Source organism: Paraburkholderia humisilvae (assembly GCF_902859855.1).
GTDB classification, from domain to species: domain Bacteria; phylum Pseudomonadota; class Gammaproteobacteria; order Burkholderiales; family Burkholderiaceae; genus Paraburkholderia; species Paraburkholderia humisilvae.
This window is the reverse complement of the sequence record NZ_CADIKH010000045.1, coordinates 1-56,053: the sequence shown is the minus strand read 5'-3', so window position 1 is coordinate 56,053 and position 56,053 is coordinate 1. Positions and strand designations below refer to the sequence as shown.

Sequence of the window (56,053 nt, the reverse complement as noted above, 5' to 3'; positions counted from 1 at the left end):
GGTGGGCTGGATTGCGCAGTGGAACGAGATGATTGCCGATCCGGAACAGAAGATTGGCCGTCCGCGTCAGCTCTTCGTCGGCGAGACGCCGCGCGAGGCGAAGCCGCTCGCGAAGCGTTAAGCCTGCGACGCTTCGGTGCAGTGCGGCTGCAAAAGCCGCGTTCGCACTGGAATGCATCACGCCTCAATGGTTCGTTTACCGTTGAGGCGTTTTGCATTTGGGGGATCGAACGAACGCGTCTAAGCTACCCGTTACATGTCCAACGAAATGGGAGACAGGGCAATGCCGCTCATCATCGACGACGTACCGGGTGCCATTCGCAGCACAAAACACGCGTTTCGTACCGCGTTGCCGAACCGTGCGCAGGTGTTCAGAGAATTGGAAGGCGACATCGCACGGCAGGTCGACGCGATTCGCCGCGAACGCGACCGTGGCGACGACGCAATCCCGGTGTTTGACTACGCGTCAATGGCAGCGGGCGACGTCGATGCGCAAACGGTCGAGCGAATCAAAGCGCGCGGCGCGTGCGTGGTTCGCCGCGTATTCGATCCGCGGCAGGCGAGCGACTGGAACGACGAAATCGGTGCGTATGTCGAGCGCAACGGGCTCGATGAAAAACTCGCGCATCGCGCGGAAGACAAATACTTCGGCACGCTGTCTTCGAGCAAGCCGCAAATTTACGGCGTCTACTGGTCGAAACCGCAAGTGGCTGCGCGGCAATCCGACGAGCTCACGCGCACGCGCGTGTTTCTGAACCGCTTATGGCGTACGGCGAGCGATGGCAAACAGCACTTCGATCCGGACCGCGTGCCCGTCTACGCGGATCGGATCCGGCGCAGGCCGCCCGGCTCCGCGTCGCTTGGCCTGTCGCCGCACGTCGACGGCGGCTCGGTCGAGCGTTGGCTCGACCCGAATTTCCGGCAGGTCTATCGGCATCTGCTGTCCGGCAACTGGCGCGCGTACGATCCGTTCGATGCCGCGTTCCGGCCCGATGTCGAAGAGATTCCATCGCCGGCGGTGTGCTCGATGTTCCGCACCTTTCAGGGTTGGACCGCGCTGACCGCGCAAGGCCCTGGCGACGGCACATTGCAACTGATCCCGATCGCGAATGCGATGGCGTACATCATCCTGCGTGCGCTGCAGGACGATGTGCCGGACGACGCACTGTGCGGCGCGCAGCCCGCCCGTGCACTATCGATCGCGCCGCAATGGCATGCATTGCTGCTCGAAGCGGTGACGCCGATCCCGCACATGCAGCCGGGCGATGCGGTGTTCTGGCATTGCGACGTTGTGCATTCGGTCGAAGACGCGCATCGCGGCAGCGGCTACAGCAACGTGATGTATATCGCGTCGGCGCCCTGGTGCGTGAAGAACGACGCCTACTTGAAGCGTCAGTTGCCGAGCTTTCTGCGCGGTGAAAGCCCGCCTGATTTTCCCGCCGATCACTTCGAGACGGATTTCGAGGGGCGCGCGAATGCCGGCGATCTGACGGCACTCGGCCGGGCGCAACTGGGCTTCGATTGAGCGTGCGCTGAACGCATCGCTCGTGCTGCCGGGTAACCGCGATACAGGTATCGACACTACCAGCCAAGCTACTGTTTTTTATCGGTTTTTTCAGGATTTCGTGCGCAGCCGATGCGCGCTGCGTGGCATAATGACCCGACCGCTTTGCAATGTAGCCACAACCACCCCGCATACCATGGCACAGACTCTCTACGACAAATTGTGGAACAGCCACGTGGTCCACACCGAAGACGACGGCACGACGCTTCTCTATATCGACCGTCACCTGCTGCATGAAGTGACGAGCCCGCAGGCGTTCGAAGGCCTGAGAATCGCGCAGCGTCCTGTGTGGCGCATCAGCGCGAATCTCGCGGTGTCCGATCACAACGTGCCCACCACCGATCGCAGTCACGGTATTGCGGACCCGGTATCGAAGCTGCAGGTCGATACGCTCGATGCGAACTGCGATGCGTTCGGTATCACGCAGTTCAAGATGAACGATATGCGCCAGGGCATCGTGCACATCATCGGGCCCGAGCAGGGCGCGACGCTGCCGGGCATGACGATCGTTTGCGGCGATTCGCACACGTCGACGCACGGCGCGTTCGGCGCGCTCGCGCACGGTATCGGCACGTCGGAAGTCGAACACGTGCTCGCCACGCAAACGCTGTTGCAGAAGAAGAGCAAGAACATGCTCGTGAAGGTCGAAGGCACGCTGCCGCGCGGCTGCACCGCGAAGGACGTCGTGCTGGCGATTATCGGCAAGATCGGTACCGCGGGCGGCACCGGCTACGCGATCGAATTCGGCGGCTCGACGATTCGCGCGCTGTCGATGGAAGGCCGCATGACGGTCTGCAACATGGCAATCGAAGCGGGCGCGCGCGCCGGCATGGTGGCGGTCGACGATACGACCGTCGAATACCTGAAAGGCCGGCCGTTCACGCCGACGGGCGCGGAATGGGAGCAGGCCGTCACGTACTGGAAGCAGTTCAAGTCCGATCCGGACGCGCACTTTGATCGCGTCGTCGAACTGAATGCCGCGGAGATCGTGCCGCAAGTCACGTGGGGCACGTCGCCGGAAATGGTCACGTCGGTCGATAGCCGCGTGCCGGACCCGGAACGCGAGAAGGACCCGGTCAAGCGCGATGCGATGGAGCGCGCGCTGAAGTACATGGCGCTCGAGCCGAATGCGCCGATCGAATCGATCAAGCCGGACAAGATCTTCATCGGCTCGTGCACGAACGCGCGCATCGAAGACCTGCGCGCGGCCGCTTGGGTCGTGAAGAAGCTCGGCCGCCGCGTCGCGCCGAGCATCCGTCTCGCGATGGTGGTGCCGGGCTCCGGGCTCGTGAAGGCACAAGCGGAACGCGAGGGCCTCGACAAGGTGTTCACCGATGCCGGGTTCGAATGGCGTGAGCCGGGCTGCTCGATGTGCCTCGCGATGAACGCGGACCGGCTCGAGCCGGGCGAGCGTTGTGCCTCGACCTCGAATCGCAATTTCGAAGGCCGCCAGGGGGCGGGCGGGCGTACGCACCTCGTGAGCCCCGCAATGGCCGCCGCGGCTGCGATCGAGGGACATTTCATCGATATTCGCAAGCTGGGTTGAACACTTGAACGCCGGCAACGCGGCGCGCAGGCTTCGCTTGCGTACCAGCGTCCGCGGCTTTGAACAGGTATAAGCGTCATGGACAAATTCACCGTACACACTGGCCTCGTCGCACCGCTCGACCGCGAGAACGTCGATACGGACGCGATCATCCCGAAGCAGTTCCTGAAGTCGATCAAGCGCACCGGCTTCGGCCCGAACGCATTCGACGAGTGGCGATATCTCGACCATGGCGAACCCGGCATGGACAACTCGAAGCGTCCGTTGAACCCGGACTTCGTGCTGAATCAGTCGCGCTACCAGGGCGCGTCGATTTTGCTCGCGCGCCAGAACTTCGGTTGCGGCAGCTCGCGCGAGCACGCGCCGTGGGCATTGCAGCAATACGGTTTTCGCGCGCTGATCGCGCCGAGCTTTGCCGATATCTTCTATAACAATTGCTTCAAGAACGGCCTGTTGCCGATCGTGCTGACCGAGCAGCAGGTCGATCATCTGTTCAACGAAACCCATGCGTTCACTGGTTTCCAGCTGACCGTCGACCTCGACGCGCAAGTCGTGCGCACGACCAACGGCAGCGCCGAGTACCCGTTCGACGTCGATGCATTCCGTAAGTACTGCCTGCTGAACGGTTTCGACGATATCGGACTGACGTTGCGCCAGGCGGACAAGATTCGCCAGTACGAAGCGGAGCGGCTCACGAAGCAGCCGTGGCTCGGTCACCGGATCGTCGGCTAACAGCGCAGCCCAGCCGCGCGGCCAGCCTGACAGGCAGCGCCGGCTGGCCGCTGTTTGCGTGCGCGACGGCGCGCGCGATACGTCTCGCCACACACGAATAAGGAAACACGCATGAAGATTGCTGTATTGCCCGGCGACGGCATTGGTCCGGAAATCGTCAAGGAAGCCGTGAAGGTGCTGAACATGCTCGGCGAAAAGTTCGAGCTCGAAGAGGCGCCGGTTGGCGGCGCTGGCTACGAAGCGGCCGGTCATCCGCTACCCGACGCGACGCTCAAGCTGGCGAAAGAAGCCGACGCGATCCTGTTCGGCGCGGTCGGCGACTGGAAGTACGACAAGCTCGAGCGCGCGCTGCGCCCCGAGCAGGCCATCCTGGGCTTGCGCAAGCATCTGCAACTGTTCGCGAACTTCCGTCCGGCCATCTGCTACGCGCAGTTGACGGGTGCGTCGTCGCTGAAACCGGAGATCGTATCCGGGCTCGACATCCTGATCGTGCGCGAACTGAACGGCGATATCTACTTCGGTTCGCCGCGTGGTGTGCGTGAGGCGCCGGACGGCCCGTTCGCCGGCGCGAAGGAAGGCTTCGATACGATGCGCTATTCGGAGCCCGAAGTGCGCCGCATTGCGCATGTCGCGTTTCAGGCGGCGCAAAAGCGCGGCAAGAAGCTGACCTCGGTCGACAAGGCGAACGTGCTCGAAACGTCGCAACTGTGGAAGGACACGGTGATCGACGTCGCGAAGGACTATGCGGACGTCGAACTGTCGCACATGTATGTCGATAACGCGGCAATGCAGCTTGTAAAGGCGCCGAAGTCGTTCGACGTGATCGTCACCGGCAATATGTTCGGCGATATCCTGTCCGACGAAGCGGCGATGCTGACCGGCTCGATCGGCATGCTGCCGTCCGCGTCGCTCGACAAGAGCAACAAGGGGCTGTACGAGCCGTCGCACGGTTCGGCGCCGGACATCGCCGGCAAGGGCGTGGCGAATCCGCTCGCGACCATTCTGTCTGCCGCGATGATGCTGCGTTATTCGCTGAATAAAGCGGAGCAGGCCGACCGTATCGAAAACGCGGTAAAGAAGGTGCTCGAGCAGGGCTACCGCACGGGCGACATTCTGACGCCGGGCTGCCAGCAGGTCGGTACCGCGGCGATGGGCGACGCGGTGGTTGCCGCGCTGTAATTGAAGGGTGGGATGAGGCCGGTTCGCCGGCCTTTTAGCATCGTTTGTGCCTGGAACGGGCCCGTAAGCCGCCGAATCAGTGGTTTTCGTGTAGACTCACGCAATGGCGCAGATTCCTCACATCACCTCGATCTCGAGCAAGCACGGCAAAACGGCCCGTGCGACTGAACTCGCCATTACCACCCAAGCGCTCATTAAAGTTATTACCCCGAAAACGATCACGAAACGCTGATCGTCCGTCGTGCCCGCCCGTCTTCCCCGCGCGGACACGCCGGGCCAAATTGCGGGGAAGCTCCACTCGAAGGGTATGAAGTCATGAACGTAGGTCTCGTAGGTTGGCGCGGCATGGTCGGCAGCGTCCTGATGCAACGTATGCAGCAGGAGCGCGACTTCGATCTGATCGAACCGGTGTTTTTCAGCACCAGCAATGCGGGCGGCAAGGCGCCGTCGTTCGCCAAAAACGAGACCCAGCTCAAAGACGCAAACAGCATCGACGATCTGAAGAAGTGCGATGCGATCATCTCCTGCCAGGGCGGCGATTATACGAGCGACGTATTCCCGAAGCTGCGCGCCGCCGGCTGGAACGGCTACTGGATCGACGCGGCATCCACACTGCGCATGAAGGACGACGCGGTGATCGTGCTCGACCCCGTCAACCTGGACGTCATCAAGAACGCGCTCGTCAAAGGGCAGAAGAACTTCATCGGTGGCAACTGCACGGTCAGCCTGATGTTGATGGCGCTTGGCGGCCTGTTCCGCGAGAACCTGATCGAATGGATGACCGCGATGACGTATCAGGCCGCATCGGGCGCCGGCGCGCAGAACATGCGTGAACTGCTCGCGCAGATGGGCACGCTGTACGGCGCGGCGAAGGAAGATCTGGCCAACCCGGCGTCGGCGATCCTCGATATCGACCGCCGTGTGTTGTCGGCCATGCACGGCGACAGCATGCCAACCGAGCATTTCGGCGTGCCGCTCGCCGGCTCGCTGATCCCGTGGATCGACAAGGATCTCGGCAACGGCATGTCGAAAGAAGAATGGAAGGGTGGCGCAGAGGCGAACAAGATTCTCGGCAAGCCGGCGATGGGTGAGCCGGGCTCGGTTCCGGTCGACGGTCTGTGCGTGCGGATCGGCGCGATGCGCTGCCATTCGCAGGCGCTCACGATCAAGCTGAAGAAGGACGTACCGCTCGACGACGTGAACAGCATTCTGGCGTCGGCCAACGACTGGGTGAAGGTTGTGCCGAACGAGCGTGAAGCGTCGATTCGCGACCTGTCGCCGGCGGTCGTCACCGGTACGATGACGGTGCCGGTCGGCCGTCTGCGCAAGCTGGCGATGGGCGGCGAGTATCTGTCCGCGTTTACGGTCGGCGACCAGCTGTTGTGGGGTGCCGCTGAACCGCTGCGTCGGATGCTTCGCATTCTGCTCGACAAGTAAAGTAAACTACGCGCGGCAGACGCGTACAACACTTACAGCAACAATAAAAGCGTCGCGATTCTCGCGGCGCTTTTTTCATTGGGCGATTTCTACATCTTGTCTTTGTTCATCGAAAACAGCGCAACCAGGCTTCGTCAATCCGAACCTCGCGACCTCGCGCACAAGGCCCCGATGATTGCTCCATTTCAATTTCGGCATGCGGCGGTGGCAACGCTGGACCGCATCGGGTGCCGTGCCGCGGTGACGGCGGCTGTTTTGCTGATGGCCGCGCAAACGTGTGCTGCGCAAGGGACGGCCGCTAGCGGCACGGGAGCCGCGAGTGCAGCTGTTGTTGCCAGTGCGCCCACGGCAGCGAGTCAGGTGACGGTGCAAGCCGGACAATCGCTCAACGACGTCGCGATCGCGATTACCCAGTCGCATGATCGCGCGGTGCTGGCGCGTGCCGCGCATGCGATCTTCGACGCGAATCCGGGCGCGTTCATGAAGAACGACCCCAGCAGGATGAAGATCGGCGCCTTGCTGAACGTGCCAGTGCTGGATGCCACGGGGGCGGCCGCATCGGCTGCCGCTGCTGTTTCGGCAGCGCCGACGGCCGCGGCCTCAGCGCCAACCGGTGCGGCAAGCGCGGCTGAGATGGTGGGCAGCGCGGCGAGTGCGCCCGCTGCGGCGGTTTCGGCGGCGCCGGCGGTTGGTGCGAGTGCGGTTGCACAGGAAGCGCATCAGCAGCCGGCTGCGAGTGCCGCAGGGGCAACGGCTGCAGCAGCGTCCGCAGCTGCGGTGAGCGCGCAGGCTGCAAGCGAGTCCACTGCAACTGCCGCGTCGGCTGCCGCAAATGCGGCGGCGCCGGTATCTGCACCTGCCGCGCAGGCATCCGCACCCGCATCCGCGCCAGTTGCGCAGGCGGCCGGCGCGAGCGCCCCGCAGTCCGCCGCGGCAAGCAGCGGAAACGTATGGTCGGGCTCGATCCAGTCTGCACCGAGTCAGCCGGCCGCAGGCGCAAGCGGCACGCAGGCGGCATCCGCCGGCGCGCCGCTCGCGGCTTCGCAGGCGCGCCCACAGGTTTCAAGTCTTCAGCAACTGCTGGCGCTGAAAAATCGCGTGCTGATGGAGCTTCAGAAGCACGGTATCGGCAAGCCGGCGGGAACGCCGCAGGGGGCAAGCGGCGTCGCGGCCGCGAATAATCAACCGTCTGCGCTGGCCGGTGCGGGCTCTGGCGCATCGGCGGCGGCGGGCGCGGCTACACCGGGCGCCCATCCGCCCGTTGCGCCGGTATCACCTCAGCCGACCACTGCGCCGACGGAGATCTCGAAACAGGGGTACGTTGGCGCCGCTGCGCTGATCGGCGCAGCGCTGGCTGCGCTGGTCGCCGGGCTGGCGATGCGGCGACGCAGGCGCGCCGATGCGTCCGCGTCCGGGCAGGCGACTGCCGAAGTTGCGCCAGCGGGTCCCGACGCTGCCGCACCCGAGGACACGGTGCGCAACGCGGCAGGTGCATACGTTGCGATGGCGAGAAGCAGTGATGCCGCCGCATCGCACGAGACGGTGCATGACGACGACGATACGGTGCCGTCGCTGACCGAGCGTGTGCCGCCGGCCGCCGATGCCGCTATCCCCCAACTGCACGACACGCCGGATCAACCGCTGAAAACCACGGCTGGCGAGCCAACCGTGACGGGTGACACCGCTGCTGTCGCAGCCGAACCCGCGGCGGCGGCACGCGAAGAGCAATCCGAACTGACGCGCGAGGCGCAAGCTCCCGATTCGCACGAACCCCCCAGCGCACACGCGTCCACGAGCGAAGCGCTGGCCGCACGCACCGAACCTGAGGCGCCACCCGCCAGTCCCGCGGAAGAAGCCCACGCGCTGGCAAGCGAGCCCGCCACTACGGCGCCGGAACTGCCGCCGGACGTCGCCACGCCTGCCGAGACGACCGAGACGACCGAGACGACCGAGACGACCGAGACGACCGAGACGACCGAGACGACCGAACCGGAGTTGACGGACCGCTCCGATAGCGAACCGGCTACCCAGCCAGCGTCCGACGAACCGGCCGTCGCTGCCACCGATGCGGCGCAAGCTCACGCAGAACCGCACGAGCCCGCCCAGCAGCAGGATCACGAGTTGTCGGGGCACGAACCCGATGAAAACCGCGCGACCTTGCCGCAATTTCCACGTGCGGCGCTCGACGCGCTCGGCAGCCTCGACATGTCGTTGCCACCGCGCGCCGCCGAACCTGACGCGCCGGCTGTGCCGCTGGCCACGCCGCCCACGCAACCGGTCGTCGAGCCCGAAATCACCGCGCGGCAGGCCGTACCGCCGCATGAGCCCGAAGCGCCGCGCGTCGGTGCGCAGATCGAAGCCGGCACGGCCGGCCATGGCGCGATTGCCGGCATGGGCGCCGCCAGGTACGGCCCGCTCGCGCTCGATTTCGATCTCGAGTTGCCGCCGGGTCCCGCGCAGCCGTTGCCGACGTTCACGCCGGAAGAACTCGCGCGCATTGCGCGCAACAAGCTCGAACTGGCCGCGGAATACATCGAGCTCGGCGACGTCGCCGGCGCAAGGACGCTGATCAACGAAGTCATCGAGTCCAACGACGCCGCGACGCGCAACGAAGCCCGCGCGATGCTGTCGACGCTCGCGCCGTTGTCGTGATGCGCATTGCACTAGGCGTTCAGTACGACGGCGCGGCATTTTGCGGCTGGCAGTCGCAGCCGCACGGCAAAACCGTGCAGGACGAACTGGAGCGCGCGCTGCGTGAATTCGCGCAGACGCCTTTGCAGACCGTGGTCGCCGGCCGCACCGACACCGGCGTGCACGGACTCGGGCAAGTGGTCCATCTCGATACGGACCTCGAACGCGCCGAATTCTCGTGGGTACGGGGTACGAACGCGTTCTTGCCGTCGACGGTCGCCGTGCAGTGGGCGAAGCCGATGCCGGACACGTTCCACGCGCGTTTTTCGGCATTCGAGCGAACCTACTACTACGCGCTTTACGTGCACCCGGTGCGCTCGCCGATGCTCTCGGGCCGTGTCGGCTGGATTCACACGCCGCTCGAGGTCGATGCGATGCGCGCGGCGGCCGCATACCTGATCGGCGAACACGATTTTTCGGCCTTCCGCTCGTCCGAATGCCAGGCGAAGACGCCGGTCAAGCATCTGTACCAGATCGACGTGCGCCGCGACGGCGATTTCATCCATTTCCGCTTTCGCGCAAACGCGTTTCTGCATCACATGGTGCGTAACCTGATGGGCTGCCTCATTGCGATCGGCCGAGGGCGTTATCCTGTCGACTGGCTCGCTGACGTGCTGCAAAGCCGCGACCGCAATTACGCGGCGCCGACTTTCATGCCCGACGGCCTTTATCTGGCGCAGGTCGGCTACCCGGACGAGTTTGCGATACCCGCCGCGCCGGTCGGCAGTGTGCCGTGGAGCCATGTCTGGAACAACCAAACGCAATCATGAACACCACCACCTCAAGCCAGCCGGCGCAAGCCGGCCTTGCCGCCGCGACCGCGGCGGATTCCACCTCCGCGGCCAGCGCCGCCAGTGCCGTGCCGCACCGCACGCGGATCAAGCTGTGCGGGCTGTCGAAGCCATCGGACGTCGCATGCGCAGTTGAACTGGGCGCGGATGCGATCGGCCTTGTGTTTTATCCGCCCAGCCCGCGCGCATTGAGCGTCGCGCAGGCGGTCGAACTGACGCGCGACGTGCCGCCATTTCTGTCGGTGGTGGGGCTCTTCGTCAATGCGACACAAGACTGGCTTCGCGAGGTCGTCTCCAATGTGCCGCTCTCGTTGCTGCAGTTTCATGGCGACGAAACGCCCGCCGAATGCGAAGCACTCGCGAACGTCGCGGGTTTGCCATGGTTGCGCGCATTACGTATTGGACCTGATACTCAACCGGTCGATTTGGTAAAATCGGCGCTTAACTATTCGGCAGCCAGCGGCCTTTTGTTCGATACCCATGTCGAAGGCTATGGCGGCGGCGGGAAGGTTTTCGATTGGTCACTTATTCCAGCAGAGCTCGCGCGTCGGGCCGTTTTGAGTGGTGGGTTGAACGCGCAAAACGTCGGTGAAGCGATTCGTCGCGTGCGCCCGTACGCGGTCGATGTCTCGAGCGGCATCGAAGTGGCGGGCGCCAAGGGCGTCAAGGACCACGCCCGGATGGCGGCGTTCGTACGCGCAGTGCGAGAAGCGGACGCTGGATGATTCAGGCTGGGCAAGCGTTCATTGAAACGCCGGCCCGGCATACTGAAACGAGTGACGAAATGTACAACTTACCTGATGAACGAGGCCACTTCGGCCAATATGGCGGCGTGTTCGTTGCCGAAACGCTGATGCACGCGCTGGATGAACTGCGCGTCGCTTACGAAAAATCCCAGAAAGACCCGGACTTCATCGCGGAATACCAGCGCGAACTGAAGCACTTCGTCGGCCGTCCTTCGCCTGTCTACCACGCGCAGCGCTGGAGCGAACTGCTCGGCGGTGCGCAGATTTATCTGAAGCGCGAGGACCTCAACCATACCGGCGCGCACAAGGTCAACAACGTGATCGGCCAGGCGCTGCTCGCGAAGCGCATGGGCAAGCCGCGCGTGATCGCGGAAACCGGCGCAGGCCAGCATGGCGTTGCTACCGCGACGATCGCGGCGCGCTTCGGGATGGAATGCGTGGTCTATATGGGCGTCGAGGACGTGCATCGCCAGGCCGCGAACGTGTACCGGATGAAGCTGCTCGGCGCGACCGTCGTGCCGGTCGAATCCGGCTCGCGGACGCTGAAGGACGCGCTCAACGAAGCGATGCGCGACTGGGTGACCAACGTCGAAAGCACGTTCTACATCATCGGCACGGTGGCCGGCCCGCATCCGTACCCGATGATGGTGCGCGACTTCCAGCGCGTGATCGGTGACGAGTGCAAGGTGCAGATGCCGGAGCTCACGGGGCGCCAGCCGGATGCGGTCATTGCATGCATCGGCGGCGGTTCGAACGCGATGGGCATCTTTTACCCGTATATCGACGACAAAGCAGTGCAACTGATCGGCGTTGAAGCAGCCGGCGACGGCCTTGACACGGGCCGGCACGCGGCGTCGCTGACAGGCGGCACGCCGGGCGTGCTGCACGGCAATCGCACGTACCTGCTGCAGGACGAAAACGGCCAGATCATCGAGACGCATTCGATCTCCGCCGGCCTCGACTATCCGGGTGTCGGTCCCGAGCACGCATGGCTCAAGGACAGTGGGCGCGCGCAATACGTCAGCATCACCGACGAAGAAGCGCTCAAGGCGTTCCATGAGTGCTGCCGCATCGAAGGGATCATCCCGGCGCTCGAATCGAGCCACGCGCTTGCGTATGCGACGAAGCTCGCGCCGACGCTGCCGAAGGACAAGGTCCTGCTGGTCAACCTGTCGGGCCGTGGCGACAAGGACATGCACACGGTCGCCGAGCGATCGGGTATCAAGTTCTGAGCGCCGCGGTGATGCGCGACGAGTTCGACGAACCGCAGCCAACGCTCGACACCGCCGCGGCGGACGCGAGTCAAGCGGCGACGGCCACGGAAGTGGCACAGCCGCAACCGCAACCCGTAGCGGAACAACCGGTTGCACAGGCCATCGCCTCTGCGCCGCTGCTGCTGCCGACGCCGGCTGGAATCGAACTTCGGAACCGCGACTTTCTGACCGATGCGGCGAATCTGCCGGACCAGTCGATCGACCTGATCCTTGCCGATCCGCCGTACGGGCTCGGCAAGGACTACGGCAACGATTCGGACATGCGTTCGGGCGACGCTTTTCTCGCATGGACGCGCGAGTGGCTGGAACTGGCCATTCCGAAGCTCAAGCCGTCCGGTTCGCTGTATGTCTTTTGCACGTGGCAGTACGCGCCGGAAATCTTCTGCTTTCTGAAGACGAAACTCACGATGGTCAACGAGATCATCTGGGACCGGCGCGTGCCGAGCATGGGCGGCACGACGCGGCGTTTCACGTCGGTGCACGACAACATCGGTCTGTTCGCCGTATCGAAGGATTACTACTTCGATCTCGATCCCGTCCGTATCCCGTACGATGCCGTCACGAAGAAGGCGCGTTCGCGCAAGTTGTTCGAAGGCAGCAAGTGGCTGGAGATGGGCTACAACCCCAAGGACGTCTGGTCCGTGTCGCGCCTGCATCGGCAACATGCGGAACGGGTCGCGCACCCGACGCAAAAGCCGCTGGAAATCGTCGAGCGCATGGTGCTCGCGAGTTGTCCGCCCGGCGGCCGCGTGCTGGATCCGTTCATGGGCAGCGGCACCACCGCAGTTGCTTGCGCGCGTCAGCAGCGCCAATTCGTCGGCTATGAGATCAATGAAAGTTACTGTGCGATAGCGCGAGAACGTGTCAGTTTGGCGGCAGCTTCGGTTGCACCCGTGGCGACAGCCTGAACGCCCGATATCCGCTAAAGCGGCACGCGCAACGCACAGTCAATCGACTTCGAGAAAATTCAAATGTCCCGAATCAATCAGAAATTTGCGGCACTGGCCGCACAGAAGCGCAAAGGGCTCATCCCGTTCATCACCGCGGGCGATCCCGACCCGGCACGGACCGTCGAATTCATGCACGCGCTCGTCGAGGGCGGTGCGGACGTGATCGAACTGGGCGTGCCGTTTTCCGACCCGATGGCGGATGGTCCGGTCATCCAGCGTTCGTCGGAGCGTGCGCTCGCGAAGGGCGTGACGCTGCGCGGCGTGCTGGCCGACGTGAAGCGTTTTCGCGAACGCGACGACAAGACACCGATCGTGCTGATGGGCTACGCGAATCCGATCGAGCGGATCGGTGCCGATGCGTTCGCGAAGGCGGCGAACGAAGCGGGCGTGGACGGTGTGCTGGTGGTCGACTATCCGCCGGAAGAGTGCGGGCCGTTCGCCGAAAAGATGAAGGCCGCGGGCATCGACCCGATCTTCCTGCTGGCGCCGACGTCGACCGATGAACGCATCGCAGCGGTCGGCCGGATCGCGAGCGGTTACGTGTACTACGTGTCGCTGAAGGGTGTCACCGGTGCGACGCATCTGGACGTTCTTGATATTGCAGGTAAAATCCCGGCCATCAAGTCGCGGGTTCCGCTGCCAATCGGGGTCGGATTCGGCATCCGCGATGCGCAGTCGGCGCGTGCAGTGGCGGAAATCTCCGATGCGGTGGTCATCGGCAGCCGGATCGTCAATCTGCTTGAGGAAGCGGCCCCGGAAGCCGCGGCCGACACGCTGACCCGCTTTATCAGGGAAATCCGTCACGCAATCGACGCGATTGGCGCAGGCGCCCGCACAGGCGGCTGATCACGCCAATCGACCACCATCAGAAATCGGTCACTGGTACGCGCGATGCGCGTGTCGCGCGACACGCGTACCGAAGACCTGGAGAAAAGCAAAATGAGCTGGCTCGACAAACTGCTGCCGCCGAAAATCAAGCAAACCGATCCGAAAAGCCGCAAAGGCATTCCGGAGGGGCTGTGGATCAAATGCCCATCGTGCGAAGCCGTGCTGTACCGCAGCGACGTGGAGGCGAATCTGCACGTCTGTCCGAAGTGCGACCACCATATGCGGATCGGCGCACGCGAGCGGCTCGACAGCCTGCTCGATGCGGAAGGCCGTTATGAGATCGGCCAGGAAATCCTGCCGGTCGACGCGCTGAAGTTCAAGGACAGCCGCAAGTACCCGGACCGTCTGAAAGAGGCAATCGACGAAACCGACGAGACCGACGCGATGGTCGTCATGGGTGGCGCGATTCACACGCTGCCCGTGGTGGTCGCGTGCTTCGAGTTTGCGTTTATGGGTGGCTCGATGGGCTCGGTGGTCGGCGAGCGCTTTGCGCGTGGCGCGCAGAACGCGCTCGAGCAGCAGGTGCCGTTTATCTGCTTCACCGCGTCGGGTGGCGCGCGGATGCAGGAAAGCCTGCTGTCGCTGATGCAGATGGCGAAGACCACCGCGATGCTGACGCGCCTTGCCGAAGCCAAACTGCCGTTTATCTCGGTGCTGACCGATCCGACCATGGGCGGCGTGTCGGCGAGCTTCGCCTTCCTCGGCGACGTGGTTATCGCGGAGCCGAAGGCGCTGATCGGCTTTGCCGGCCCGCGCGTGATCGAGCAGACGGTGCGCGAAAAGCTGCCGGAAGGGTTTCAGCGGGCCGAGTTTCTGCTGCAGAAGGGGGCGATCGACATGATCGTTGACCGTCGCAAGCTGCGTGAAGAGATCGCGCGACTGATGGCGCTGCTGACGCGCCAGCCGGCGGACGCTGTGGCCTGACGATGACAAAACCGCGGGCCGCCGCGCCCGGCAGTATAAGGCAGTAAAAGGCAGCGGCGGCCCGGGTTCACAGCCACGGAGCCGCGCCGCAAAAACAGGCAACGCGCCGCTGATGACGACCAAGCGGCGCGTTGTCGTTTCCGGGATAATTGCGACCCGCACTCCCGTTTCATCCGATGACCTCATTTCCCACCCTCGACGCTTGGCTCACGCACCTCGAAACCGCGCATCCTGTCGGTATCGATATGGGCCTTGCGCGAATCAGCCGGGTCCGCGATGCGTTGCAGCTGTCGTTCACGTGCCCGGTAATTATCGTCGGCGGCACCAACGGCAAGGGGTCGACCTGCGCAATTCTCGAGTCGATCCTGCTGCGTGCCGGCTACACGGTCGGTTGCCATACGTCGCCGCATTTGCTGTCGTTCAATGAACGCGCGCGCGTGAATGGCGAGAGCGCGACCGATGCCGATCTTCTGCCGCACTTCGAAGCCGTCGAAAAGGCCCGCACGAGTCTTGCGGAGCCGCCGTCGCTGACCTATTTCGAGTTCACGACGCTCGCCATCATGCATCTGTACGCGTCGCGCGGCCTCGACGCGGTGATCATGGAAGTGGGCCTCGGCGGCCGTCTCGACGCAGTCAATATTCTCGATGCCGATTGCGCGATCATCACCAGCATCGATATCGATCACACCGAGTATCTCGGCGATACCCGCGACAAAATCGCGTTCGAAAAGGCCGGCATTTTCCGCGCGGGGAAGCCGGCCATTTGCGCCGACCCGCTGCCGCCGCAGACGTTGATCGACCATGCGAACAAAATCGGCGCGGATCTATGGTTGTTCGGCCGGGATTTCCGCTACGAAGGGCAGGCGGGCAGCGAACGCCAGCAGTGGAGCTACGTCGGCCGCACGCTGCGTCGCTCGGCGCTCGCGTATCCGGCGCTGCGGGGCGCCAATCAGTTGATCAATACGTCGGCGGCACTGGCCGGGCTCGAAGCACTGCGCGATCGGTTGCCGGTATCCGCCCAGGACATTCGACTCGGTCTCGCGAACGTTGAACTGCCGGGGCGCTTCCAGGTCTTGCCGGGCAAGCCGTCGATTGTGCTCGATGTCGGCCACAACCCGCATGCGGCGGCGGTGCTCGCGCAAAATCTCGGCAATATGGGCTATTTTCCGTACACTTACGCGGTGTTCGGTTCGATGCGCGACAAGGACATCGCGGGCGTGCTGGCTCATCTGAAGGGCGAAATCGATCACTGGTGTGTGACCGATTTACCGACGCCGCGCGCGGCATCAGCGGCGGAACTGGAGGCGGCGTTGCGCGACGCGGATGTCGTCGACGGGCCGGACAGTAGCATCAGCCGCTTCGCGTCGCCTTCAGAAGCATTCCAGGATGCGCTTAATCGGGCGTCTGACAATGATAGAATTGTGGTCTTCGGTAGCTTCTTTACTGTTGCGGGTGTGATGGCCTATCGGAAATCGCAGCAACACTGAACGCGGGCAGCCTCGAACCAAGGCATCCATGGGAATTTTCTCGTTCGGCAAAAAAGACGACGCGTCCAATCGGCGCGGCGCAAATTCCAGTTCTAAACGGGGCTCAAACGGGGGCGATCGTAGCGAGCGTGTGGAACGGCGAAGCCGGCGGGCTGAACGGGCCGGCGACGCGGACGCGATGCTGCTCGACCCCACGTTACCGGAGAAGCAACGGGCGAGGCGGCGCCTCGTCGGCGCGATCGCACTGGTGGTCGCGGCCGTCGTGATTCTGCCGATGGTGCTCGATTCGCACCCGAAACCCGTTACCGACGATATTTCGATTGATATTCCAAGCCGCCCGGTGTCCCGGGCGCGAACTCAGGATCCGCAGGACACCCAGGCAGGCGTAGCCCCTGACAATCCGGCCGCGCCGGATGCTGCGCCCGGTGCTGCCGAAGGCACGCAAAGCGCGTCGGGTGTGTCTCCCGCACCGACGGCGACCGCCGCGACGGGGTCGCTGAGCCGCGATGCAGCGCCAAAGGGCGCCGCGTCGGCACAGCCGGCGCAATCCGCAGGCAAATCGCAGCAAGGCGCCGTCACGGCCACCAACACGGCGCCGGCCGCGGCCAAACCGGCTCAAACGGCCACAGCGAACACCACCGCGCCAGCGAAATCGTCACCCGCCGCCACCCAGTCCGCTGAGGCGGCAACCAACACCACGCAAGGCGCGACGGCGGCACAAGCCGATTCCGGCACGCCGGCGGCGCCGCCGGGCAGCCGCTTCGCGGTGCAACTGGGTTCGTTTTCCGACGATGCAAGCGCGCGCAACTGGGTCAACAAGTTGAAAGCGGCGGGTGTACCCGCATATATCGAAAAGCGGAAGCAGGCCGACGGCTCAGTGCGTACGCTGTTACGCGCGGGGCCGTTCGCGGACCGTGCGGCGGCGTCGGCGGCGATTGCGAAAGTTCGCGAAGCCGGCTTGACGTCGGGCGCGAACAACGGTTCGGCGCAATAAGCCGGCGATGTTCACCGCGTTCGACTACGCTGTTATGGCGGTGATCGCGCTGTCGGCGCTGCGCGGCACGTGGCGCGGCTTTCTGTCCGAGATATTCGGGCTGATCGGCTGGATCGCGGCGTTTCTGATCGCCTGCCGGTTTGTTGGGCACGTGGTGCCGTACATGCCGGAGCACTGGCCCGGCGGCGAGTTGACCCAATGGCTGCTCGCGTTTGCGGTCATCGTGATCGTCGTGGTGCTGGTCGCGAGCGTGGCCAATGCGTTGCTCAGCCGGCTGGTGCAAGTGTCGGGACTAAGCGGCGTCGACCGTTCGCTCGGATTGATGTTCGGCCTCGTACGCGGGGTCATTCTGGTGCTGATTCTGGTCGCCTTCGCCGGCTTGACCGAACTGCCCCAGCACGAATTCTGGCGCAATGCGCTGCTTCGGCCATACGCGGAGCAGGGCGTGCGAGAGTTGAAGCCGTTGCTTCCCGACGCAATCGCCGCATATGTGCACGTGTAGCGTGTGAGCGCCAGGGTCAATGCGGCCGAAGACGCGAACCACGCGGTGACCGCGACGGTGGCGGGCGAACCGCCAGCAGGGTTCGCGACGCACGACAGATGCCGGCACGGGCCGGCCGCCCTAACGAATTTCGTACCTTTGAAGGACATGCCATGTGCGGCATCGTAGGCGTAGTTTCCCAATCCCCGGTCAACCAGCTGATCTATGACAGTCTGCTGCTGTTGCAGCACCGCGGTCAGGACGCCGCGGGCATCGCGACGGCGAACGGCAGCAACTTCCACATGCACAAGGCGAACGGCATGGTGCGCGACGTGTTCCGCACGCGCAACATGCGCAGTCTGCCCGGCAATGTCGGCATCGGCCAGGTGCGTTACCCGACCGCGGGGTCCGCGTCGAGCGAAGAGGAAGCGCAGCCGTTCTACGTGAACGCGCCGTTTGGCATCATCCTCGCGCACAACGGCAACCTGACCAACTGGCCGCAGCTGAAAGAAGAGATGTTCCGCGTCGACCGCCGCCACATCAATACGAACTCCGATACTGAAGTGCTGCTCAACGTGTTCGCGCACGAATTGCAGCTCTCGAGTTCCGGGCTTCAGCTCGATCCGGCCGCGGTGTTCAAGGCGGTGTCGGGCGTGCATCGGCGCGTGCACGGTTCGTATGCGATCGTGTCGCTGATCGCGGGCTACGGCCTCGTCGGCTTCCGCGACCCGTTCGGCATTCGCCCGCTGTGCATCGGCAAGCTCGAAACCGCGCATGGCACCGAATGGATGCTCGCGTCGGAATCGGTCGCGCTGGAAGGCATCGGCTTCGAATTCGTGCGCGACGTGCAGCCGGGTGAGGCGATATTTATCGACCTCGAAGGCAATTTCTACGCGCAGCAGTGCGCGACGAATCCGAGCCTGAACCCGTGCATCTTCGAGCTCGTGTATCTCGCGCGGCCGGACTCGGTGCTCGACGGCGTGCCGGTCTACAACGCGCGTCTGCGCATGGGCGACTATCTGGCCGAAAAGATCATGCGCGTATTGCCGGCGGACCTGAAGATCGATGTCGTGATGCCCATTCCCGATTCGTCGCGTCCGGCTGCGATGCAGGTCGCCGCGAAGCTCGGCGTCGAATATCGCGAAGGCTTCTTCAAGAACCGTTATGTCGGCCGCACGTTTATCATGCCGGGCCAGGCGGTGCGCAAGAAGTCGGTGCGCCAGAAGCTCAACGCGATGGGTATCGAGTTCAAGGGCAAGAACGTGCTGATCGTCGACGATTCGATCGTGCGCGGCACCACATCGCACGAAATCGTGCAGATGGCGCGCGATGCGGGCGCGAACAAGGTGATCTTCGCATCGGCGGCGCCGCCGGTGAAATTCCCGAACGTGTACGGCATCGATATGCCGACGCGCGGCGAACTGGTCGCGCATGGCCGCTCCGACGACGAAGTCGCGCGCATGATCGGCGCGGACTATCTGGTGTACCAGGATGTCGATGCGCTCAAGCGTGCGGTGCGCGACATCAATCCGGCGCTGAAGGAGTTCGAGGCATCGTGCTTCGACGGCAACTACATCACGGGCGACGTGACGACCGAATACCTCGACGGCGTCGAACTCGCGCGCCTCGCGCCGTCCGCGCAATCGGACCGCGATGCGGCCAGCGAAGCGATGGACGGGGGCGGTTCGAGATCGCAGTTGCATTTGCAGCTATCGGTCGAATGACCCGGTGTCAGCGGTGTTAGAATCAGGTCTTGCGTCGATTTGAGTTCATCTTGCGGACGCGGGGCAACCCTCAAAAGGGCCGCCCGAAACAGCTAAAGTGAACGGTGGCCGCGAACGCGTGCCCGTTACGCTCAAAGCTTTCCGCACACAAAGCCCGCTTATGCCGACGCAAAGCGGGCTTTTTTATTGTCATCTGACATAAACAACGGAAACACAACGAACATGGACAACACCTTCAACTTCGACACGCTCGCGGTCCGTTCGGGCACGCTGCGCAGTGAATTCGGCGAGCATTCGGAAGCGCTATTTCTGACCTCGAGCTTCGTGTTCGCGAATGCGGCTGAAGCGGCCGAGCGCTTCAAGAAATCGGAAGACTATTACACGTACTCGCGCTTCACGAACCCGACTGTCACGATGTTTCAGGACAGGCTCGCAGCGCTCGAAGGCGGCGAAGCATGCATGGCGACCGCGTCGGGGATGAGCGCGATTCTGTCGGTGGTGATGTCCGCAATGCAGTCGGGCGACCATCTGGTCAGCTCGCAGAGCCTGTTCGGCTCGACGCTCGGCATGTTCTCGCAGATCTTCAGCAAGTTCGGCATTACGACGACGTTCGTCGATCCGACCGATCTTGACGCATGGAACAACGCGGTGCGGCCCGAAACGAAGATGTTCTTCCTCGAAACGCCGTCGAACCCGCTGACCGAAATCGCCGATATCGAAGCGATCGGCAAGATCGCGAAGGCGGCGAATGCGCTGTTCGTCGTCGACAACTGTTTTTGCAGTCCCGCACTGCAGCAGCCGCTGAAGCTGGGCGCGGACGTCGTGATGCATTCGGCGACGAAGTTTCTCGACGGCCAGGGCCGCGTGCTGGGCGGCGCGCTGGTCGGCTCGAAGCAGTTCATCATGGAAAAGGTGTTTCCGTTTGTGCGCACCGCGGGCCCGACGCTGTCGGCGTTCAACGCGTGGGTGCTGCTGAAGGGGATGGAAACGCTGTCGCTACGCGTCGACCGTCAATCGGCCCATGCACTCGAGATCGCGCGCTGGCTGGAAACGCATCCGGCGGTGAAACGCGTGTTCTACCCGGGCCTCGAATCGCATCCGCAATACGCGATCGCGAAGCGTCAGCAGAAATCGGGCGGCGCGATTCTGTCGTTCGAGCTGAACGGCGACACACCGGAAGCACAGCGCGAAAACGCGTGGCGCGTCATCGACAGCACGAAGATCTGTTCGATCACCGGCAACCTCGGCGATACGCGCACGACCATCACACATCCGGCCACCACAACGCACGGACGCATCACGCCCGAAGCGCGCGCGGCAGCGGGCATTACCGAGGGGTTGATTCGCCTGGCGGTGGGGCTGGAAGACGCATCCGATATCCGCGCGGATCTGGAGCGCGGTTTGAACGGTGGCTGAGCGGTAAGTGAGCGGTGGCGGAACGGAATCTGAACGGCGCCCGAGCGGAAAGCCAGAAGCCGCGCCACGCGATGCGAAGCGATGAAAACCTGCGTCGCGCTTCAGTGCCGCGGCGTGCGCCACTGCCCCGGTGCAATGCCGAAACGGCGCGTGAACGCATGCGTATACGCGCTCTGGTCGCCAAAGCCGACGTCGAGTGCGACGTCGGTGAGCGAGCGGCGCGGATCGGCGAGTAGCGTGATCGACGTATCGAGTCGCAGCCGCTGCAGATAGCGATGCGGCGTCTCGCCGAACGCTTCAATGAAAAGCTGATGAAATCGCCGCAATCCGAAGCCGCAATGCGCAGCGAGATCGGCGATACGCAGCGGCTCGGCCAGATGCGCGCGCAACCAATGGTCGATGCGCGCAAAGTCGAGGCCCGCGGCCGCCCGCGCATCCTCGATGCCCGCTGACGCGCGACCGGCATCCTGCACGAGTGCCGCGCACAGTTGCGCGGCCGCGCTCCAGTTGAAGCGGCGCAGCGTCGCCGCATGATCGTCCGTGTGGCCGTTACCGGTTGTGGATGCGGCAATCTGGCCGACCAGACGGATCAACCCGGCGTCGATATCGACGGTTCGCGCACGATCGAACAGCCGTTCGGGTATCGCGAGCGACGCCGCGGGTACATCAAGCACCAGCTGCCGGTTTTCCCCGATACCTGCGTAGTCGTGGCGCGACCCGGCCGGTACGAGCCACGCCGACCGGCGGTCGATCTGCCGTTCGACGCCGTTGACCGCCATCACCATCGAGCCGTCGAGGCCGAGCACGATCTGATGAAAATCGTGCAGGTCCGACGCTTCGGTTTCGCTGAAACGTCGCAGCGTGACGCTCGGCGACGCGACGGTGACAAGACTGCCGGCCATGAACGGTGCGTCCTTCCCGCTCAGGCTTCGAGCAGTTCGACTTCGAACACGAGCGTCGCATTCGGCGGAATCACGCCGCCCGCGCCGCGCACGCCGTAGCCGAGTTGCGGCGGAATCGTCAGACGCCGCACGCCGCCGACCTTCATCCCTTGCACACCTTCATCCCAGCCCTTGATCACCATGCCGCCGCCCAGCACGAACGCGAACGGATCGTTACGATCCTTGCTCGAGTCGAATTTCTGGCCGTCGGTGAGCCAGCCTGTGTAATGAACGCTGACGGTCTGCCCCGACCGCGCTTCGGCGCCAGTGCCTTCGGTCAGATCTTCGTATTTCAGGCCGGATTCGGTGGTGACGGTCGGCATAAGTTGCTCCATTTTGAAAACGATGAAAACCGCTATTGTAGGCGCGTTGCGCGGGCGCAGCGACCGGGCCGCTGTTGCGCCATTTCGTGCAAAGGCCTTGCCTATAATGTTGGCTGATCATTCGAATCACGAACTGCTAACGAGGATGTCGATTGTGACCATGCCTTCCCCAGCGAGCCACAGCCATGAACCGGGTGTACCCGGTACTGCCGCGTCGGAACGCGCTGCCCGACTGTGCGCGCAGACCGCGCTGTTCATGCGCGATCATGTGCTGTCGCTTGTTTCTCATGATCTGCGCAGCCCGCTAAACGCGATCCATAGCTGGGCCTATGTGCTGGAACGCAAGGTCGACGGCGCGGACGCGACCGCGCAGCGCGCGCTCGCCGGTATACGCAGCGGTGTCGAGCAACAGGTCCAATTGCTCGAAACGATCGTCGATACGACCCGCGCCGAAACAAAAACAGTCGCGCTCAATCGTGAATGTTTCGACTTGCGGCCGTTCGTCGATGCGACCGTGGTCGATGTGCGCGACATGCTCGCGCAGCCACGCGGCGTCAGACTCATCCTCGACACGTCGCTTGCCGCCGAGCAACTGGATGGCGATCGCGAACGCCTTGCCGCAGCGCTGTGGCTGATGCTGACGTTCGCGACCGAAGCGAGCGCGCAGGGCTCGACGGTCACGCTCGAAACTCACGCGGACGCATCGATGTGGCATGCGGTCGCGACGTTCACCGCCGCGCCCGATGCGCTCGATGACGCGGCCTTGCCGCACCTGCTCGAAGCGTTCGCGCGCAGGCAGGCTGGCGAACCGCGTGAAGCGGGACGCGTTGCATGGGTGCTCGCGCTGTGCAAACGGGTTGCCGAAGCGCATGAAGGCGCATTCGAACAAGGCGAGTTTGCCGAAGGGCAGCCGACCAGACTCTCGTTGCGCATCCCGCTCAACGTGGGATGAACAGCGAGCCCCTGCGTACGTCAATCGCGTCTTGCGCAATCCGACACCTGGCTCACCGCGCGCACTGCTTTCGTTGTCCTTTCACACTCTATACTGACGACTTTTGTCGCCGGAGCCCGTCGCTTTGATCCAGGTTGTCGCCCTTATCGGTGCATTGCTGCTTGTTGCGCTCAACGGTTTTTTCGTTGCAGCCGAATTCGGTCTCGTGAAGCTGCGGCAGACGCGCGTGCAGACGCTCGCGCAAAAGCACGGCGTGCGCGGCAAACTGCTTGCAACGGTTCATCAACGGCTGGACGCGTATCTCTCCGCGTGTCAGCTCGGCATCACGCTTGCGTCGCTCGGACTGGGCTGGATCGGCGAACCGGCGTTCGCGGATTTACTGACGCCGCTATTCCGGGTGCTCGGCGTCGAGTCCGCACGGATGATCCACGGCATCTCGCTGTTCTTTGCGTTCTCGTGCATCTCGTTTCTGCACATCGTGGTCGGCGAACTTGCGCCGAAGTCGCTCGCGATCCGCCAGGCCGAGCGGATCTCATTGTGGGTCGCGCTGCCGCTCTACGCGTTCTATTGGCTGATGTATCCGGCGATCTGGGTGCTCAACACCAGCGCGAATGCCGTGCTGCGTATCACGGGTCTGTCGGCGGATCACGGCGGCGACACGCACTATTCGACGGAAGAGCTCAAGCTGATTCTGCGCGCGCGCCGCACGAGCGTCACCGACGAAATGGAACAGCCGGGCCGCACCTATAGCCCGGACGAGTGGAATACGATCGCACACTCGCTGGATTTCTCGCGGATGACCGTCTCCGACCTGATGCGGCCCGCGTACGAGCTGGTCAGCCTGCGGCGCGACCTGTCGTGGCGCGACAATATGCAGATCGTCGCGCGGCACCGTTTCAGCCGCTACCCGCTCTATGAAGACGCGTCGGGCGAACACGTCGCCGGCACGATTCATTTGAAGGACCTGTTGCTGGCGCGGCAGGCGGGCCGCTCACTGGACGACCTGGCGCAATACGTCCGCCCGGTGCAATACGTGAAGCCCGACATGCCCGCGCTCGAACTGTTCCGCCGCTTCCGCAAGGGCGCGCCGCATCTGGCGCTGGTGGGCCACAAGCACGCGAAGCCGATCGGTTTTCTGACGCTCGACAATCTGCTCGGCGCACTGGTCGGGCAGATTCACGATGAGTTCCGCCAGGGCGACCAGGACTGGACGCGCCTTGACGACGGCACGTTGATGGGCAAGGGCAGCTTGCCGGTGGTGTCGCTCGAGCGCGCGCTGGGCATCGATATCGACGAAGGCCGCGCGGAGTCGGTCGGCGGCCTGGTCATCCAGGCATTGCGCGAGTTGCCGACCGAAGGCCAGCGGGTGGAGTTCGACCGCTTCGATATCGTCGTGAAGAAGATGACCGGGCCGCGCATCGTACTCGTGCGCGTTTATCCGAAGGCGTTCGACGACGAGGGCGGTTGACCGGCAGCGCTTGACCGTCAACGGCGAACGCCACGACGCATGGCGCGGGCCGTGCAGTGCCTTTCGTTCGCAGTCATGCGCGCGGCACGCCGTCCTCGACAAGTACCGCGACCGGCATCGACGTCAGCGCATCGCGCAGGTACAGCAGACCGTTATCGTCGACCTTCGGCGCGGCCGGGCTCAACCAGTCGAACATGGCGCGCGCAACCAGTTCCTCGGGCATTCGCACGGCGGTGTCCTGCCAACGCGAGGGCTCGACGAGCGGTATGTCGCATGGCGGCCGATCGCCGGCATTCGCATCGGCATTAACACCGGCGTTAGCATCGGCCTTCGCATCGCCTGCAAGCAGCGGCATCGCGAGGCGCGTCGCGATCACCACCGCCCACGCATTGCCCTGTCGCCGGGCAAACGCAATCACGCTGCGCGCATGCACGCCCTGCACCGCAAGCGGTAGATATGCGCCTTGACCTAGCAGCTCGGGCAAATGCGCGCGCAGCGCGAGCATGCGTTGCACGATCGCGAGCTTCACATTTCCGTCGCGCCACGTCGCAAGAAACGCGGAAGGTGGCTTTTCCGCAAGCAGCGCCGCGCGATTTTCGAAGTCGACTGGCTGCCGGTTATCGGGATCGACCAGGCTGAAGTCCCATAGCTCGGCGCCTCGATACTGATCCGGCACACCCGGCGACGCGAGCCGCAGAATCGTCTGTTGCAGGCTATCGATCACGCCCGCGCACTGGATGTGCGCGACAAACGCGTGCAGTTCGCGCAGAAAACCGTCGCGGCGCTGCGGCGCGAGAAGGTCGAACAGAAACGCACGGCACGCGTTCTCGTACGGTTCGTCAGGCGCGAGCCAGGTGGTGCGCAGCTTCGCTTCACGCAGCGCCTTCAATTGCCATTGCGCGACGCGCTCGGCGAGCGCCGCGATGCCGGCCTCATCGTCGACGGAGAGATCCGGCGGCCAGCAGCCGACCAGTGTCTGGTACAGCATCGCTTCGGCGGCGGGGCCCGGCGCCCAGTCTTCGGTCAGCGCATCGACGAGTGTGTCGTCAGCGGGCTCACCGCCCTCCGGCGCGCGTCGCTGCGGCATATTCAGGGTCGACCACGCATGCAGCGTCGCGCTCCATTCGTCGGCGATCTCGCTGAGCACCGCGAGCCGCGCGCGCACATCTTCACCGCGCTTGTGATCGTGCGTCGCGGTGACCAGCATCGCATGCGGAAAACGCCGCGCACGTTCGAGGTTGTTTGCATGAAACTGCTCGACCGACAGCGCGAACTCGCCCGGGTCGGCGCCCACTTCGTTGCGCGATAACAGCCGGCCATAGCGATAGCACGCAGTGTCTTCGATCGCCTTGGCCGCCACCGGCGCGGTGAGTTGTGAAAACAACGTTTGCACGGTGCGCCGCGCGGCCGCCGCGTGATTGAACGCGCCGGCCGCCGCGCCTTGCAACGCCGACGTGCGCAGGTTCGTCGCTTCACGCGGGTTGGCCAGTTCGTCGGCGCCGCTGCCAAGCCATGCATCGACGCGCTCGAGCACCGCGTGGTCCGCGCGCGACAGCATGTGCCGCGCGGCATTGAGCGCCTTGTCGAAGAACACGTTGTCAGTGGCGCTGCGCAGGCCGTTTTGCGGATAGATCCGATAGACGGGGAACTGCGCGGCAAGCTCGCCGATCACGCGCCGGATCGACGTGAAAGTGAAATCGCGCGTCGCGATGTTGTCGCGCGCGATCCGATGCAAGCCGCGCGCGGCGCGATCCAGTTCCGCTGCGAGGTTCTCGGTCAGTATCTTGCGGCGCGCAAGCACCGCTTCATCGGCGAACGACGCGCTGCGTCCGCTGAGTTCGGCCCATGCCGTCGCAAGCGGTGCTGCGCCGCGCGGATCATGCAGCAGCGCGCCGACGTCGTTCATAAAGTCGTAGCCGGTCGTGCCGTCGACCGGCCAGTCGTCGCGCAACGGTTCGCCGCGCGCCAGAATTTTCTCGACGACGATATACGGCGCCCCTTCGCGCAACTCCGAAAGCCGCTGCCGCAAGCGCTGGCAGTATTCACGCGGCTCGGCGAGTCCGTCGATATGATCGATCCGCACACCGTCGATGACCCCGTCCGCATACAGACGAAACACCAGCGCGTGCACGGCGTCGAACACGTCCGGCCGTTCGACGCGGACCGCGGCGAGCGTGGAGATATCGAAGAAGCGCCGCCAGTTCACTTCGTCGGCCGCGGTGCGCCACCAGGCGAGCCGAAAGTGCTGACGCTCGAGCAGCCGATGAAGATGATCGCGTGTGACCGGGTCGTCGGGCGCATACGCGTGCAGCACGCATTCGATCGACGACAGACCGTGCTGCGCGACGTATTCGCGTAGCGCGTCACGCGCCTGCGCGGCGCGCGGCTGATCGGCGGGCTGGGTCGTGAGGCCGTGAAAGCGCTCGGCAAGCGCACTGAGTTCCGCGCGCTCGGCGGCTTGCAGCAGCGCGGCGTAATCGACCGGGCACACCGCGCACAGATGATCGCCATACGCGATCGTGAAGCGCCCGGTGCCTGCGTCAAAGCGCAACGCGATGCGGCCCTCGGCCAGCTCGTCGCCATACGGCGCACCGAGAATCGGCAGCAACACCTTGCCGCGCAGCGCCGGGTCCGGCGAGTGCCAGTCGACGTCGAAATGCCGCGCATACGCGCTATGCCGGCCCCACTCGAGAATGTCGCGCCACCACGCGTTGTGCGCGCCGGAGCCCGCAATGCCCATATGGTTTGGCACCACATCGACGATCAACCCCATGCCACGCTCGCGCAGCTTGTCCGCGAGACGCCTGAGCGCCGCCTCGCCGCCGCATTCGGCGCTGACCTGCGCGTAGTCGACGGTATCGTAGCCGTGCATCGAGCCCGGCACGGCGGTCGTCACCGGCGATGTGTAAAGGTGACTGACGCCGAGCGCGGCGAAGTATTCGACGTGCCTGAGCGCATCGTCGAACGTGAAGCCCCGATGGAACTGGAGCCGAAGCGTGGAACGCGGGACGGTCATGGCGTGTTCGGCGGCGAAGAAGCGGTGGAACCGGAGGAAGCGGATGAACCCGTCTTACCTGACGCATCCGGTGTGCCTGCCGAAGCGGCCGTGCGTGCACGGTCGACCGCGCGCAGACGGTCGCAGAACGTTGCGTCCGCAAACAGTGCGTCGACCGGTTGCATCACACGCCGGCGCCAGTTCGGATGCTCGTCGATCGAACCGGGCAGGTTCGGCTGCGCTTCGAGGCCGAGCAGATCTTCGAGCGGATAGGTCGCGAGCGGCGACGGTGTCGCGGCCACGAACGCCAGCGCTTCGTCGACCGGCGCCTGCTCGGGCGGCGGCGCAGCGACGCCGCTGGCGGCGACGCCCGCCTGCTGGAACGCGCGCCATAGCGCCGCGCGGTCCGCCGCGCGTTCGGCCTGTGCGATTTCGACGGGGTCGCGGCCGTCGCTGCGCGGCATCGTCTGGCCGATCCGGTTGCGCCATACGATGTCTTCGCCGCGCCACCAGCCGGTGACAGTCGGCAGATCGTGCGTGGTCGTGGTCGCGGCCGCGTTACGGTCCCACTCGGACGGCGGCAGGAAACCGTCGTCCGCCGGCGTGCGCTCGAACCACAGCACACGGATGCCGGCCAGGCCATGATCGGCCAGCCGCTCGCGGAACCCGGGTGGCACGGTGCCGAGATCCTCACCGATCACGATCGCGCGATGCCGCCACGATTCGAGTGCGATCAGCCGCAACATATCGTCGAGCGGATAGCGCAGATAGGCGCCGTTTTTCGCGCGCTCGCCTTCGGGTACGAGCCACAGTCGGCGCAAGCCGAGGATGTGATCGATGCGCACGCCGCCTGAATGGGCGAACACGGTGCGCAGCATGTCGATAAAGGCCGAGAAACCCTGGTTGCGCATCGCGCGCGGTGAGAACGTGGTGAGTCCCCACGCCTGGCCCGCCTGATTGAACAGATCCGGCGGCGCACCGACCGATACGCCGTGCAGCATATCGTCGCGATACGACCACGCGTGACTGCCTGCGCTGTCGCAGCCGACCGCGAGGTCCGCGATCAGACCGACTGCCATCCCTGCGTCGCGCGCCGCGTGCTGCGCATGCGATAGCCCCTTCGCCGCGAGCCATTGCAGGAACAGGTGAAACTCCACTTCATGCCGATGCTCGTTCGCGAACGCTTCGACTTCGGCGCTGCGTGGATCGCGCAACGGCTCGGGCCATTTGCGCCAGTAACCTTCGCCGTCCGGCTGGGCTAGCCGATACGCGTGCAACGCTTCGAAGCGCGCGTGATCTTCGAGCGCGCGCCCGCCGCGCGTGCAGAACCCATGGAATTCGAGCGCGCGCGGCAGGTCTTGCGCGCGATCGTGCGCGCAGAAGTGCTCGAACAACACACGCAGTACCTTGAGCTTGAGCGGGGCCGCCGACGGCCAGTCGATCAGCGGCAGCGCTTCGAGCTGCTGCCATGCGTTGCCGGCCTGCGCGGTTTCGATCGCATGACGCGCAGCCTCGACGCCGAACACGGCAGCCGGGTCGATATGCGCGACATTCAGCCACAAGCGCGACGACGGCGCATACGGACTAAAACGCTGCGGCAGCGCGCTGAACATCGCATGCGTCGGACTCACCGCGAGCGCATGCGCGCCGCGCTTCGCGCTTTGAACCGCGAGTGTCGCGAGCGCCGTATAGTCGCCGATCCCGCCATCGCCGATGCGGCGCAACCCGTAGATTTGCGCGGCGATGCCCCATAGCGGCGGCATCGGCTTGCGGTTCGCCGCGCCGGCCTGAAGGGTGTCGCTCGCGTGCAGCGCGCGCCACGCGTCGCCGACCGTGTAGCAGCGCGACGGCGCGACCGCGAGCGTCATCCGATGTTCGTTGATGACGAGCGTGTGATAGCCCGCTTCATCGATCGGCGTGAGCAGCGCGGCTTCGCCTTTCGGCGCGGTGAAGCGGCCGTCGATCAGCGAGCCGCTTTCGAGCTCGATCCGATAGCGGCTGCCCGACTTGATCGCCGCGGCGGACAGCGCAATGCCGCGGCCGCATTCGGCGGTCATCAGCGGCGGCAGCTTGCGGCCCGACAGTTCCGCGTCGAGCGCGGCGGCACTCTGGCGGATCTGTGTCGTGCTTTCACACGGCAGGCCCATCTGCTCGAGTAGCGCGAAGAGCGTCGTGTCGGGGACGCGCCGAACCACCTGATGCGCGTCTTGCCATTCGATCTCGAAACCGGCGCGCGTCGCAAGACTCGCAATCGATTCGCTGGGGCGGCGGGCAGGATTCACGCGCGTCACTCCTGATGCGCGCGTTGGCGCGCATCGTGGCAGGCGGCATATTCGCTGACGTCGCCGGTCAGCCACGCGACAAACGACTGCGCCGGCAACTCGCCCGCATCGACGCGATCGCGCACGCGCGGCGGCGTTTCGAAGATCACTTTGCCGGGCGGCCGATCCTTCAGCGGCACCGCGTGGTCCGCGAGGTTCAGAACGACGGACAGCGTCTCTCCATCCGTGAGCGTCCAGCGCGCGCCGAGCGCGTTCGCGTCGCTGCCGTCCTGCGCGGTGAGCACCGTTGCGCCGAGCGGCTTCGCATACTTGAGGCGCGGCATGATCAGTTTCGCGCGCACCGCCAGCGCGGACTTGTAGAAATGCATCCATTCAAGGCGCTCGGGCGACGCGTCGTCGGCGCCGCGCGGCGACGATGTCGCGAGCGTGCGTGGATCGTTCGGATCGGGAATCTGTGCGCGGCGCTTTTCGTCGGCGTACGCGGAGAAACGCGCGAACTCGCGGCGGCGCCCTTCACGCACCGCGTTGGCGAGCTCGCCGGTGAAGTCGGTGAAAAACAGGAACGGTTGCTCCGAGCCGTACTCTTCGTCCATGAACAGCAGCGGAATGTGCGGCGACAGCAGCACGAGGCCGAGCGCGGCGCGCAATGCATCATCTGGACACAGCGAGCGCAGCCTTTCGCCCATCGCGCGATTGCCGACCTGATCGTGGTTCTGCAGAAACATCACGAACGACGTGGGCGGCAGATGGCCGCTCGCTTCGCCGCGTGGTTCGTCGTCGTGAATCGGCGACGGCTCGCCCTGATATGCAAAACCGCTCGACAGGACGCGCGCAAGCAGACGGATCGGCTGTTGCGCGTACGCGCGGTAGTAGCCTTCGGTTTCGCCGGTCAACAGCACGTGCAGCGCGTTGTGGGCATCGTCGTTCCATTGCGCGGTGAAGTGCGTGTCGAGCAGGTTCGCGGTGTTGCGCTCGTTCTCGAGCACCAGATGCACGTGTCGCCCGTGCTGCACCTTCGCGTGAATATGATCGGCGACTTCGCGCAGCCACTCGTCGTTGCGGATCGCATGGACCGCATCGAAACGCAGCCCGTCGAACCGGTATTCGTTGAGCCAGTACAGCGTGTTGTCGCAGAAGAACTCGCGCACTTCCATCCGCTCGAAATCGATCGCCGGGCCCCACGGTGTCGGCCTGTCCTCGCGGAAAAACGGCTTGGCGTACTGATGCAGATAGTTGCCGTCCGGCCCGAAATGGTTATAGACGACGTCGAGCAGCACCATCAGGCCGAGGCCGTGCGCGCTATCGATCAAGGCTTTCAGCTCGTCCGGGCGGCCGTATGACGAATCCGGCGCGAACGGCAGCACGCCGTCATAGCCCCAGTTGCGTTTGCCGGAGAAATCGTTGAGCGGCATCAGTTCGATCGCCGTCACGCCCAGCTCGACGAGCGCCGGCAGCCGTTTCATCACACCCGCATAGCCGCCGAGTGCGCCGACGTGCAATTCGTACAGCACCGCTTCTTCCCACGGCCTGCCGTGCCACTGCGTGTGCTGCCAGTGATACGCGCGCGGGTCGATCACTTCGCTTGGCCCGTGCACGTCCTGTGGTTGAAAGCGCGATGCAGGGTCGGGCACCGTCAGCTTGCCGTCGAGCCGGAAGCGGTACAGCGTGCCGGGGCCACACTCGGTTTCGAGATCGAACCAGCCGCCGCCGGATTCGGACATGTCGTGCACGCCGTCGCATGCGCCGCCTTCGATCACCAGTTCGACCTTGCGGCACGATGGCGCCCACAGCCTGAAGCGCGTGCGCGGCCGCTCGCCGCGCGCACCGAGCACCTGCGCGCCGAACGGCAGACAGTGCGCGTGTTGATGCGCGTGGGGATCAATCGCCTTGTCATGCATGATCGTCACCTTTCGTCATGCGGCGGTTGACCGCTTCCGCCGCTTCACCTGTGCCGGCCCGCCTGTTCCACCGCGCGTTTCAACCCTATCGCCGAAATCTGCTTCGCTGGGCCGCTCCGTGTGTCGTCCCGTGTCTCGTCCCATGTGCCGCCCCGTGTGCCGCGCGATCGGACCTGCCGGTCGCGCGCCGGGCCCGCGCGGCCGCGCAGTCAGATATCGCCAGTCTTCCCGTCGCCCGTCATCCGGTCGGCTTGCCCATCCCCGCCGCCGGAAGGCCGCGCCGCGAGCACCACCAGCGCGTGCGTGAGCACGTCCAGATCGGGCGCCGCGAGTGGGCGCGGCGGCGCGTCGGGCTCCGCCGAGTCGACTAGCACGTGCCATTCCAGATGCGGCGGCGGCGGAGTGAAGCGCAGTGTGCTGGCCGACGCGTTCAACATCATCAACAATACTTCCGTTTCGCCGGTGAGTCCTGGACCCGCGCGCCGCAGCGTAAATGCGCGGCCTTCAGGGTCCTGCCATGCTTCGATCGACAGCGATTCGCCGCGCTCGTCGAACCAGCCGACGTCGTAGAGCCCCGGCAGCACTTCACGGTCGCCGACCAGAAAGCGTGTCTCGCGCAACAACGGATGGTGTTTGCGCAACGCGATCATCCGCGCGACGAACGCCGTCATCTGCCGGCCTCGCGGCGACGCGGCTAGTTCCCAGTCAATCCACGACATCTTGTTGTCCTGGCAGTACGCATTGTTGTTGCCTCGCTGCGTGCGGCACGCCTCGTCGCCGGCGAGCAGCATCGGCGTGCCGAGCGCGATGAACAACGTGCCGATCATCGAACGCGCGACGCGCGCGCGGGTGGTTTCGATCGCCGCCGCGGCGGCCGTGTCGACGGTCGCGCGCTCGGCCGTGATCTGTTCGCCGGTGAGCGGTTCGCCAGAAGGCGGCTCGCCGTTTGTCCGGTCGGCCTGCTCGTCGTACGCCGGCGCGCCGGCCGGACCTTCGATGCCCCAGTTCGAGCTGTAGTTTTCGTTATGGCCGTCGTTGTTGTGTTCGCCGTTGATTTCGTTGTGCTTGTGCTCGTACGACACCAGGTCCGCAAGCGTGAAACCGTCGTGCGATGCGACGTAATTGACCGACGCGGTCGGTTTGCGAAAGCGCCGATTGAACAGGTCCGACGAACCCGTCAGGCGCGCGGCGAGGTCGGGACGCAGACCCGCGTCGCCGCGCCAGAAGCGGCGCACGCAGTCGCGAAAGCGGTCGTTCCATTCGGCGAAGCCGGGCGGATGATTGCCCAGCTGATAGCCGCCCGGCCCGATATCCCACGGCTCGGAGATCAGTTTGCGCTGCGACAGCACCGGGTCCTGGCGGATCGCGTCGAACAGGCCCGAGCCCGGATCGAAGCCCGAGGCTTCGCGCCCGAGCGTCACACCGAGGTCGAAACGGAAGCCGTCGACGTTGAATGCGGTCGACCAGTAGCGCAGCGAGTCCATCACCATTTGCAGTACCCGCGGGTGCGTGGTGTTCAGCGTATTGCCGCAGCCGGTGTCGTTGATGTGATGGCGCTCGTCGCCGGGCACGAGGCGGTAATAGCTTGCGTTATCGAGGCCGCGCCACGACACGGTCGGGCCGGTTTCGTTGCCTTCGCAGGTATGGTTGTAGACCACGTCGAGGATGACCTCGATGCCGGCCGCATGCAGTTGGCGTACCGCGATGCGCATTTCGTCGAGCCGGTGGGAAGCCAGATACGACGGTTCCGGCGCGAAGAACGCCGCGGTGTTGTAGCCCCAGTAGTTGCGCAAACCACGTTCGATGAGAAAACGGTCGTTCAGGAACGCGTGCACCGGCAGCAGTTCGACGGCGGTCACGCCGAGTTTCAACAGATGATCGATAAACGCCGGCGACGCGAGTGCGGAAAACGTGCCGCGCTCAGGCGGGCGCAAATCGTTGCGCATCATCGACGTACCGCGCACGTGCGTCTCGTAGATCACCGTGTCGCCCCACGGCACGTCGGGCCGCCGGTCGTGCGACCAGTCGCATGCTTCGTCGACCACCACGCATTTCGGCATTGCCGGCGCCGAGTCGCGCCGGTCGATCGACAGGTCGACCTTGTTCGAATGCGCGCGATAGCTGAACAGGGCGTCCGACCAGCGAAACTGGCCGATCAGTTTGCGCGCGTACGGGTCGAGCAGCAGCTTGTGCTGATTGAAGCGGTGACCGTGCTGCGGCTGATAGGGACCGTGCGCGCGAAACGCGTACACGGTGCCCGGATGCGCATGCGGCAGATAGCCGTGCCAGACCTCGTCGGTGCACTCGGGCAGCGCATAGCGCTTCAGCTCCTTGCGGCCACCCGGTTCGAACAGGCACAACTCGATGCTGTGCGCGTTCGCGGAAAACACCGCGAAGTTCACGCCCAGTCCGTCCCAGCGCGCCCCGAGCGGATAGGGCGAGCCCGGCAGCAGCCGGTCGGGCAATACGTGCGACATGGTTCCCGTTCCTTGTTTCGGCTAGTGCGCGCCTGTGCCTGCTTGTGCCTGCTCATGCGCGCCTGTGCGTTTTCGGGGCGTAACCCGCGCGGAGTGTTCCGTGCGGAAGCATCGCTCATTGCGCCGCTCACTGCGCGTGCACAACCGTCAGTCCGCGCGCAGCACGATCGTCGCAAGCGGCGGCAGGATCAGCGACGCCGAATGCGGCCGGCCGTGACTCGGCACGTCGTCGGTCACGATCAAACCGCCATTGCCGAGATTCGATCCGCCATACACCGCGGCGTCGGTATTCAGTATCTCGCTCCAGCGGCCATGACGCGACATCCCGATCCGATAATGGTGGCGCGGCACCGGCGTGAAATTGCAGATCGCGACGATCTCCCGGCCTGCGCCGTCCATCCGCCGGTACGCGTACACGCTGTTGCCCGCATCGTCGCCGATGATCCATTCGAAGCCGCCGGGCTCGCTATCCATCTGATACAGCGCGGGCTCGTCGCGATACATCCGGTTCAGGTCGCGCACGAGCTTTTGCACGCCGTGATGCATGTCGTCGTCGAGCAGATGCCAGTGCGGCGAGCCATCGTGATCGAACTCGGCCATCTGCCCGAACTCGCCGCCCATGAACATGAGCTTCTTGCCCGGGTGCGTCCACATAAAGCCGAAGTACGCACGCAGGTTCGCGAAACGCTGCCAGCGGTCGCCCGGCATTTTGCCGAGCAGCGACCCTTTGCCATGCACGACCTCGTCGTGCGACAGCGGCAGCACGAAGCGCTCCGAATACGCGTACACCATGCCGAACGTCATGTTGTGGTGATGCCAGCGGCGATGCACCGAGTCTTCGTGCATGTAATGCAGCGTGTCGTGCATCCAGCCCATATTCCATTTGAACTGGAAGCCGAGACCGCCGTTGTCGACTGGCGCGGTCACGCCGGGCCACGCAGTCGATTCCTCGGCGATGGTGATCGCGCCATGCACGCCGGGCATATGCTGCACTTCGTGATTCAGCCGCTTCAGGAACGCGATGGCCTCGAGATTCTCGCGGCCGCCGTAAATGTTCGGCACCCACTCGCCGGCTGCGCGCGAGTAATCGCGATACAGCATCGACGCGACCGCATCGACGCGCAAGCCATCGACGTGATAACGCATCAGCCAGGCGAGCGCCGACGCGACCAGGAACGCGCTGACCTCATTGCGGCCGAGGTTGTAGATCATCGTGTTCCAGTCCTGGTGATAGCCTTCACGCGGGTCCGAATGCTCGTAGAGCGGCGTGCCGTCGAATTGCACGAGACCGTGCGCGTCGTTCGGAAAGTGCGCGGGCACCCAGTCGAGAATCACGCCCAGTCCCGCTTCATGCGCACGGTTCACGAAGCCGGCGAACTGCTCGGGCGCGCCGAAGCGGGCCGACGGCGCGAACTGCGCAAGCGGTTGATAGCCCCATGAACCACCGAACGGATGTTCGGCGATCGGCATGAACTCGATATGCGTGAAGCCCATCTCCTTCGCATAGGGGATCAGCCGGTCGGCGAGCTCGGACCAGTCGAGGCCGCGATGCCCCTCTTCCGCGATGCGCAGCCACGATTCCGCATGCACTTCGTAGAACGAAACCGGTGAGCGCGGCGTTTGCTGGTGGCCGCGCGACTCCATCCATTCGCGATCGGTCCACGCGAACTGTTCGATCTTGTCGACGTGCGCGACGACTGACGCGGTGGCCGGCGGCTTTTCCGTCTGCATCGCGCACGGGTCCGCTTTCAGCGGCAGCGGATGACCGTCGCGCGTCAGCATCTCGTACTTGTAGCGCGTGCCCGCGCCGATCTGCGGCACGAACAGTTCCCAGACACCCGCCTGATGGCGCAGCCGCATCGGATGGCGCCGGCCGTCCCACGCGTTGAAGTCGCCGACCACGGAGACTCTGCGCGCATTCGGCGCCCATACCGCGAAGCGCACGCCGGGCACGCCGTCGAACACGATGGGCCGCGAACCGAGGCATTCGAGCACCGCATACGGATCGCCCCATGCGACGCGCTGTAGCGGCTCGTCGCCGAGTACCGGGCCAAACGAGTAGGTATCCTCGATTTCCTGCACCGGCCCGTGCCAGTCGATACGCAGCCGGTAGGGCACGGCGTCGCTGACCGTTCCGGCGAAGAGTCCGCCAGCATGGATCGGTTGCAGTTCGCCAAGCAGACGTCCGTCGTCGCGCGCGACGACACTCACGTGCGCCGCGTTCGGCAGCATCACGCGCACGACCGGCCCGGCGTCGGTCTCATGCATGCCGAGCTGCGAGAACGGGTCCGGATGGCGTGCATCGACGAGTGCATTGATATCGAGCGGATGCAATCCCGCCCTCGTACTTTCCGTGGCGTGATGAACATGGCTTTGCTCACTCATAGTCGCCCTCAGCGGGGTTCGGCGGCTGCGTGCCGCCCGGTGGATGCGGTGCCGGCATGCCGCCAGGCGGCGTGCCCGTGTCGCCGAGCAGGCGGCTCGTGAGCGCGGCGAGTCCGCGTACCGGCAGGCCGAGCCACGATGGCCGGTTGGCCGCCTCGTAGCGGATTTCGTACGCGGCCTTTTCGATCAGGAACAGGTCGAGCAACGCCTGCTCGTCGGCGGCCGCCACCAGCGGCTGTGGAGACTCCTCGGTCGCCGTGCGGTATTCGGCGAGGAAGGCCTCGGCCGCATGCGTGCGGAAGCGGTCGAACAGGGCGCGCTTGCGGTCGGCGGTCGGTTGTGGCGCGGCCTCGGTGGTCGATTGCGCGGCGGCGCTGGCATACGATAGCGAGCGCAGCAACCCCGCGACGTCGCGCAACGGGCTCGATTTCGCACGGCGTTCCTCGAGCTTGCGTGCCGGTTCCCCTTCGAAGTCGATCAGGTAGGCGTCGCCCTGTGAGACCAGCACCTGACCCAGATGGAAGTCGCCGTGAATGCGCGTGCGCAACGCGCTCGCGTCCGCCTTCACGAGGTTTTCAACCGCTTCGACCAGCAAGGCACGCCGGTCGAGCACGCTGCGCGCGAGCAGCAGCGTGTCGTCGGACATATGATCGACGCTCCTGTCGAGCAGATCGAGCGCCGCCGCGAGCATGGACTGCGTGCCGTCGATCCACGCGCGCACCTGTTCGGGCGTCGCGGGCTCGGGCGCGAAGGCGGGGTCGTCGGACGGCGCTGCGAGGATCACGTGCAGCTCGCCGAGCCGTTTGCCGATCACGCCGATAAACGACGCGTAGCCGTCGAATGCTTCGTCTTCGTTGATGCGGTCTTGCGTCGGCTCGCCGTCGCCCGCGAGCGCCAGCTCGTCGATCGTGCGGCGCAGATAGTCGAGCGCCCAGTTCCATGCATCGCCCTGGTTGTCGATAAAGCCTTGCAGGATCGACAGCGTGTGCGGAACGTTCTGCGGATCGACGCGCACCACTTCGCCGTACAGCGGCCCCGTGTTCGCATAGCCGTGCTGCGTCAGGTAGCGGGTCATCTCCGCTTCCGGATTGACGCCGCTCATCAGGCGCCGCACCAGCTTCAGCACGATCGTGTCGGCGATCACGAGCGAGCTGTTGCTTTGCTCGGCCGCGAGCCAGCGGACCTCGGGCGCGTCGCCGAGGTCGAGTTCGTCGAAGCGATCGGTCGGGATAAAGCGGATTTCGCTCTTCTGCACGGTCGGCACCGCGGCGCGCTGGCGCAGCTTGCGCAGAATGCCGTAGGCGAATTGCGGCAGCGCGAAGGCATCAGTCAGGTGGCCGATATTGCGCGCACGCCGCACGCGCGCAAGCGCGAGCTGCATGAAGAGCGGCGTCGTCGTGTCGGCGCCCCAGGTGATCGCGAGCGGCAACACATAGCGTTCGGTGTGGTCGCCGACCTCCGCTTCGATTTCGGTGAAGGCAAAGCCGGCCTCCGGAATCGTCGTTAGCGCGGCGAGGCGCACCGTGTTCAGCTTCTGGTCCTTCGATGCGAACCAGCGGCGCCGCACAAGCCACGACGGCAGCACCTCCGATTCGAGCAGCCGCACGTTCTCGGGTGTCGGGCCCGCCTGCCCTTCGCGGATCACGATCGTCACGAAATCGGGCAGCGCTTCGGACGGCGCCTGGCTCCAGGTTGGCCGCTGATTGCTCGAGCACAGCAGGAACCACAGAAAGCCGTACGGCGGAAAGGTCAGCAGATAGCTGAGCTGGCCGATCGCGGGGAACACCGAGTCCGACGTCATCTCAACCGGCACGGTCCCCGCGAATTCGGACAGGTCGAGTTCGACTGCCTGCGGCGCGCGCGACAGATTCGCGACGCACAGAATGGCCGGTTCGCCGGGCATCTCGCGCAGATACGCGAGAATCTTGCGGTTGCTCGGCTTCAGGAAGCGGATCGTGCCACGCCCGAACGTGTGCTTCGAGCGGCGCGTCGCGAGCATCCGGCGCGTCCAGTTCAGCAGCGAATGCGGGTCGCGGCCTTGCGCTTCGACGTTCACCGCATCGAAGCCGTACAGCGACCCCATCACCGGCGGCAGCACCAGCTGCTCAGGGTCCGCGCGCGAGAAACCGCCATTGCGGTCCGACGACCATTGCATCGGCGTGCGCACGCCGTCGCGGTCGCCGAGGTGAATGTTGTCGCCCATGCCGAGCTCGTCGCCGTAGTAGATCACCGGGGTGCCCGGCATCGACAGCAGCAGCGAGTTGATCAGCTCGATGCGGCGGCGGTCGCGTTCCATCAGCGGTGCGAGACGCCGGCGAATGCCGAGGTTCAGCCGCGCGCGGCGATCGCTTGCATACGTGTTCCACAGGTAGTCGCGCTCGGAATCGGTGACCATCTCGAGCGTGAGTTCGTCGTGATTGCGCAGGAAGATCGCCCACTGGCAACTGCCGGCAAGATCCGGCGTCTGCTTCATGATGTCGGTGATCGGAAAGCGGTCTTCGCTGGCAATCGCCATATAGATGCGCGGCATCAGCGGGAAGTGGAAGGCCATATGGCATTCGTCTTCGTCGCCGAAATATTCCTGCACATCCTCCGGCCACTGGTTCGCTTCGGCGAGCAGCATCCGGTTCGGATACTCGGCATCGATCGTCGCGCGGATCTTCTTTAATATCGCGTGCGTTTCCGGCAGGTTTTCATTGTTCGTGCCTTCGCGTTCGACGAGGTAGGGCACCGCGTCAAGGCGCAGCCCGTCGATGCCCATATCGAGCCAGAAGCGCATCACCTGCAGCACTTCGCGCATCACCGCGGGGTTGTCGAAGTTCAGGTCCGGCTGGTGCGAGTAGAAGCGATGCCAGTAGTACGCGCCCGCGACCGGGTCGTGTGACCAGTTCGACGGCTCGGTGTCGATAAAGATAATGCGCGTGCCGGTATATTTCTGGTCGGTATCGGACCACACGTAGTAGTTGCGATGGTTCGAGCCGGGCTTCGCACGACGCGCGCGCTGGAACCACGGGTGCTGGTCCGACGTGTGATTGATAACGAGTTCAGTGATCACGCGAATGCCGCGCGCGTGCGCGGCCTGGATAAAGCGCTTGACGTCGCTGATCGTGCCGTAGTCCGGATGCACATTGCGATAGTCGGCAATGTCGTAGCCGTCGTCCCGGCGCGGCGACGGATAGAACGGCAGCAGCCAGACCGCGGTGACGCCGAGTTCCGCGATGTAGTCGAGCTTCGCGAGCAGGCCGGCGAAGTCGCCCACGCCATCGTTGTTCGCGTCGAAGAACGACTTCACGTGTATCTGGTAGATGATCGCGTCCTTGTACCAGAGCGGATCGTCGGACAACATCGAAATTTTACGGCGTCGCCCGGGCCGCTCCTCGACCGGCTCTTCGACGGTCGGATCGGCAATGGTCGCCTGTACTGCGCTTTCAGAAGGATCGTCACGCTTCATGTCGCACCTTCATTCTGAGAGGGGGTCTGCTGAACCGCCGGCGGCGGCCGCATATTCGGCTTCCGGGATCGTTTCGCGCGGCAGACCGCCTGCGGGCTCGATGCGCCAGATCGCGAAAGGCCGGGTGTTCGGATCGAGTTGCACGTGCTGCCAGCGGCCCTGCCACTGGAAGCGTTCGCCGCTCATCTGGTCGACCACGTCGAGTGTGGCGTGATCGTGCAAGTACCAGCGATTGAACGTCGCCCACGAGAGTTCGATGTCCGCGCCCTGTTCGTGGAACGGATCGAGATTGATCGCGACGACGATCACGTTATCGCGCGCATCGGTCGCTTTCTCGAACAACAGGATGTGGTCGTTGTGCGCGGGCAGGAACGAGAGGCCCAGATGCGTATGCAGCGCGGGGTTCGTGCGGCGAATGCGATTCAACGCGGTGATTTCGCCGACGATATTGCCCGGCCGGTTCCAGTCCCATGCACGCAATTGATACTTTTCCGAGTCGAGGTATTCCTCGCTGTTCGGCAACGCAGCCGCTTCGCACAGCTCGAAGCCGCTATAGACACCCCACAGCCCGGACAGGGTGGCCGCCAGCGCCGCGCGGATCACGAAGCCCGCGCGGCCCGAGCCTTGCAGATGCCGCGGGTTGATGTCCGGCGTGTTGACGAAGAAATTCGGCCGGAAGTAGTCGCGCAGGCTGGTCTGCGTGAGTTCGGTCAGATACTCGGTGAAGTCGCGCTTCGACTCGCGCCACGTGAAGTACGTGTATGACTGCGAGAAGCCGACCTTCGCGAGGCGCGCCATCACGCGCGGCCGCGTGAACGCTTCCGACAGAAAGATCACATCCGGGTGGCGCGCGCGCACATCGGCAATCATCCATTCCCAGAACGGCAGCGGCTTCGTGTGCGGATTGTCGACGCGGAACGCGCGCACGCCGGCATCGACCCAGAACAGGATTACATCGCGCAGCGCGATCCACAGGTCGGGCTTCGCATCGCGCGCATAGAAGTCCGGGTTCACGATGTCCTGATACTTCTTCGGCGGGTTTTCCGCGTAGCGCAGCGTGCCGTCGGGGCGCCACGCGAACCACGTCGGGTGGTCCTTCAGCCATGGGTGGTCGGGCGAGCATTGAATCGCGAAGTCGAGCGCGATTTCGAGGCCATGGTCGTGCGCGGCGGCGAGCATGCGGCGGAAATCATCGAGCGTGCCGAGTTGCGGATGCACGGCCGTATGGCCGCCCGCTTCGCCGCCGATCGCATACGGACTGCCGACGTCGTCCGGGCCGGCCGTCAGCGTGTTGTTGCGGCCTTTGCGGTTGGCCTTGCCGATCGGGTGAATCGGCGGGAAGTACAGCACGTCGAAGCCCATGTCGCGGATGCGCGGCAGCTTACTGATCACATCGTCGAAGGTGCCGTGGCGGTGCTCGTCGTCGCTCATCGAGCGCGGAAAGATCTCGTACCAGCTCGCAAAACGCGCGGCCGAGCGTTCGGCGTCGATCTTGTAGACTGCGCCGTCGCGCGACAGCGAAGGCCGGTGGCGCGCGGCCGCGACCGCTTGCGCGGTCGCCGGCGCGAGCACGATCTGCAGGCGGTTCGCGGTGTCGGCCTTGGTGAACGCCTTGACCACCGCTTCGAGCGGCTTCGGGTCCGCCCCGCCATCACCGGCCGTTTCGATTTCGGCAAGCACGAGTGCGAACAGATGTTTCGCTTCTTCGAGTTCGAGATCGACGGGCTGGTCGGCGTTCAGCTTCTTCTGCATATGGTCGACCAGCGACGCGAAGTCGTCGCGCCACGCGATCACCGTGAACTCGTGACGGCCGACCCGCTCGAGCGGAATGCGCGCTTCCCACAAGTCGTTGCCCGCGGGTTGCACGGGCGTCATCGGCGCTTCATGCCACGCGGTTTCATCGGCGGCGCGCCAGATTACCGCGGCGGCGATCTTGTCGTGTCCTTCGGCGAAGATCGCGGCGCTGACCGGGATGCGTTCGCCGACCACACGCTTGGCCGGAAAGCGCCCGTAGTGGACCGACGGCGTGACGCTTTCGATCGCGACGCGCGGGGCCGCGATCGCGTCGAGCACGGTCTTGTGCGCGGAGGTCTTGCTGGTGCGCTTGTCGGCGGGCGGCGCGAGCACCACCGGCTTGTCCGGCACCGCGCTCAGCAGCCGGAAGCCGGCGGGCGCGACGGCGAAGGGCTTGAGCGGCGCGGGCGGCAAGCGGGCATCGCTGTTGAGCGGCACGAAGCGCGTGAAGCCGCCGGGCACGCCGTCGAGGAAGCGCGCAGGGTCGCCGTGCACCGGTACGCTCAGTTCGGGATTGAATACGGCCAGCAAAGCTTCGTTCGCGTGGCGCAGATCGCGCTGGTCGCCGCGCAGCAGCACGGCGAGCGGCGCATCGGGCGCACTGAGCACGCGCAGTTCGCCGGCGGTCTGCAAGGTCCAGGTATCACGCTGCAACGCGTTCGTGTGCTTGACGGACGTGCTCAGGTCGAAGCGCCGCGCATTGCATTGCCCGGCGAACGCGCGCGGATCGCCATGCAGATACGACATGGGTTCAGCGACACCGTATTCGAAGCCCATCGGCATCAGCCAGCCGGTGCCGATCGTGGTCGCCGCGGCGAGCGCGCGCCGATACACACGTTCGACAATGGTCGCGTCGTGCGTGTCGACGACATCGTGCACGAGACGCGTGCCGTACGGTGCCTCTGGGAATGCAATCGGTGCGCCGACACGCAATAGCGCCTGATGTTCGTCGAGCATCCATGGCGCGCGGAAGTCCCACCAGCGCGCCGACGAAAACACGCTATCGAAGCCGGCGCCTTCGAGGCTCAACACCTCGGCGCGCGTGAGGCCCGGCGTGGCCGCGAGGAAACGCGCCGACGGATGCTGCGCGCGCACGCCGTCGCACAGCCGCCGCCACACGGACGACGGCACGCGATGCGGCGAATCGAAGCGAAACCCGCCGATGCCGGCTTCGGCGAGCGCACGCATCACCTGAGTCCACCAGTCGATCAGTTGCGCGGCCGCATCGCCGTGATAGTTCGCGTAGGCGACGTTGTCTTCGTGTCGCGCGTGGCGCGGATCGAGCCGTGCTTCCTCAGGTTCGAAAGGATGAAACCAGTCGCGATGCGCGTTGAACAGCGCGCCGTCGGCGGCGACGCGGTCGATCACCAGATCGGCTAGCAGCGTGAGGCCACACTGACGCGCGGATTCGGTGAGGCGCTGCAACAGTTCGGCGGCGGGCTGGCTGCTGCCGAACACCGGATGCAATTGCGCATGGTCGCTGACGATCTGCGTGTGCCCGGCGGCGCCAGGCTTAAACAGCGCACCAGCCAGCACATGGTCGAAGCCGAGTGCGGCTGCGTGCTCGAATTGAGCAGACCACACGTCGATCGGGCCGACAAGCAGGGAGTGAACAAAGTAGATCCGCGGCGCATAGGCGTGGGGAGCTTCCATCGATCGTTTCCAGATTCGTCCTGCCGCGGCGTGGATGCACCGTTTGTGCGATCACAACCGCTTATTGGGCTTTCAGAGCCGGATGCCGCGCCGGTGCTCGAGCGACGGCGCATGGGGGCATTGCGAGTGCTGCCTGTTTCCGTTGTAGAAGGTCCGACTGACCACTCGTCACAATTTAGTGCATGGAGCGACAGGACGCCTGGCTGATTCGCAACGCCGCTTGCAGCCGAGCACGATGCGACCGTTCCGCAGGCGCTGCCGGACCCAGGCATGTGGCACCGGGCGCACCGGACCCGTGACAAGGGCACAGGCCTTTGGGGAGCAAGCGTTATGCCAATCGGCAGGCGCGCAACCTGCCGCCGGGACGGAAAGTGCGGCCGGCGCGGCGCCCCGCTGACTCGCGGAGCGGGCGCGCCGTCGCGCGACGGCGGGCGCACCGCCGGCGGTGTGTAAATCGGGAGAATCGACCGCCGTCTCTTACATGTGCGGCCGGCGCGGCCGCGCCGGGACCCGAGCGGGGGTTACGATCCGAGCAGACCAGCCGCGATGTTGATGCACAGACCGAGAATCGCGACGTTGAAATAGAACGACAGAATCGATTGCGCGAGCGCCACGCGGCGAATCTGCCGCGATCTCAATACGACGTCGGACGTCTGCGAAGCAACGGCGATCGTGAACGAGAAGTACAGGAAGTCCCAGTAGTTCGGATCGAGCTTGTGATCCGGAAAGAGCAGCGCGGTTTCCTTCGTCATGCCGCTGAAGTAAAGACGCGCATAGTGCAGCGTGAAGATCGTCGGAATCAGGAACCACGCGCCGATGAGCGTCAGCGCGGTCAGCACATAGTGCGACACCCCGGGCGCGACGCTCTGGCCGCCGCCTTTCACGGTGGCGAGTTCAAGCACGATCGCGGCGATGCTCGCGATCGACGCGATCGACACGATGGCGAGCACGAAGCCCGCGCTTTCGTCCTCGCGCACCGCGAGGTCGCGGACCTGATCGTGATCCGCGCGGGCCATGTGAGCCCAGATCAGCACGAGGTAGAGCCACACGGCCGCATCCCAGCCGATCAGTGCGCGCGCGGTCGGCTTGACCGGCGACGGCAGTAGCAGCAGCGCGACCAGCAGGCCGGCGACGGCGCCAATCACCATGCGTGGCCGGTTACGGAGGGCTTGCGGGTACAGGTTCATTAGGATCTTTGATTGGAAGGGCCGATTCTACCGCGCGGTGCAGGGCTATTCGCAGGCCGATTGTCGAACGCTCGCGCGGACGTTATATTTCCCCGGCACAGTTTTACGCAGTCCGCTTGCGGGAGGCTTTCAAGCGAAGTATCCACGCAACGGCGTCGACGAGAGACCGCTTCAAGCGGCGCAGAGACCACGCATAGCAGGTATTGGGGCAGACCGCCCGTGAACGGCGCGCTTCGTTGATGCGCTTCGCGGGCCGGAATACGAACACGATCTGGAGCCCCTATGACAGATGCTGAAATGCGCAACGCGCGCGTGCGCTCGCCGCAGGCGGCGCATTCCGCGAGCCGCCGGGCGTGGCTCGCCGGCGCCTGTGCCTGCGCTGCCGCGCTTGCGGCAGGCGTCGCGGGCCGCATCGCAGCCGCATGGGCGGACACGCGTCCCCCAGCCGGTGGCGGCTTCGACGCATTTATCGCGCTCTCGCAGAAGCTCACCGGCCGCACCCGCTTCGACAGCGTGCTCGGCAAGCGCGCGTATGACGCGCTGTCGAAGGCGGACAACCAGTTCACGCAGAACATCGCGACGCTCAACAGCTGGCTGCTGAGCCACGGCGGTGTGCCGTCCGATACGGTCATTGCGGCGTTGCAGGCCGATACGCCGGTGCTCGCCAGAACGGTGACGGCGGTCGTACGCGCGTGGTATCTGGGCCTCGTCGGCGATCCGCCGCATGTGCAGGTCATCGCCTACGAAAGCGCGCTGATGTTCGATCCGGTGAATGACGTGCTGACCGTACCGTCCTATTGCCGCGACATTCCGTTCTATTGGTCGCAGAAGCCGACGAATGCGTGAGTCCGCCGACATCGTGGTCGTCGGTTCCGGCGTCGCAGGCAGCCTTGTCGCCCATCAGCTTGCGCTGGCCGGTGCTTCCGTGCTGATGATCGAGGCGGGGCCGCGCGTGCCGCGCTGGCAGATCGTCGAAAATTTTCGCAATTCGCCGGCGAAAGCCGATCTTGCGACGCCTTACCCATCGGCGCCGTATGCACCGCATCCGCAGTACACACCGGCGAACGACTATCTGATCCAGAAGGGCGACTATCCGTACCACGCGCAGTATCTGCGCGTGGTCGGCGGCACCACCTGGAATTGGGCGGCCTCCGCGTGGCGATTGCTGCCGCAGGACTTCCAATTGAAGACGCGCTACGGCGTCGGGCGTGACTGGCCGTACCCCTATGCAGTGCTCGAGCCGTGGTATAGCGCCGCGGAAGTCGCGCTCGGCGTATCGGGCCCGGATGCGTCGGTCGATCTCGGTTCGCCGCGCTCGCAAGCGTATCCGATGCCCGCGTTGCCGCTTTCGTATCTGGACCAGCGCTTCACCGCGGTGCTCAACGCGAACGGCTTTCAGGTCGTGCCCGAACCGGTTGCGCGCAACAGCCGTCCCTACGATCAGAGACCGACCTGCTGCGGCAATAACAACTGCATGCCGATCTGCCCGATCGGCGCGATGTACAACGGCATCGTGCATGTCGAGAAAGCGCAGGAGGCGGGCGCGACGTTGCACGCGCAAGCGGTTGTGTACCGCGTCGAAGCCGATAGCAAAGGGCTTGTGACCGCGGTGCATTACAAGGACCCGGCCGGCAAAAGCACGCGGGTCACCGGCAAGCTGTTCGTGCTCGCCGCGAACGGCATCGAAACGCCAAAGCTGATGCTGATGTCGACGTCCGACGCGTTTGCGCACGGCATCGGCAACCGCTCCGATCAGGTCGGCCGCAACCTGATGGACCATCTGGGCACGCGGGTTTCGTTTCTCGCGAATGAATCGTTGTGGCCGGGGCGCGGGCCGATGGAAATGACGTCGGTGGTGAATTTCCGCGACGGCGCGTTCCGTTCGGATTACGCGGCGAAGAAGCTGCATGTGTCGAATGTGACGCCGACGCTGGCGATTACCTCGTCGCTGCTGGCGAGCGGCTTGACGGGCGCGGAGCTGGATCGGCAGATTCGCAACCGCGCGGCGCGTTTCGTGACAATCGACAGTTTTCACGAGCCGCTGCCCGATCCGCAAAACCGGATTGTGCCGTCGGCGGAACACAAGGACGCACTGGGTATCGCACGTCCGGAGATCTATTACTCGATCGGCGACTACGTGAAAAAGAGCGCGGCAGATACACACGAGCAGTACGCGCGGATCGCCGCGCTCTTCGGCGGCACTGAGGTCGCTTTCGACGATAACTTTGCACCGAACAATCACATCATGGGTACAACGATCATGGGCAGCAATGTTGCCGATTCCGTTGTCGATGCGGACTGCCGCACGCACGATCATCCGAATCTTTTTATTGCGGGCAGCAGTGTGATGCCGACCGCCGGCTCGGTGAACTGCACGCTGACGATCGCCGCACTTGCGCTGAAGCTTGCCGACAAGCTGAAGCGCGAAATCTGATCCAGCCCACGGAGCGACGATGACACATCCAACGTCTCGCGTGCGGTTGGCTGGTGCGGGCGACGCGTTGCGCGAACAGCGGGTCGCGCAGCAGCGGCGTTTGCATCGGCATCGAGCGGTCAATATGGCGACGCTGGCTGCCGCGTTCTCGTTGTTCGCGCTCTATATAGCGTGGCTCGAAGTGTACGGCGCAGGGACGGTCCGCAGCGATGAATTGCCGATGGCCGTCGCGATCGCGCGGGGGCCCGAGCAGGCTGATGGTGTGGACCGTGCCGGGCTCGTGAAACGCGGCGAGTACCTCGCGCGCGCGGGCAACTGCATGACCTGTCACACATCCGACAAAACCCGGCCATTCGCCGGCGGGGTCGCGATGGGCACGCCGTTCGGCACGATCTATACGCCGAATATCACGCCGGACCCCGACACCGGTATCGGCCAATGGAGCGACGCGGAATTTTTGCGTGCGATGCACGAAGGGATCGGCAAGACAGGCGAGCGGCTCTATCCGGCGTTTCCGTATCCGTCATACACGAAGGTGACGGAGCGCGATGTGTTCGCGATTCGCGCGTATCTGAACACGATCGTGCCGGTTCACAACACGCCGCCTGCGAACGAGTTGAGGTTTCCGTTCAATCAACGCTGGCTGATGCTCTTCTGGAATCTGTTCAACTTCGACGAGGGGCGCTTTGTGCCCGATCCGAAACAGAGCGCCGAATGGAATCGCGGAGCGTATCTGGTGGACGGACTCGCGCATTGCGGCGAGTGCCACACGCCGCGTAACTTCATACAAGGTTTGGCGTCGCGCGCACGCTTCTCCGGGGCGGTGCAGGCCGGCTGGCACGCGTTCAACATTACGCCGGACAAGGTTAGCGGCATCGGCAACTGGAACACCGCCGACGTCGTCGCTTATCTGTCGAACGGGGTCGCACCAGGGCGTGCCTATGCGGCGGGGCCGATGGCGAAAATCATCGAGGACAGCACGCAGTACCTGTCCGGCGAAGACCTGCGCTCGATCGCGGTTTATCTGCGCGCGCTGCCGCCGGTGCGCGGTGCGGAAAAGCAGCCGCGCGACACGCTTGGCACGCCGGCCACCGCCGTGACTGCGTTGCGCGGCGCTGTGCTCAGCGGTGCCAATGGTGTCAATGGCGCACAGCTTTTCATTGCGAACTGTGCGAGCTGTCACCGCTGGACGGGTGAAGGCGTGGGCGCGAGCGCGCCGGGTGCTTACCCGTCATTGATTCACAACAGCGTGACCGGCGCTGCCGATCCGGCCAACCTGGTGATGGTGATCCTGCATGGTGTCAGCCGTAAGACACAGCAAGCGGAGGTATGGATGCCGTCATTCGGCAATCAATTGACTGACGATCAGATTGTCGCGCTTAGCAATTACGTCACGGCGCAATTCGGTTATCCTCGCTCGTCGGTCAGCGCGACGCAGGTCGCGCAACTGCGCAAGCAGCCACAGTAACCGGCTTAACAACCCGTTCATAAATTGCCGGCACGATTTGCCGTTGCGCGACCGTTCAATGTGCAACTCGACGATACGATGTAGAGTCAAAAGTGCGATCGAACGATCGACAACACTCATACAGCCGGCGTGTCATCGCACTATCATCGAGAGATGGAGCCCACTCTGGTCACTACCGTTCAACATCACCCGGTGAATCGGGTCGGCCGGGACTTTGTCGTCGGCGATCTGCACGGTTGCGTCGACGCGTTGCGCTATCTGCTGCGCGAGATCGTGTTCGACCCCGCGCGTGACCGCCTGTTTTCAGTCGGCGATCTGGTCGATCGCGGAATGCAGTCCGAAGCAGCGCTCGCGTTGCTCGACAAGCCGTGGTTCTACGCCGTGCTCGGCAATCATGAAGATACGCTGTGCGGCGTAGCGGAAGGGCGTCTGCGGCGCAAGTGGTGGTATGACATCGGCGGACAGTGGGGCGAAAGCTTGTCCGACGAAAGGTTGCGCGACTACGCGCAACGTCTGCGTTTGTTGCCGATCGTGCGCGTCGTCGGCAGCGGTAGCGAGCGCTTCAATATACTGCATGCCGAGTTTTTCGGCACCGACGCCGAACTCGATCGCGGCGACTTTTCGAACGCGACGCGTCAGCGGCTTTTATGGGGACGCGACCTCGCTTTGGGCAACTACGATCCGGCCCGCGTGCGCGGATTGTCGACCACTTATTGCGGACACACGCCGGTACGCGACGTGGTGCAAGTCGGGGCACAGACTTTTATCGATACCGGTGCATTCGGGCCGGGCGGCAAGCTGACTGTCGTTGAAGCGCGCACGGCGCAGCGCTGGTCGGTGAGCGTCGATATGGCGCGTGCGGAAGGGGCGTCGGCGTTTGCGTTGCCTTGAGTGGCGAAGCAGGTTCAGGCGCCCGGTTTGTAGCCTGTGGTTTGTAGCGCGGTTCGCAGCTTCATTCCCATGATTTGCGCACCGGCTTCGCCCACGTTCGTTGCGCCGTCAACCGATCTGATTCAGTTCGAACACCACGTCGATCTTGCTGCCATTCCAGTTGTACTCGAGGTACGCGGCGTGATGACAGTCGCGTAGTAGCGTTGTCCGAAACGCGGCGAGACATTCGCCGCCTGCGTCGCGCACCGATGGATACACAACGCCGGGCGCACCTGCTGCCCGTACCGCCCGGCCGAGCGCTTGCCCGGCGGTGTAGTCGGTCGGCGACAGCACGGCCGGATCGAAGCGTGCGAGGGTGTCTTGCTTGATTTCCACATCCTGCGCGCCGGTACGGGTGGCGGGATTCGTCGCACCGCCTGCGCCGCTGCGCAAATCGACTGCATCGCCTTCCGCCAGCACGGTGTAGAGCCGCATCTGCTGACGCAGCGGCGGCTGCTGCGTGGCCGCCAGAAATAACGCCGAGTGATAGCGCGTTTCCGCGATCGCTGTCGCACGCGACGCCGCGCAGTAGAACACGCCGTAGGTGCCATCCGAAAAACGGCTGCCAAGCGGATTCAGATGGGTGAATGCCGCCATGATCGGCCCCCAGCCGGGACCGAAGCGGCGTTCGTCGCGTGGCACGAGATCGAGTTCGCCGACCTCGGTGCGCAGCCGGTCGTTGGTCATTGCTTCGAGCGCGTACAGCGCGTCGAAATCGTCGGGCGACGCGACGCGATCGAACAGATTGACCGCCGGAAAGCGCGTCGGCACGACGCGATACGCGGGCAGCCACGCGAGCGGCGACGTGGGCCAATGTTCCTGCCATTGCGATTCCGTCACGCCCAGCCGCCTCGCATTGCGTCGAGATACTGGCGCACCGCGATCAGATCGCTGATGTTGCCGGCCAGCAGCCGGTCCAGCGCGCGGCCGCCGCCGAAGGGCGGCGCGCTGTTCGGGCGCTTGATCCATGCATCCGCGGCGGCCGGTTGGGGCAGCAGAATTTGCAGTGCCTTGTAGATGCCGAGCAGCAGCGACAACCTTTCAAGCGTGTCGCGCGCGAGCCGCGCGGTTTGCGGCTCCGCCTTCCATTTGAAAAACGTCGAGCGGCCCGGCGAGCCGAGCAGGACGATCTGTTCGTCGGTGCTTAGGTCCCAGTCGTGGGCGATTTTGAAGAACGCGCGCAGGCCGGCGGCTGACATGCTGGCGAGCGACGGTTCGGGTTGGTTGCGCCGCGATGGTCGGGCGGCGCCGGCAATGGGTGCGGCTGAGGGCATGGTGGGAAGTCCTTAAATGAACTCTGATGCTATATTAGTCCAAATATGGATTTATGCAAGGGGAGTATGCCTGATGGTGGCCGGGGGCGTGCTGGTCCAGAGCCGCGAATGCCAACATTCGCGTGCTGCAACGGAAGAAGGCTCTGTCAGGTCAATCGCCGACTTGCTCGCGATGGGCCGGGCTCCGGCGCGCGGCATGAGAATGGGCTTATCAATCGGGTCGAAGTTCGGAAAGGGGCCGGTCGTTCGGGAGCGTTTGCTAACAGTATTTGCCAGCGACGATGCGGCAAATAGGAGGCGAGTGATCAGATGTGGCCGGCATGCTGGCTCATGCCTTTCGCTTAAGATCGTGAGGCTCTGTACGGGAACGATTGGTGGCATACGATCCCACTACAGCCGCTCCACTACAGCCGCTCGGATCGATGCAAAGCGGACGCTCAGCCTAGCTGAACATGTCGGCGAGCAACGCCCATCTCTCATGGTCTCGCCATTCGCCATTTATGCGGAGATAGCGTGGTGAAAGGCCTTCCTGTCTGAAACCCAACCGACGCACAAGTGCAATCGATGCAGTATTCCCAGGTTGAATGTTTGCCTCCAGTCGATGCAATCCAAGTTCGCTGAACGCAAAGCCGATAGCCGCTCGTAGTGCCTCCGTCATCAATCCGGTCCGGGCGAAGTTCAACATCCCGTAATACCCGAGATATGCACTCTGAAAAGCGCCTGCGACTATCTCGTTAATGTTTACTACGCCGACAACTTTATTTGATGCTGCTTCACGCGCAACGAGACCGACGTTCGGTCCGGTGAGGCTGCGTGCAAACCAATTATTGAATCCCGTTTGATCGGTAAATGATGTGACCCAAGGTGAGTGGTAATCCTGACTTGCCAGGTTCCCGGCGATCAACTCGGCGGCGTCGGTGCGCATCACGCGATGTATTTGGATGATGCTCATGAGGCTCCATTTGATAGGCGTGCGGGACCAGGATTGTCGCCGGTATGAATTCGCCGGGTCAAGGTCTGGAATTGGCTTGGCGGGCGGCGGAAATCGACCCACAAGGGGCATTCAGGTCCTGCGTAAGCGGCCGTTCGACTGGGTGACAAACTGCCGTGAGTGTGGCTCGAAGCCCACATTGACGACGGAGGTGGGTCAGTTGTTTGAACATGTGATCTTCGTCGAAAAAGCTCATTAACACTCATCGCGCGTAGTTCGAGGCCAAACGTCTGGAAGACTTGCGACGAATAGGACTTTTTCACCATTCACTCATTGCATTAGCTGAACCGTATCGCGAAAGTACCAGCATCGGATGATGCTCAATATCGCCAGATCGATCACTTGTTCACTTACCACGGTGTTCTATGTGAGTCAATATTCGATGCAAATTGGAGTGAATCCGTGAGGCTGGACCATGATTCCACGCAAATCAACAGGCCTACAAGACAAATCACTTTGGCCGGCCGCATTGGATAATGCGAATTGCTGTTTTCGGGAAAATTGCGCTTCGCATATTATTCAATCCACGACGCATTATATTAGACTCTTTTTAACTAGCAAAAATAAATTCGTCGACGATCTCATTGAATTCATCTAATGTTTCGGGTGCCGTTTGGTTATCCTATCCACCACGGTATCCTTATTTAAGATCATGAAAATCAAGGCCGTCTTATTGGGTTTGATCGCCGCGACTAGCGCTTTTTTTAGCGCTATTCCGGCTTCAGCAGAAACCATAGATGCGCAATCCCACGTTTCGGGAATGAGTGCGCCCGACATAACCCCGCCCTTCTCCAATCTCAAAGCGTCAGCTTCGAAGGCGGTCAAGGTCCCACCAACAGCTGTTTCAGCAAAGCGGTTTCAGTCGCTTCGAACAACTCGCCAAACTGAGTTCAATGCGCAGGATGTCGCGCCACCCGTAGCGGGTTGCGCAGATATTCAAGTCGGATCGGTATACAGCGCAACCACGGCAGCGGTCGGCTTCACCGACTGCTTTGAATTTGTCACGGCAGATGCCACCAAGTACGTGGGATACGTCGCCAACCTGCCATTCAACGAAGAGCATGACGCTCATCTAGTGCAAGTCAATTCGGATGGCTCACTCACGTATCTTGATGACGAGCGCGACACGTCTCAGAACAAGATCGTTCAAGCCATCCCCGGCGGCCCGGTTAGACTCTTGCTGCTAGTTGATTCGCAGTCGGGCGCCGGTGGTGCGTCGTTCCTCTTTCAAGTGCTTGGAACAACAGGCTACGACTCATATGAGCCCAACGACTCGATACTGCATCCCACACAATTAACGGGTTTTCAGTTGATTAACGGGAATCTCGATTCTCCTTCGGATGTCGACTACTACGCGGTCACGACCAACCAGAATCAAACGGCGAATCTGGTCGCGTTCACTGCGACCACGAATACGCAAACTGCGCAACTTGAGACGGCACCGAACACTTGGGCCACGCTCACGCCCGGCGTCATGTACACCGTGACTTCGTCGGCTGGCGCGACCCTCATGATGCGCGTGTACGATAATGGAACAACTGGCGCGTCAACTTCTGGCGTAGTCGGCTCGCAAGGAACAGCGAAGGCGGCGACAGCATCGACATATTCCCTGCGCGTCTCCGACGCGGCTGGTACAGCGGGCTTTTTCCAGTTCTTGGATACCGAGAATATTTCGCATCTGGCTCCCGGCGGTGAGAACGTTGCACGCACAATCGTCGCGGGTGTCGCAGCTTGGGACCATACGGGCAATCTCCGACTTCCGCCAGGAGAACACGTTGTTATCCAAGTGTATGACACCAACCTTGGCGCATCGCCTGTTTTATTGAGCAGTACGGACGGCTATACGGGCGATCCTGGCGGTAATCTGTTTGCCACGTTGAACATCGGCAATTGCCAGGGAGGAGGAACCGCGGAGGGGCAATTTCAGACGACGGCCGTACCGGCTGATCACTACGACATCACCTATAACCCGAATTCATTTGCTTTGGCGTATCTGGCTAACAACCCGCCACAGCAGATCACTCCGCCATTTGCAGGTCTAAGCCGCTTCGTGCATATCTGCTCTGAAAGATACCTTGGACGTTATTAAAAATGAATGGCCCGCTGTCGCGGGCCATTATCATCCGTAACACAAAAAGGGGTCAAACAATAACGTGCACACCAAGCGACGTCATATCCGAAGGGTAAAACTGCGGCAGGGCATCCCAATTGTCAAAAACGTTAATCTTGGTTCCATAGAACACTCGCCCCGAAGGGCTAACATCCGCAGCCGTGCCGTTAGCTAGTGCTTGGGCCCCATGCATAAAGCTCAAGAAACCGGTGGCAGTTTCCGGGTTCTGTGTTAAATCAATCTTGGCACCATCCGAGTCGTAAAATGAATCCTGCGAATTCAAATTTCTTGTGGCGTCGGTGCCGAATCGCTTGAACAACTCCATGAAGCCCACCAGATTGTCTGCCTGCTTGCTCACTGAGTCCAATTGATCATTCGTGAGTGACGAACCCGATGAATCCGCTGCGGTCGAGTAGCTTGCGACGGCGTCGTCATGGAAAGTATTGACTGCCTGAACAAGTGCGCCATTGCTATTTAGCATGTCCTGCAGCCATTTTCTGTCGCTATCACGAAGAGAATTGGATGTTACCTTGATGGACCCATTGTCAGCCTGAAAATCGAATTGAGCGTTCGCAAGATCCGGACGTTGTGCAATCAACTCCTGCATCGAAGAGACAAGCGCCGAAGCAACGTGTTCTGCGTCTGAGCCAAGTTTCAGATTAAGTGAAAGTGCCTTCAACGCATTTGCGAGCTTTGCTGCATCTGCTTTCGGATCATCGGCCGCAAGTGTGGCAGGTACGGCCGATGCTGAATCTTCGGCAAACGCTTGCATCCTCGAAGCTGAACCAAGACCGGGTTGTGTAGCCGTCAAGACTGCGGCGTTCGTTGGATCAATCGATAAAGCCATCTCCCACTCCTGTCGTCGGGCAATGCCAATATTACGGCGATCTGTCGAATAACTTTAGGCTTCTTTAAAACGAAGGAAAATGGATGCGTTTTGGGTAATTGTCTGAGTGAAAATCTATTAAGCAATCTTCGAGGCATATATTTGTCATCGAATTGACATGCAACGACTGATTGGAGTGGTGTCGTTACAAGTAACCGCTTTCCGGTTCGACAACAAACCGATGAGCATAGCTGTCGGCCGCTTTGTCATGAGTTCCTTCAACGACAGTTCAAGCTCAATGGGCCAGCAAGCACTGAAGGCAGAGCAGCGTGGAATTTCTCATTCAGAGAGGATATGCAGCATAGGATGCAGCCTTCGGATTGTCGACAATGTACCCGGTGGTGTCGAGTGGCCGCTCGTGGCCGGACAACGTCCGATTACGGTCCGGCCATTTGCCGCTCAGACCTCGGTCTGCTCAGCCATCTCGAGCGCGTCGTCGACCTCGATGCCGAGGTACCGGACGGTCTTTCAAGCTTGGTATGACCGAGCAGTAGTTGTACCGAACGGAGGTTCTTCGTCCGGCGGTAGATCAGTGATGCTTTGGTCCGGCGCATCGTGTGCGTTCCATACGCGGTGTCGTCAAGTCCGATCGAACGGACCCAGCCATGCACGAGTCGCGCGTACTGACGCGTCGAGAGATGCGGCGACGCATGGATCCGCCCCGGAAACAGGAAGTCGGCCGATGTCAGCGCCGCTGCCTTGATCCAGGTTTCCACGCTATCCCGCGTCTGCTCTGTGATCTCGAACTGCACCGGCCGCTGCGTCTTCTGCTGCATGACCGTCGCTCGGGGCACTACACGTGAGCCAAGGCACACGTCGCGCACCCGCAATTTCGTCAGGTCACAAGCGCGCAGCTTGCTGTCGATCGCGAGATTAAACATCGCAAGATCGCGAGTTTTCGCCCCCAGTTGCAGGCGAATTCGGATTGCCCAGATTTCCCTGAGCTTCAGCGGCGGCTGCTGCCCGGTTAGCTTGCCCTTGTTCCACGGCACGCAGGGCACGCGGTTGCCCGCAATCGTTTCCATGATGATTCTCCTTTCAAGGGAAAGGAGAATCAGTCTGCGCCTCAGCCGATGGGCGATACCCGACCCACGAGGGACCGTGGCCTGTGCTCAAAGCGGCCGTTCAGACAGGCTCCGCGCGCCGCTTTGCTAACAAAATACCCGCCAGATTCCCGGAGCGAGGCAGGTGTATTGACCACAGCCTGGATATGGTGAAGGTTTGGGATGGTGGCTACACCTTGAACAGGTGGATCAACTGATCGTACATTCAACATTTTCTGGCAAATGTACCCGGCGGTGATACCAACAAACAATCTGCTGGCCGTCGG

Annotated in this window: 38 protein-coding genes and 1 pseudogene; 24 read left to right on the top strand and 15 right to left on the bottom strand. The window is 63.6% G+C overall.

Annotation, left to right across the window (positions count from 1 at the left end; translation table 11 throughout):
• The first annotated feature begins 283 nt into the window (after window positions 1-283).
• From HV796_RS31240 to HV796_RS31160, 17 genes are all read left to right on the top strand, one after another.
• Entirely contained in the window at window positions 284-1,525 is a 1,242-nt protein-coding gene (locus HV796_RS31240) for a DUF1479 domain-containing protein (protein WP_175231618.1), read from the top strand.
• A gap of 175 nt (window positions 1,526-1,700) precedes the next feature.
• Window positions 1,701-3,110, top strand: coding sequence for a 3-isopropylmalate dehydratase large subunit (gene leuC, locus HV796_RS31235; protein ID WP_175231616.1), 1,410 nt, complete (start codon window positions 1,701-1,703; stop codon window positions 3,108-3,110).
• Between the two features lie 78 nt (window positions 3,111-3,188).
• Window positions 3,189-3,842, top strand: a complete 654-nt coding sequence (leuD, locus tag HV796_RS31230; protein ID WP_175231614.1) for a 3-isopropylmalate dehydratase small subunit — start codon at window positions 3,189-3,191, stop codon at window positions 3,840-3,842.
• 111 nt (window positions 3,843-3,953) lie between these two features.
• Window positions 3,954-5,021 carry a 3-isopropylmalate dehydrogenase gene (gene leuB, locus HV796_RS31225; protein WP_175231612.1) on the top strand — a complete coding sequence of 356 codons (1,068 nt, stop codon included), beginning with the start codon at window positions 3,954-3,956 and terminating at the stop codon, window positions 5,019-5,021.
• 315 nt (window positions 5,022-5,336) lie between these two features.
• Window positions 5,337-6,458, top strand: coding sequence for an aspartate-semialdehyde dehydrogenase (gene asd, locus HV796_RS31220; protein WP_175231610.1), 1,122 nt, complete (start codon window positions 5,337-5,339; stop codon window positions 6,456-6,458).
• A 171-nt stretch (window positions 6,459-6,629) separates the two neighbouring features.
• Window positions 6,630-9,110 carry a FimV/HubP family polar landmark protein gene (locus HV796_RS31215; protein ID WP_217478043.1) on the top strand — a complete coding sequence of 827 codons (2,481 nt, stop codon included), beginning with the start codon at window positions 6,630-6,632 and terminating at the stop codon, window positions 9,108-9,110.
• A complete protein-coding gene (gene truA, locus HV796_RS31210; protein ID WP_175231606.1) occupies window positions 9,110-9,919 on the top strand; it encodes a tRNA pseudouridine(38-40) synthase TruA in 810 nt (269 codons plus the stop codon). Before HV796_RS31215 ends, truA begins: the two co-directional genes overlap by 1 nt.
• Window positions 9,913-10,665 (top strand): phosphoribosylanthranilate isomerase, encoded by a 753-nt coding sequence (locus HV796_RS31205; protein ID WP_377694799.1) that lies wholly within the window; start codon window positions 9,913-9,915, stop codon window positions 10,663-10,665. The genes truA and HV796_RS31205 overlap by 7 nt, the downstream gene beginning before the upstream one ends.
• A 59-nt stretch (window positions 10,666-10,724) precedes the next feature.
• Entirely contained in the window at window positions 10,725-11,918 is a 1,194-nt protein-coding gene (gene trpB / locus HV796_RS31200; RefSeq protein WP_175231602.1) for a tryptophan synthase subunit beta, read from the top strand.
• 11 nt (window positions 11,919-11,929) lie between these two features.
• The gene (locus HV796_RS31195) at window positions 11,930-12,868 is read left to right on the top strand and encodes a DNA-methyltransferase (RefSeq protein ID WP_175231622.1); all 939 of its coding nucleotides are present in this window, start codon (window positions 11,930-11,932) and stop codon (window positions 12,866-12,868) included.
• Between the two features lie 63 nt (window positions 12,869-12,931).
• Complete coding sequence (trpA, locus tag HV796_RS31190; RefSeq protein ID WP_175231600.1) at window positions 12,932-13,756, top strand: tryptophan synthase subunit alpha; 825 nt, start codon at window positions 12,932-12,934, stop codon at window positions 13,754-13,756.
• Between the two features lie 93 nt (window positions 13,757-13,849).
• On the top strand, window positions 13,850-14,722 hold the full coding sequence (accD, locus tag HV796_RS31185) for an acetyl-CoA carboxylase, carboxyltransferase subunit beta (RefSeq protein WP_175231598.1): 873 nt from the start codon (window positions 13,850-13,852) through the stop codon (window positions 14,720-14,722).
• 176 nt (window positions 14,723-14,898) lie between these two features.
• On the top strand, window positions 14,899-16,209 hold the full coding sequence (folC, locus tag HV796_RS31180) for a bifunctional tetrahydrofolate synthase/dihydrofolate synthase (RefSeq protein ID WP_175231596.1): 1,311 nt from the start codon (window positions 14,899-14,901) through the stop codon (window positions 16,207-16,209).
• Window positions 16,210-16,237: 28 nt separating this feature from the next.
• Window positions 16,238-17,203: an SPOR domain-containing protein gene (locus HV796_RS31175; protein WP_175231594.1), complete on the top strand. Its 966-nt coding sequence runs from the start codon at window positions 16,238-16,240 to the stop codon at window positions 17,201-17,203.
• A 7-nt stretch (window positions 17,204-17,210) separates the two neighbouring features.
• Window positions 17,211-17,705 (top strand): CvpA family protein, encoded by a 495-nt coding sequence (locus HV796_RS31170; protein WP_175231592.1) that lies wholly within the window; start codon window positions 17,211-17,213, stop codon window positions 17,703-17,705.
• A 152-nt stretch (window positions 17,706-17,857) separates the two neighbouring features.
• Complete coding sequence (gene purF, locus HV796_RS31165) at window positions 17,858-19,408, top strand: amidophosphoribosyltransferase (protein WP_175231589.1); 1,551 nt, start codon at window positions 17,858-17,860, stop codon at window positions 19,406-19,408.
• 222 nt (window positions 19,409-19,630) lie between these two features.
• Entirely contained in the window at window positions 19,631-20,824 is a 1,194-nt protein-coding gene (locus HV796_RS31160) for an O-succinylhomoserine sulfhydrylase (protein WP_175231587.1), read from the top strand.
• A gap of 101 nt (window positions 20,825-20,925) precedes the next feature.
• Here the strand turns inward: HV796_RS31160 and HV796_RS31155 are convergent, their stop codons facing one another.
• A complete protein-coding gene (locus tag HV796_RS31155; RefSeq protein ID WP_175231585.1) occupies window positions 20,926-21,726 on the bottom strand; it encodes a helix-turn-helix domain-containing protein in 801 nt (266 codons plus the stop codon).
• Between the two features lie 20 nt (window positions 21,727-21,746).
• Window positions 21,747-22,088, bottom strand: a complete 342-nt coding sequence (locus HV796_RS31150; protein ID WP_175231583.1) for an FKBP-type peptidyl-prolyl cis-trans isomerase — start codon at window positions 22,086-22,088, stop codon at window positions 21,747-21,749.
• A 160-nt stretch (window positions 22,089-22,248) separates the two neighbouring features.
• On the opposite strand from HV796_RS31150, the gene HV796_RS31145 reads away from it, so the two are divergent.
• Together HV796_RS31145 and HV796_RS31140 are read left to right on the top strand one after the other, a co-directional pair.
• Complete coding sequence (locus HV796_RS31145; protein ID WP_246356130.1) at window positions 22,249-23,040, top strand: sensor histidine kinase; 792 nt, start codon at window positions 22,249-22,251, stop codon at window positions 23,038-23,040.
• A gap of 124 nt (window positions 23,041-23,164) precedes the next feature.
• Window positions 23,165-24,508, top strand: coding sequence for a hemolysin family protein (locus HV796_RS31140; RefSeq protein WP_175231577.1), 1,344 nt, complete (start codon window positions 23,165-23,167; stop codon window positions 24,506-24,508).
• 73 nt (window positions 24,509-24,581) lie between these two features.
• Here HV796_RS31140 and treY read toward each other — a convergent pair whose 3' ends face one another.
• The 8 genes from treY to HV796_RS31100 form a co-directional block, all read right to left on the bottom strand.
• A complete protein-coding gene (treY, locus tag HV796_RS31135; protein WP_175231574.1) occupies window positions 24,582-27,524 on the bottom strand; it encodes a malto-oligosyltrehalose synthase in 2,943 nt (980 codons plus the stop codon).
• Window positions 27,521-29,785, bottom strand: a complete 2,265-nt coding sequence (gene malQ / locus HV796_RS31130; protein WP_175231569.1) for a 4-alpha-glucanotransferase — start codon at window positions 29,783-29,785, stop codon at window positions 27,521-27,523. The genes treY and malQ overlap by 4 nt, the downstream gene beginning before the upstream one ends.
• 5 nt (window positions 29,786-29,790) lie before the next feature.
• Window positions 29,791-31,683: a malto-oligosyltrehalose trehalohydrolase gene (treZ, locus tag HV796_RS31125; protein ID WP_175231565.1), complete on the bottom strand. Its 1,893-nt coding sequence runs from the start codon at window positions 31,681-31,683 to the stop codon at window positions 29,791-29,793.
• 209 nt (window positions 31,684-31,892) lie between these two features.
• A complete protein-coding gene (glgX, locus tag HV796_RS31120; protein WP_175231562.1) occupies window positions 31,893-34,160 on the bottom strand; it encodes a glycogen debranching protein GlgX in 2,268 nt (755 codons plus the stop codon).
• A gap of 147 nt (window positions 34,161-34,307) precedes the next feature.
• Window positions 34,308-36,545, bottom strand: a complete 2,238-nt coding sequence (glgB, locus tag HV796_RS31115) for a 1,4-alpha-glucan branching protein GlgB (protein ID WP_175231559.1) — start codon at window positions 36,543-36,545, stop codon at window positions 34,308-34,310.
• Window positions 36,538-39,996, bottom strand: coding sequence for a maltose alpha-D-glucosyltransferase (gene treS / locus HV796_RS31110; RefSeq protein WP_175231556.1), 3,459 nt, complete (start codon window positions 39,994-39,996; stop codon window positions 36,538-36,540). The genes glgB and treS overlap by 8 nt, the downstream gene beginning before the upstream one ends.
• Before the next feature lie 9 nt (window positions 39,997-40,005).
• Complete coding sequence (locus HV796_RS31105; protein WP_175231553.1) at window positions 40,006-43,443, bottom strand: maltotransferase domain-containing protein; 3,438 nt, start codon at window positions 43,441-43,443, stop codon at window positions 40,006-40,008.
• Between the two features lie 521 nt (window positions 43,444-43,964).
• Window positions 43,965-44,630 carry a DUF1345 domain-containing protein gene (locus tag HV796_RS31100; RefSeq protein ID WP_175231550.1) on the bottom strand — a complete coding sequence of 222 codons (666 nt, stop codon included), beginning with the start codon at window positions 44,628-44,630 and terminating at the stop codon, window positions 43,965-43,967.
• 282 nt (window positions 44,631-44,912) lie between these two features.
• Between HV796_RS31100 and HV796_RS31095 the strand changes: the two genes are divergently transcribed.
• From HV796_RS31095 to HV796_RS31080, 4 genes are all read left to right on the top strand, one after another.
• Window positions 44,913-45,476, top strand: coding sequence for a sugar dehydrogenase complex small subunit (locus HV796_RS31095; protein ID WP_175231547.1), 564 nt, complete (start codon window positions 44,913-44,915; stop codon window positions 45,474-45,476).
• Window positions 45,469-47,064, top strand: a complete 1,596-nt coding sequence (locus tag HV796_RS31090) for a GMC family oxidoreductase (RefSeq protein ID WP_175231544.1) — start codon at window positions 45,469-45,471, stop codon at window positions 47,062-47,064. The genes HV796_RS31095 and HV796_RS31090 overlap by 8 nt, the downstream gene beginning before the upstream one ends.
• 19 nt (window positions 47,065-47,083) lie before the next feature.
• A complete protein-coding gene (locus HV796_RS31085; protein WP_377694794.1) occupies window positions 47,084-48,532 on the top strand; it encodes a cytochrome c in 1,449 nt (482 codons plus the stop codon).
• Window positions 48,533-48,685: 153 nt separating this feature from the next.
• Window positions 48,686-49,423 (top strand): metallophosphoesterase, encoded by a 738-nt coding sequence (locus HV796_RS31080; RefSeq protein WP_175231541.1) that lies wholly within the window; start codon window positions 48,686-48,688, stop codon window positions 49,421-49,423.
• A gap of 108 nt (window positions 49,424-49,531) precedes the next feature.
• Here the strand turns inward: HV796_RS31080 and HV796_RS31075 are convergent, their stop codons facing one another.
• The 3 genes from HV796_RS31075 to HV796_RS31065 all read right to left on the bottom strand — a co-directional run bounded on the left by HV796_RS31075 (window position 49,532) and on the right by HV796_RS31065 (window position 51,688).
• Entirely contained in the window at window positions 49,532-50,302 is a 771-nt protein-coding gene (locus tag HV796_RS31075; RefSeq protein WP_175231538.1) for an RES family NAD+ phosphorylase, read from the bottom strand.
• On the bottom strand, window positions 50,299-50,736 hold the full coding sequence (locus tag HV796_RS31070; protein WP_175231535.1) for an MbcA/ParS/Xre antitoxin family protein: 438 nt from the start codon (window positions 50,734-50,736) through the stop codon (window positions 50,299-50,301). Before HV796_RS31070 ends, HV796_RS31075 begins: the two co-directional genes overlap by 4 nt.
• A 442-nt stretch (window positions 50,737-51,178) precedes the next feature.
• A complete protein-coding gene (locus tag HV796_RS31065; RefSeq protein ID WP_175231532.1) occupies window positions 51,179-51,688 on the bottom strand; it encodes a GNAT family N-acetyltransferase in 510 nt (169 codons plus the stop codon).
• A 691-nt stretch (window positions 51,689-52,379) separates the two neighbouring features.
• Between HV796_RS31065 and HV796_RS31060 the strand changes: the two genes are divergently transcribed.
• Window positions 52,380-53,816, top strand: coding sequence for a hypothetical protein (locus HV796_RS31060; RefSeq protein WP_175231529.1), 1,437 nt, complete (start codon window positions 52,380-52,382; stop codon window positions 53,814-53,816).
• A gap of 52 nt (window positions 53,817-53,868) precedes the next feature.
• On the opposite strand, the gene HV796_RS31055 is transcribed toward HV796_RS31060, so the two are convergent.
• Window positions 53,869-54,684, bottom strand: coding sequence for a hypothetical protein (locus HV796_RS31055; RefSeq protein WP_175231526.1), 816 nt, complete (start codon window positions 54,682-54,684; stop codon window positions 53,869-53,871).
• Between the two features lie 438 nt (window positions 54,685-55,122).
• Window positions 55,123-55,748 (bottom strand): annotated as a pseudogene (locus HV796_RS31050) (tyrosine-type recombinase/integrase).
• Window positions 55,749-56,053 lie beyond the last annotated feature (305 nt).

What these genes read in the sequence shown, in the direction of transcription:
- trpB (WP_175231602.1), top strand. Translation starts at nt 10,725, where the DNA reads ATGTACAACTTACCTGATGAACGAGGCCACTTCGGCCAATATGGCGGC.
- HV796_RS31085 (WP_377694794.1), top strand. Translation starts at nt 47,084, where the DNA reads ATGACACATCCAACGTCTCGCGTGCGGTTGGCTGGTGCGGGCGACGCG.
- HV796_RS31065 (WP_175231532.1), bottom strand. Translation starts at nt 51,688, where the DNA reads ATGAGCATCATCCAAATACATCGCGTGATGCGCACCGACGCCGCCGAG.
- treY (WP_175231574.1), bottom strand. Translation starts at nt 27,524, where the DNA reads ATGACCGTCCCGCGTTCCACGCTTCGGCTCCAGTTCCATCGGGGCTTC.
- HV796_RS31105 (WP_175231553.1), bottom strand. Translation starts at nt 43,443, where the DNA reads ATGGAAGCTCCCCACGCCTATGCGCCGCGGATCTACTTTGTTCACTCC.
- purF (WP_175231589.1), top strand. Translation starts at nt 17,858, where the DNA reads ATGTGCGGCATCGTAGGCGTAGTTTCCCAATCCCCGGTCAACCAGCTG.
- HV796_RS31195 (WP_175231622.1), top strand. Translation starts at nt 11,930, where the DNA reads ATGCGCGACGAGTTCGACGAACCGCAGCCAACGCTCGACACCGCCGCG.
- HV796_RS31100 (WP_175231550.1), bottom strand. Translation starts at nt 44,630, where the DNA reads ATGAACCTGTACCCGCAAGCCCTCCGTAACCGGCCACGCATGGTGATT.
- HV796_RS31170 (WP_175231592.1), top strand. Translation starts at nt 17,211, where the DNA reads ATGTTCACCGCGTTCGACTACGCTGTTATGGCGGTGATCGCGCTGTCG.
- leuD (WP_175231614.1), top strand. Translation starts at nt 3,189, where the DNA reads ATGGACAAATTCACCGTACACACTGGCCTCGTCGCACCGCTCGACCGC.
- HV796_RS31090 (WP_175231544.1), top strand. Translation starts at nt 45,469, where the DNA reads ATGCGTGAGTCCGCCGACATCGTGGTCGTCGGTTCCGGCGTCGCAGGC.
- truA (WP_175231606.1), top strand. Translation starts at nt 9,110, where the DNA reads ATGCGCATTGCACTAGGCGTTCAGTACGACGGCGCGGCATTTTGCGGC.
- HV796_RS31240 (WP_175231618.1), top strand. Translation starts at nt 284, where the DNA reads ATGCCGCTCATCATCGACGACGTACCGGGTGCCATTCGCAGCACAAAA.
- HV796_RS31070 (WP_175231535.1), bottom strand. Translation starts at nt 50,736, where the DNA reads ATGCCCTCAGCCGCACCCATTGCCGGCGCCGCCCGACCATCGCGGCGC.
- treZ (WP_175231565.1), bottom strand. Translation starts at nt 31,683, where the DNA reads ATGCATGACAAGGCGATTGATCCCCACGCGCATCAACACGCGCACTGT.
- accD (WP_175231598.1), top strand. Translation starts at nt 13,850, where the DNA reads ATGAGCTGGCTCGACAAACTGCTGCCGCCGAAAATCAAGCAAACCGAT.
- HV796_RS31060 (WP_175231529.1), top strand. Translation starts at nt 52,380, where the DNA reads ATGAAAATCAAGGCCGTCTTATTGGGTTTGATCGCCGCGACTAGCGCT.
- HV796_RS31215 (WP_217478043.1), top strand. Translation starts at nt 6,630, where the DNA reads ATGATTGCTCCATTTCAATTTCGGCATGCGGCGGTGGCAACGCTGGAC.
- glgB (WP_175231559.1), bottom strand. Translation starts at nt 36,545, where the DNA reads ATGAGTGAGCAAAGCCATGTTCATCACGCCACGGAAAGTACGAGGGCG.
- leuC (WP_175231616.1), top strand. Translation starts at nt 1,701, where the DNA reads ATGGCACAGACTCTCTACGACAAATTGTGGAACAGCCACGTGGTCCAC.
- HV796_RS31175 (WP_175231594.1), top strand. Translation starts at nt 16,238, where the DNA reads ATGGGAATTTTCTCGTTCGGCAAAAAAGACGACGCGTCCAATCGGCGC.
- HV796_RS31080 (WP_175231541.1), top strand. Translation starts at nt 48,686, where the DNA reads ATGGAGCCCACTCTGGTCACTACCGTTCAACATCACCCGGTGAATCGG.
- treS (WP_175231556.1), bottom strand. Translation starts at nt 39,996, where the DNA reads ATGAAGCGTGACGATCCTTCTGAAAGCGCAGTACAGGCGACCATTGCC.
- HV796_RS31145 (WP_246356130.1), top strand. Translation starts at nt 22,249, where the DNA reads ATGCCTTCCCCAGCGAGCCACAGCCATGAACCGGGTGTACCCGGTACT.
- glgX (WP_175231562.1), bottom strand. Translation starts at nt 34,160, where the DNA reads ATGTCGCACGTATTGCCCGACCGGCTGCTGCCGGGCTCGCCCTATCCG.
- HV796_RS31155 (WP_175231585.1), bottom strand. Translation starts at nt 21,726, where the DNA reads ATGGCCGGCAGTCTTGTCACCGTCGCGTCGCCGAGCGTCACGCTGCGA.
- HV796_RS31055 (WP_175231526.1), bottom strand. Translation starts at nt 54,684, where the DNA reads ATGGCTTTATCGATTGATCCAACGAACGCCGCAGTCTTGACGGCTACA.
- folC (WP_175231596.1), top strand. Translation starts at nt 14,899, where the DNA reads ATGACCTCATTTCCCACCCTCGACGCTTGGCTCACGCACCTCGAAACC.
- asd (WP_175231610.1), top strand. Translation starts at nt 5,337, where the DNA reads ATGAACGTAGGTCTCGTAGGTTGGCGCGGCATGGTCGGCAGCGTCCTG.
- HV796_RS31160 (WP_175231587.1), top strand. Translation starts at nt 19,631, where the DNA reads ATGGACAACACCTTCAACTTCGACACGCTCGCGGTCCGTTCGGGCACG.
- trpA (WP_175231600.1), top strand. Translation starts at nt 12,932, where the DNA reads ATGTCCCGAATCAATCAGAAATTTGCGGCACTGGCCGCACAGAAGCGC.
- HV796_RS31150 (WP_175231583.1), bottom strand. Translation starts at nt 22,088, where the DNA reads ATGCCGACCGTCACCACCGAATCCGGCCTGAAATACGAAGATCTGACC.
- HV796_RS31095 (WP_175231547.1), top strand. Translation starts at nt 44,913, where the DNA reads ATGACAGATGCTGAAATGCGCAACGCGCGCGTGCGCTCGCCGCAGGCG.
- leuB (WP_175231612.1), top strand. Translation starts at nt 3,954, where the DNA reads ATGAAGATTGCTGTATTGCCCGGCGACGGCATTGGTCCGGAAATCGTC.